The 57,671-nt window shown below is 35.8% G+C and carries 58 protein-coding genes, 3 tRNA genes and 3 pseudogenes (2 of these 64 cut by a window edge); 28 read left to right on the top strand and 36 right to left on the bottom strand.

What is annotated here, in order from left to right:
- Window positions 1-13 carry the final stretch of a TatD family hydrolase gene (locus FFONT_RS03605; protein ID WP_014557870.1) on the top strand. It extends 860 nt beyond the left edge of the window, so 13 of the gene's 873 nt are visible here — the last part of the coding sequence; its start codon lies off the left edge, out of view; it ends in the stop codon at window positions 11-13.
- On the opposite strand, the gene FFONT_RS03610 is transcribed toward FFONT_RS03605, so the two are convergent.
- Window positions 10-1,425 (bottom strand): acetate--CoA ligase family protein, encoded by a 1,416-nt coding sequence (locus FFONT_RS03610; protein ID WP_014557871.1) that lies wholly within the window; start codon window positions 1,423-1,425, stop codon window positions 10-12. The genes FFONT_RS03605 and FFONT_RS03610 overlap by 4 nt on opposite strands.
- Before the next feature lie 193 nt (window positions 1,426-1,618).
- Here FFONT_RS03610 and FFONT_RS03615 point away from each other — a divergent pair, with 193 nt between their 5' ends.
- Complete coding sequence (locus FFONT_RS03615) at window positions 1,619-2,749, top strand: M24 family metallopeptidase (protein WP_014557872.1); 1,131 nt, start codon at window positions 1,619-1,621, stop codon at window positions 2,747-2,749.
- A 127-nt stretch (window positions 2,750-2,876) separates the two neighbouring features.
- Here the strand turns inward: FFONT_RS03615 and FFONT_RS03620 are convergent, their stop codons facing one another.
- Both FFONT_RS03620 and FFONT_RS03625 read right to left on the bottom strand, forming a co-directional pair.
- A complete protein-coding gene (locus tag FFONT_RS03620) occupies window positions 2,877-3,239 on the bottom strand; it encodes a hypothetical protein (RefSeq protein WP_148683611.1) in 363 nt (120 codons plus the stop codon).
- A 220-nt stretch (window positions 3,240-3,459) separates the two neighbouring features.
- Window positions 3,460-3,738 carry a 30S ribosomal protein S25e gene (locus tag FFONT_RS03625; protein WP_148683612.1) on the bottom strand — a complete coding sequence of 93 codons (279 nt, stop codon included), beginning with the start codon at window positions 3,736-3,738 and terminating at the stop codon, window positions 3,460-3,462.
- A 107-nt stretch (window positions 3,739-3,845) separates the two neighbouring features.
- Here FFONT_RS03625 and FFONT_RS03630 point away from each other — a divergent pair, with 107 nt between their 5' ends.
- Together FFONT_RS03630 and FFONT_RS03635 are read left to right on the top strand one after the other, a co-directional pair.
- Entirely contained in the window at window positions 3,846-4,454 is a 609-nt protein-coding gene (locus tag FFONT_RS03630; RefSeq protein WP_158308307.1) for a metallophosphoesterase family protein, read from the top strand.
- A gap of 23 nt (window positions 4,455-4,477) precedes the next feature.
- Window positions 4,478-5,095 carry an SIR2 family NAD-dependent protein deacylase gene (locus FFONT_RS03635; protein WP_148683613.1) on the top strand — a complete coding sequence of 206 codons (618 nt, stop codon included), beginning with the start codon at window positions 4,478-4,480 and terminating at the stop codon, window positions 5,093-5,095.
- 48 nt (window positions 5,096-5,143) lie between these two features.
- On the opposite strand, the gene FFONT_RS03640 is transcribed toward FFONT_RS03635, so the two are convergent.
- Both FFONT_RS03640 and FFONT_RS03645 read right to left on the bottom strand, forming a co-directional pair.
- Entirely contained in the window at window positions 5,144-5,449 is a 306-nt protein-coding gene (locus tag FFONT_RS03640; RefSeq protein ID WP_148683614.1) for a hypothetical protein, read from the bottom strand.
- A 27-nt stretch (window positions 5,450-5,476) separates the two neighbouring features.
- Window positions 5,477-6,583 carry a DUF1512 domain-containing protein gene (locus tag FFONT_RS03645; protein ID WP_014557878.1) on the bottom strand — a complete coding sequence of 369 codons (1,107 nt, stop codon included), beginning with the start codon at window positions 6,581-6,583 and terminating at the stop codon, window positions 5,477-5,479.
- A gap of 173 nt (window positions 6,584-6,756) precedes the next feature.
- Here FFONT_RS03645 and FFONT_RS03650 point away from each other — a divergent pair.
- Window positions 6,757-6,839, top strand: a tRNA-Leu gene (locus FFONT_RS03650).
- Between the two features lie 176 nt (window positions 6,840-7,015).
- On the opposite strand, the gene FFONT_RS03655 is transcribed toward FFONT_RS03650, so the two are convergent.
- From FFONT_RS03655 to FFONT_RS03675, 5 genes are all read right to left on the bottom strand, one after another.
- A complete protein-coding gene (locus FFONT_RS03655) occupies window positions 7,016-7,480 on the bottom strand; it encodes a hypothetical protein (RefSeq protein ID WP_014557879.1) in 465 nt (154 codons plus the stop codon).
- A gap of 73 nt (window positions 7,481-7,553) precedes the next feature.
- Window positions 7,554-8,630 (bottom strand): ABC transporter ATP-binding protein, encoded by a 1,077-nt coding sequence (locus FFONT_RS03660; protein ID WP_014557880.1) that lies wholly within the window; start codon window positions 8,628-8,630, stop codon window positions 7,554-7,556.
- A gap of 4 nt (window positions 8,631-8,634) precedes the next feature.
- Window positions 8,635-10,449 carry an ABC transporter permease gene (locus FFONT_RS03665; protein ID WP_014557881.1) on the bottom strand — a complete coding sequence of 605 codons (1,815 nt, stop codon included), beginning with the start codon at window positions 10,447-10,449 and terminating at the stop codon, window positions 8,635-8,637.
- Window positions 10,450-10,451: 2 nt separating this feature from the next.
- On the bottom strand, window positions 10,452-11,927 hold the full coding sequence (locus FFONT_RS03670; RefSeq protein WP_014557882.1) for an ABC transporter substrate-binding protein: 1,476 nt from the start codon (window positions 11,925-11,927) through the stop codon (window positions 10,452-10,454).
- A gap of 59 nt (window positions 11,928-11,986) precedes the next feature.
- Entirely contained in the window at window positions 11,987-12,577 is a 591-nt protein-coding gene (locus FFONT_RS03675; protein WP_014557883.1) for a UbiX family flavin prenyltransferase, read from the bottom strand.
- Window positions 12,578-12,788: 211 nt separating this feature from the next.
- Between FFONT_RS03675 and FFONT_RS03680 the strand changes: the two genes are divergently transcribed.
- The 5 genes from FFONT_RS03680 (at window position 12,789) to FFONT_RS07055 (ending at window position 17,173) form a co-directional block, all read left to right on the top strand.
- Entirely contained in the window at window positions 12,789-13,211 is a 423-nt protein-coding gene (locus FFONT_RS03680) for a hypothetical protein (protein ID WP_148683616.1), read from the top strand.
- A 777-nt stretch (window positions 13,212-13,988) separates the two neighbouring features.
- Entirely contained in the window at window positions 13,989-14,411 is a 423-nt protein-coding gene (locus tag FFONT_RS03685; protein WP_014557885.1) for a hypothetical protein, read from the top strand.
- Window positions 14,398-16,077, top strand: a complete 1,680-nt coding sequence (locus FFONT_RS03690) for a DEAD/DEAH box helicase (protein ID WP_014557886.1) — start codon at window positions 14,398-14,400, stop codon at window positions 16,075-16,077. The genes FFONT_RS03685 and FFONT_RS03690 overlap by 14 nt, the downstream gene beginning before the upstream one ends.
- Before the next feature lie 103 nt (window positions 16,078-16,180).
- Window positions 16,181-17,020 carry a P-loop NTPase gene (locus tag FFONT_RS03695; protein ID WP_014557887.1) on the top strand — a complete coding sequence of 280 codons (840 nt, stop codon included), beginning with the start codon at window positions 16,181-16,183 and terminating at the stop codon, window positions 17,018-17,020.
- Window positions 17,021-17,023: 3 nt separating this feature from the next.
- Window positions 17,024-17,173, top strand: coding sequence for a hypothetical protein (locus tag FFONT_RS07055; RefSeq protein WP_169311378.1), 150 nt, complete (start codon window positions 17,024-17,026; stop codon window positions 17,171-17,173).
- Between the two features lie 68 nt (window positions 17,174-17,241).
- On the opposite strand, the gene FFONT_RS03700 is transcribed toward FFONT_RS07055, so the two are convergent.
- The 8 genes and pseudogenes from FFONT_RS03700 to tenA form a co-directional block, all read right to left on the bottom strand.
- A complete protein-coding gene (locus FFONT_RS03700; protein WP_014557888.1) occupies window positions 17,242-18,603 on the bottom strand; it encodes a DNA topoisomerase IV subunit A in 1,362 nt (453 codons plus the stop codon).
- 4 nt (window positions 18,604-18,607) lie between these two features.
- Window positions 18,608-20,263, bottom strand: a complete 1,656-nt coding sequence (locus FFONT_RS03705) for a DNA topoisomerase VI subunit B (protein ID WP_148683617.1) — start codon at window positions 20,261-20,263, stop codon at window positions 18,608-18,610.
- 212 nt (window positions 20,264-20,475) lie between these two features.
- Window positions 20,476-21,420 carry a deoxyhypusine synthase gene (locus FFONT_RS03710; RefSeq protein WP_014557890.1) on the bottom strand — a complete coding sequence of 315 codons (945 nt, stop codon included), beginning with the start codon at window positions 21,418-21,420 and terminating at the stop codon, window positions 20,476-20,478.
- Window positions 21,421-21,430: 10 nt separating this feature from the next.
- Window positions 21,431-24,280, bottom strand: coding sequence for an RtcB family protein (locus tag FFONT_RS03715; protein WP_014557891.1), 2,850 nt, complete (start codon window positions 24,278-24,280; stop codon window positions 21,431-21,433).
- Window positions 24,281-24,526: 246 nt separating this feature from the next.
- Window positions 24,527-25,138, bottom strand: a pseudogene (gene radA / locus FFONT_RS07300) (DNA repair and recombination protein RadA); the annotation flags it as partial.
- Window positions 25,139-25,144: 6 nt separating this feature from the next.
- A pseudogene (locus tag FFONT_RS07305) lies at window positions 25,145-25,639 on the bottom strand (Hint domain-containing protein); the annotation flags it as partial.
- 12 nt (window positions 25,640-25,651) lie between these two features.
- Window positions 25,652-26,035, bottom strand: a pseudogene (locus FFONT_RS07310) (helix-hairpin-helix domain-containing protein); the annotation flags it as partial.
- A 125-nt stretch (window positions 26,036-26,160) separates the two neighbouring features.
- Entirely contained in the window at window positions 26,161-26,832 is a 672-nt protein-coding gene (gene tenA, locus FFONT_RS03725; RefSeq protein WP_014557893.1) for a thiaminase II, read from the bottom strand.
- A 465-nt stretch (window positions 26,833-27,297) separates the two neighbouring features.
- Between tenA and FFONT_RS03730 the strand changes: the two genes are divergently transcribed.
- On the top strand, window positions 27,298-28,173 hold the full coding sequence (locus tag FFONT_RS03730) for a DMT family transporter (RefSeq protein WP_014557895.1): 876 nt from the start codon (window positions 27,298-27,300) through the stop codon (window positions 28,171-28,173).
- Here the strand turns inward: FFONT_RS03730 and FFONT_RS03735 are convergent.
- Window positions 28,131-28,646 carry a nicotinamide-nucleotide adenylyltransferase gene (locus FFONT_RS03735; RefSeq protein ID WP_148683839.1) on the bottom strand — a complete coding sequence of 172 codons (516 nt, stop codon included), beginning with the start codon at window positions 28,644-28,646 and terminating at the stop codon, window positions 28,131-28,133. The genes FFONT_RS03730 and FFONT_RS03735 overlap by 43 nt on opposite strands.
- A 17-nt stretch (window positions 28,647-28,663) precedes the next feature.
- Window positions 28,664-29,476 (bottom strand): SAM hydrolase/SAM-dependent halogenase family protein, encoded by an 813-nt coding sequence (locus FFONT_RS03740; protein WP_014557897.1) that lies wholly within the window; start codon window positions 29,474-29,476, stop codon window positions 28,664-28,666.
- Between the two features lie 537 nt (window positions 29,477-30,013).
- On the opposite strand from FFONT_RS03740, the gene FFONT_RS03745 reads away from it, so the two are divergent.
- The 3 genes from FFONT_RS03745 (at window position 30,014) to FFONT_RS03755 (ending at window position 32,828) form a co-directional block, all read left to right on the top strand.
- Window positions 30,014-30,421 carry a hypothetical protein gene (locus FFONT_RS03745; protein ID WP_148683618.1) on the top strand — a complete coding sequence of 136 codons (408 nt, stop codon included), beginning with the start codon at window positions 30,014-30,016 and terminating at the stop codon, window positions 30,419-30,421.
- 13 nt (window positions 30,422-30,434) lie between these two features.
- Window positions 30,435-31,634, top strand: coding sequence for a threonyl-tRNA synthetase editing domain-containing protein (locus tag FFONT_RS03750; RefSeq protein WP_148683619.1), 1,200 nt, complete (start codon window positions 30,435-30,437; stop codon window positions 31,632-31,634).
- A gap of 294 nt (window positions 31,635-31,928) precedes the next feature.
- On the top strand, window positions 31,929-32,828 hold the full coding sequence (locus FFONT_RS03755) for a prenyltransferase (RefSeq protein ID WP_148683620.1): 900 nt from the start codon (window positions 31,929-31,931) through the stop codon (window positions 32,826-32,828).
- Window positions 32,829-32,872: 44 nt separating this feature from the next.
- Here FFONT_RS03755 and FFONT_RS03760 read toward each other — a convergent pair whose 3' ends face one another.
- The 6 genes from FFONT_RS03760 to FFONT_RS03785 form a co-directional block, all read right to left on the bottom strand.
- On the bottom strand, window positions 32,873-34,009 hold the full coding sequence (locus FFONT_RS03760; protein ID WP_014557901.1) for a SufD family Fe-S cluster assembly protein: 1,137 nt from the start codon (window positions 34,007-34,009) through the stop codon (window positions 32,873-32,875).
- On the bottom strand, window positions 34,010-35,440 hold the full coding sequence (gene sufB / locus FFONT_RS03765; RefSeq protein ID WP_014557902.1) for a Fe-S cluster assembly protein SufB: 1,431 nt from the start codon (window positions 35,438-35,440) through the stop codon (window positions 34,010-34,012).
- Window positions 35,433-36,221, bottom strand: a complete 789-nt coding sequence (sufC, locus tag FFONT_RS03770) for a Fe-S cluster assembly ATPase SufC (RefSeq protein WP_014557903.1) — start codon at window positions 36,219-36,221, stop codon at window positions 35,433-35,435. Before sufC ends, sufB begins: the two co-directional genes overlap by 8 nt.
- 147 nt (window positions 36,222-36,368) lie before the next feature.
- Window positions 36,369-36,785 (bottom strand): hypothetical protein, encoded by a 417-nt coding sequence (locus tag FFONT_RS07095; protein ID WP_014557904.1) that lies wholly within the window; start codon window positions 36,783-36,785, stop codon window positions 36,369-36,371.
- Window positions 36,778-37,497 carry a deoxyribose-phosphate aldolase gene (gene deoC, locus FFONT_RS03780; RefSeq protein WP_014557905.1) on the bottom strand — a complete coding sequence of 240 codons (720 nt, stop codon included), beginning with the start codon at window positions 37,495-37,497 and terminating at the stop codon, window positions 36,778-36,780. The genes FFONT_RS07095 and deoC overlap by 8 nt, the downstream gene beginning before the upstream one ends.
- Window positions 37,498-37,507: 10 nt before the next feature.
- Window positions 37,508-37,708: a hypothetical protein gene (locus FFONT_RS03785; protein ID WP_014557906.1), complete on the bottom strand. Its 201-nt coding sequence runs from the start codon at window positions 37,706-37,708 to the stop codon at window positions 37,508-37,510.
- A 92-nt stretch (window positions 37,709-37,800) separates the two neighbouring features.
- Between FFONT_RS03785 and FFONT_RS03790 the strand changes: the two genes are divergently transcribed.
- The 9 genes from FFONT_RS03790 to FFONT_RS07235 all read left to right on the top strand — a co-directional run bounded on the left by FFONT_RS03790 (window position 37,801) and on the right by FFONT_RS07235 (window position 43,690).
- Window positions 37,801-38,172 carry a hypothetical protein gene (locus tag FFONT_RS03790; RefSeq protein ID WP_148683622.1) on the top strand — a complete coding sequence of 124 codons (372 nt, stop codon included), beginning with the start codon at window positions 37,801-37,803 and terminating at the stop codon, window positions 38,170-38,172.
- 144 nt (window positions 38,173-38,316) lie between these two features.
- Window positions 38,317-40,044 (top strand): glycine--tRNA ligase, encoded by a 1,728-nt coding sequence (glyS, locus tag FFONT_RS03795; protein ID WP_014557908.1) that lies wholly within the window; start codon window positions 38,317-38,319, stop codon window positions 40,042-40,044.
- A gap of 80 nt (window positions 40,045-40,124) precedes the next feature.
- The gene (locus FFONT_RS03800; protein ID WP_014557909.1) at window positions 40,125-40,487 is read left to right on the top strand and encodes a hypothetical protein; all 363 of its coding nucleotides are present in this window, start codon (window positions 40,125-40,127) and stop codon (window positions 40,485-40,487) included.
- Window positions 40,488-40,512: 25 nt separating this feature from the next.
- Window positions 40,513-40,893, top strand: a complete 381-nt coding sequence (locus tag FFONT_RS03805; protein WP_148683623.1) for a hypothetical protein — start codon at window positions 40,513-40,515, stop codon at window positions 40,891-40,893.
- A 100-nt stretch (window positions 40,894-40,993) separates the two neighbouring features.
- Window positions 40,994-41,677, top strand: coding sequence for a DUF47 domain-containing protein (locus tag FFONT_RS03810; RefSeq protein ID WP_014557911.1), 684 nt, complete (start codon window positions 40,994-40,996; stop codon window positions 41,675-41,677).
- Complete coding sequence (gene endA, locus FFONT_RS03815) at window positions 41,643-42,221, top strand: tRNA-intron lyase (RefSeq protein WP_148683624.1); 579 nt, start codon at window positions 41,643-41,645, stop codon at window positions 42,219-42,221. The genes FFONT_RS03810 and endA overlap by 35 nt, the downstream gene beginning before the upstream one ends.
- Window positions 42,222-42,243: 22 nt before the next feature.
- Window positions 42,244-42,732 carry a hypothetical protein gene (locus tag FFONT_RS03820; protein ID WP_014557913.1) on the top strand — a complete coding sequence of 163 codons (489 nt, stop codon included), beginning with the start codon at window positions 42,244-42,246 and terminating at the stop codon, window positions 42,730-42,732.
- Between the two features lie 4 nt (window positions 42,733-42,736).
- Entirely contained in the window at window positions 42,737-43,453 is a 717-nt protein-coding gene (locus FFONT_RS03825; protein WP_148683625.1) for a HesA/MoeB/ThiF family protein, read from the top strand.
- Window positions 43,454-43,561: 108 nt separating this feature from the next.
- Window positions 43,562-43,690, top strand: coding sequence for a hypothetical protein (locus tag FFONT_RS07235; protein WP_280101534.1), 129 nt, complete (start codon window positions 43,562-43,564; stop codon window positions 43,688-43,690).
- Window positions 43,691-43,820: 130 nt separating this feature from the next.
- On the opposite strand, the gene FFONT_RS07240 is transcribed toward FFONT_RS07235, so the two are convergent.
- Window positions 43,821-43,946, bottom strand: a complete 126-nt coding sequence (locus FFONT_RS07240) for a hypothetical protein (protein ID WP_280101535.1) — start codon at window positions 43,944-43,946, stop codon at window positions 43,821-43,823.
- A 107-nt stretch (window positions 43,947-44,053) separates the two neighbouring features.
- The gene (locus FFONT_RS03830) at window positions 44,054-44,428 is read right to left on the bottom strand and encodes a thioesterase family protein (RefSeq protein ID WP_014557916.1); all 375 of its coding nucleotides are present in this window, start codon (window positions 44,426-44,428) and stop codon (window positions 44,054-44,056) included.
- A gap of 71 nt (window positions 44,429-44,499) precedes the next feature.
- Here FFONT_RS03830 and FFONT_RS03835 point away from each other — a divergent pair, with 71 nt between their 5' ends.
- Window positions 44,500-46,305: a DUF4910 domain-containing protein gene (locus tag FFONT_RS03835; protein WP_014557917.1), complete on the top strand. Its 1,806-nt coding sequence runs from the start codon at window positions 44,500-44,502 to the stop codon at window positions 46,303-46,305.
- Here FFONT_RS03835 and FFONT_RS03840 read toward each other — a convergent pair.
- Window positions 46,242-47,084, bottom strand: a complete 843-nt coding sequence (locus FFONT_RS03840; protein WP_148683626.1) for a M55 family metallopeptidase — start codon at window positions 47,082-47,084, stop codon at window positions 46,242-46,244. The genes FFONT_RS03835 and FFONT_RS03840 overlap by 64 nt on opposite strands.
- 213 nt (window positions 47,085-47,297) lie before the next feature.
- On the opposite strand from FFONT_RS03840, the gene ilvA reads away from it, so the two are divergent.
- Together ilvA and ahcY are read left to right on the top strand one after the other, a co-directional pair.
- Entirely contained in the window at window positions 47,298-48,530 is a 1,233-nt protein-coding gene (ilvA, locus tag FFONT_RS03845; RefSeq protein WP_148683627.1) for a threonine ammonia-lyase, read from the top strand.
- A gap of 42 nt (window positions 48,531-48,572) precedes the next feature.
- The gene (ahcY, locus tag FFONT_RS03850; protein WP_014557919.1) at window positions 48,573-49,823 is read left to right on the top strand and encodes an adenosylhomocysteinase; all 1,251 of its coding nucleotides are present in this window, start codon (window positions 48,573-48,575) and stop codon (window positions 49,821-49,823) included.
- On the opposite strand, the gene FFONT_RS03855 is transcribed toward ahcY, so the two are convergent.
- Window positions 49,820-50,794 (bottom strand): ornithine cyclodeaminase family protein, encoded by a 975-nt coding sequence (locus tag FFONT_RS03855; RefSeq protein WP_014557920.1) that lies wholly within the window; start codon window positions 50,792-50,794, stop codon window positions 49,820-49,822. The genes ahcY and FFONT_RS03855 overlap by 4 nt on opposite strands.
- A 258-nt stretch (window positions 50,795-51,052) precedes the next feature.
- Here FFONT_RS03855 and FFONT_RS03860 point away from each other — a divergent pair, with 258 nt between their 5' ends.
- Window positions 51,053-51,679, top strand: a complete 627-nt coding sequence (locus FFONT_RS03860; RefSeq protein WP_014557921.1) for a translin family protein — start codon at window positions 51,053-51,055, stop codon at window positions 51,677-51,679.
- Between the two features lie 8 nt (window positions 51,680-51,687).
- Here FFONT_RS03860 and FFONT_RS03865 read toward each other — a convergent pair.
- Window positions 51,688-51,762 (bottom strand) — tRNA-Ile (locus FFONT_RS03865).
- 174 nt (window positions 51,763-51,936) lie between these two features.
- On the opposite strand from FFONT_RS03865, the gene FFONT_RS03870 reads away from it, so the two are divergent.
- The gene (locus FFONT_RS03870; protein WP_014557922.1) at window positions 51,937-52,383 is read left to right on the top strand and encodes a CGGC domain-containing protein; all 447 of its coding nucleotides are present in this window, start codon (window positions 51,937-51,939) and stop codon (window positions 52,381-52,383) included.
- A 412-nt stretch (window positions 52,384-52,795) separates the two neighbouring features.
- Here the strand turns inward: FFONT_RS03870 and FFONT_RS03875 are convergent.
- The 5 genes from FFONT_RS03875 to FFONT_RS03895 all read right to left on the bottom strand — a co-directional run.
- Window positions 52,796-52,869 (bottom strand) — tRNA-Val (locus FFONT_RS03875).
- Window positions 52,870-53,073: 204 nt separating this feature from the next.
- Window positions 53,074-54,111, bottom strand: coding sequence for a substrate-binding domain-containing protein (locus FFONT_RS03880; protein WP_014557924.1), 1,038 nt, complete (start codon window positions 54,109-54,111; stop codon window positions 53,074-53,076).
- Window positions 54,112-54,287: 176 nt separating this feature from the next.
- The gene (locus FFONT_RS03885) at window positions 54,288-55,418 is read right to left on the bottom strand and encodes a pyridoxal-phosphate dependent enzyme (RefSeq protein WP_148683628.1); all 1,131 of its coding nucleotides are present in this window, start codon (window positions 55,416-55,418) and stop codon (window positions 54,288-54,290) included.
- A 73-nt stretch (window positions 55,419-55,491) separates the two neighbouring features.
- The gene (locus FFONT_RS03890) at window positions 55,492-56,607 is read right to left on the bottom strand and encodes an aminopeptidase (RefSeq protein WP_014557926.1); all 1,116 of its coding nucleotides are present in this window, start codon (window positions 56,605-56,607) and stop codon (window positions 55,492-55,494) included.
- 219 nt (window positions 56,608-56,826) lie between these two features.
- Window positions 56,827-57,671 carry the 3' portion of a cation diffusion facilitator family transporter gene (locus FFONT_RS03895; protein WP_148683629.1) on the bottom strand. The gene runs 76 nt beyond the window's last position, so the window shows 845 of its 921 coding nt (coding positions 77-921); its start codon lies beyond the right edge, outside the window; the stop codon is at window positions 56,827-56,829.

Here is a 57,671-nt window from a genome sequence, read left to right on the forward strand (position 1 = left end):
TGTAAAATATTAGATTTTCAGATTAGCCTTCCCTATAATTTTTGAATACTTATACAATGCTGCCATCGAGCTTATTGCCTTTTCTGGTATTGGATATACTGGAACGCCGTTTTCCTCAAGGATCTCTGTTCCCATCTTTGTCTTTTCTCCCCCTAGCATCACAACGTTTACAGGCTTCCTGCTCTTATTGTATTCCTTCAATGTCTTCGCTATGCCGTTTGCCAATTCAACTGGATCGAGAAATGCAACTTCGCCGTACATGACTGTAATTCCTGAAACTAATTCGCTTTCTAGAGCGACCTTTATAGCCTCTATGTAGTTCTGGACATTTGACTGTCCAGTTAAATCTACCGGATTGTTAGGAGATCCGAACCATGGCATGGTCTTTCTAAATTCTTTCTTCAGCTCTTCAGGAACTTCCAAGAGCGGTAGACCATTAAACTCTGAAGCATCGGTAGCCATTACTCCCATCCCTCCTCCATTGGTAATAATGACAAAACCCTTTCCGTTAATTTCAAAGCTCTCCGAAAATGCCATCATCTTTGCCCAATTGAAAAGCTGCTCTACATCGCTTGCTCTAAGCACACCCGCTTGCTTTAATGCTGAATCATAAACAGCATCGCTTCCTGCTAAACTTCCTGTATGGCTCGCAACTGCTCTCGTTCCCCTCTCCGATCTTCCTGCCTTCAGCGCAATAACAGGCTTTTTCTTTGTAATCTCGCTGAATACTTCTATAAACTCATGTCCCTTCCCAGTTCCCAATCCTTCAAGGTAAAGACCTATAACCTTTGTGTTCTCGTCTTTCTCAAAGAACTTCGCCAGATCAATTGCATCTATATCTGTCATGTTCCCCATACTCACTATAGAAGATAGGCCGATCTTTTCCATTGAAGTCCAATGCATTAAAGCTATTCCTAAAGCTCCACTCTGCGTCAAAAACGCAATTTTTCCCTTATGAATATGCTCGGCGCCGAATGTTGCATTAAGGTTCATAGGAGTATAAACTACACCGAAAACGTTAGGACCTAAAATTCTTATTCCGTACTTTTTCGCAATATTAACGACTTTTTCTTCTAAGTCAGCCCTTCCTACTTCCTTAAATCCAGATGCTATAATTGTTGCTACCTTTACTCCTTTTTTCCCAGCTTCTTCTATAATCTCTGGCACTTTCTCTGCAGGTATGGCGACAACTATATGTTCTACCTCATCAGGTATATCCAAGAGAGATGGGTAAGATGGAACTCCCAATATTTCCTTAGCTGAAGGGTTGACAGCATATATTTTTCCATTGAATTTATTTTTCACTAAATTTGACAGAATAACTCCTCCTATTTTCTCCAAATTCCTACTAGCTCCGACTACTGCTATAGATTTTGGCTTAAACAGTTTTTCGATTATCAAATTATCGTTATTATTATTTGACATTGATATCTCCTCATTGGTATTTTACATTTTAAAATAAAAATTAAAAGGGATTAAATAACTAACTAGTATCAATAGTATTTTTAAATTATTAAATTTTCAGTTCAAGTAGTTTATCAAAGACAAGTCATCATTAAAAAAAGGTTATATTGAAAAAATATTAAAAATTGTTTGTTATCTTTTACTGCATCATGAGGTGAGAAAAATAAGCAGTTCTATTTATGAGAGAGACATATTTCTTAAAAAACTGAAAAAGATCGAAGAAATAGCCCAGGAGAAAGGGATTAGTAAGATAGTTTTAATGAACGACACAAATATCCGTTACTTAACAGGCTTAGAATTAAGCGGAGCTGCAATTTTAGACTTCGTCAATAAGGAGCATACGATTATCATTCCATTTATGGAAAATTGGAAGATCAAGAAACTTTTTGGAGGATATTTCAGGGTTATAGGGGTAACTAGATATGATTTCGGACTAGAAGAAGGGGTAGAAAAATTCATAGGAAGCATAAATGAAGCGGTAGCCAAGTTTTTAATAGAAAGCGACAAAATAGGTATCGATTTAGATTTAAATAAGAGCAGTGATAGCAATATAAAATCTAAAGTTAAATCTGTCGTTCAAATAAACGACGAAATGATCAGAGTTAGGAGGACTAAGCTTCCTGAAGAGATAGACCTAATTAAAAAAGCAGTCGAGATCACAGAGAAAGCTCTTTCACAAACGATTGAAAATCTAAGGAATGGAATGAGGGAAAAAGAAATTTATAGTGAGCATATATGCCAACTTTATAAATCTGGTGCTGAATATTTAGCTTTCGACCCAATTGTAGCTATAACAGAAAACGCTTCAAACCCCCATGCCATTAGCGGAAATAGAGAATTGAAGGCGGATGATATCCTTCTTATAGACACCGGCGCTAAATTTGGAGGCTATGCTTCAGATATGACGAGAACTATTATACCTGAAAAGGGGGAATTCAAAAAATATATAGAATTGCTTGAAGAAGCATACTTCTCTTCCCTCGATGCCTTAAAAACTGGTGCAGGTGCTAAAGAAATAGACGGTATTGCAAGAAATATTCTAAAAAAATATGGATTGGAAAAGTATTTTATTCATTCATTAGGACATGGAGTTGGTATTGATGTGCATGAGGCTCCCAACATAGGACCGACTAGTAACGAGGTATTTATGGAAAATGAAGTAGTGGCAATAGAGCCAGGAATTTATTTCCCCGAAAAAATTGGCTTTAGGTTAGAGAATACAGTTATTGTTGGAAAGAATGGGGCTATTCCATTGAACTCATTAGAATTCGTTATACAGCGTTAAAAATATATTTAGTTTTTCTCTCCATTGATACTTTTCTTTTTCATCGCATCATAAATGTAATTTCTAGCTCTCGTTGAAGAGATCCTTTGAACTCATTAGAATTCGTTATACAGCGTTAAAAATATATTTAGTTTTTCTCTCCATTGATACTTTTCTTTTTCATCGCATCATAAATGTAATTTCTAGCTCTCGTTGAAGAGATCCTTCTCTTGTTTTCCAGCTCCTCAATTATTTCTGGCGTCAGCGTCTCAGGATCTGCATAGGTTGTCCTATTCAATTGCACAAGTCTTTCTTCGCTTACTAACTGCCTAAGTGCCCTTCTAAGTCTGTCCTCACCTATTATAGCACTAAAATGCTCTCTCAGTTGTTGCCATGTAAGTGGTCTCTGTTTCTTCTTGAAGAGATCCATTATGAGCTCTGGAATCTCGTCGTCGTGAGGGCCAACCTCAACTACGACTTCCTCATCTTCATATATTTCTTTTAGCTTCATTTTTCTCACCCTCCTTTTAATTAAATTTATATATACTCTCTTATATATGTTTTTTTCATATTTTTTATATACTGTGTATATTTTTGCGCAAAACTTTACTTCATATTTGACAGCAATTAATTATAATGAAATCTTTTTATTTATAAAGGTTATCATTTTTTTAAAAAGTTTTTAACAAGTTTTTAAATTATAAATAAATACAAATCTCTAAAACTTCTATTTAAACCTTATCTGCAGGAACATATATGGGAGCTCTACGATTCTGGACTATTGTCTTAAGAGTGCCTTTTTCGGCGAGCATTTTCAGTATCTTCTTAGATGTGCTTATTGAAACGCTGAGTTTCTGAGATAGCATAAATGGAGTTATATATTCGACTTGCTTCAATTCCCTCTCCGCTCTCTTTAATAGCTCATCTGGAACGGAAACATTCATTTCAGCTTGCTCTGTCATAGTTCTTGCTTTAGGCTTTTCCTCTCCTCCCTCTCTCTTTTTTGGCATAGCATTGATCACCTTTTTATCTTATAATAAAACAATGTGGGTTTATTAGTTTTTAAGAAATAAAAAATTCAAATAAGAATTTAGCTTTATTAATGAGTGTGAAATGGATGAAATTGCTTCAGATAGGCGACATACACTGTTCTTTAAAGAATTTAAAAAGACTTTTAGAATTGAGAGATGAATTAGAATATGAAATTGCAATTGTACATGGAGATTTAGAATGCGACGGAGAGATAGTTGATCTGTTAGAGAAGCTATCTGATAAAATACTTTTCGTTCCCGGAAACATGGATGATGTCGGGTTAATAAAGATATTTACAGAGAAAAGCTATAACATTGACTCTAAGCTCGTAAAGCTGGGAGAATATTACTTTTTAGGCATTGGTGGGCAGAACTTTTACTCTTCGTATACCTATGCTCTGAAAAAACTCGAAGAAATGAAAGAGAAGAGGAACCTTGTGATCGTTTCCCACCACCCTCCAATTACACAAAATACGGATGTATCATTTGGAGGGATACATATAGGTTTGCCAGAGCTAACAGAAATAGACGAAAAATACTCCCCACTGGCTCACCTTCACGGACATGTTCATGAGTCGCCTGGAATAGATTACATAGGAGATACTTTGGTGGTAAATGCAGGTTCTCTAATGCATGGAAATTTTGCTATTGTAGATATAAAAAACAGAAAGGCTGAAATCAAAAAAATCGTTTAGAAACACGAAGAGTGGTGGGCTATTTGAATCCAACTAATATAAAAGATCATCTAAAGGGAAAAGTTTTGAGCGTAGTATCATCGATATATATGCCAAATAGTTGTATAGATTTTGTGTTGAATCCTTCGGAACAAAATTCTGCAATTTGCTTCAATGACCTTTTTGAGTATTATGATAAGGAGAAAGTAGGTCTCTTATCCGAGCTCGTTCAAAATTATAAGGTAAATAGAATAGTAGAGCTTACTCCAGCAGGATGGATATGGCCTGAAAACATTGCTATTTACATTCATGGAAGGTTCTATGAGTTGAAATGTGAAAGCGATAAAGAGATGATAGAGATTACTAAGGATAATTTAAATAAAATTGAAAAATGCAGAGGTAAAAGGATAATACCTGTTTTTTCAAGAGGTGATGAGGAAAAAATCATTTATAGCTCTATAAGGTCAATAATGTCCTCTGAGCTATTATTAGTATTAGGAAAAGTGGATATAATTTCTCCTGGGTCTTATTTACCTTGGATCGCGAAAAATTTTGGAGGCATTTACATAGTTGAGATAAACCAGGAAAATAGCGAAGTTGATAAGTTCGCAGATTTAAAACTTAACTTGAGCCCAATCGACTTCTTAAAAAGTATCTTGTAATCCGAACCAACCGAAACTGATTTTTAGTAAAAACTATTGAAGATATTTCTACTTTTTGCTTTTATTTATTTCCTTTTTAACTTCAAAAATACTAGTTATGACGCTCTGACCACTGTTTTCACATTCTCCTAAAATTTTCCCTACATAATCTCCTTTCTGGAAAGCCCTTTCGGTTGTTTGCCCTGTGCTAGTGCATGTTATTACGGTTTTTACTTCGACCTCTTCCTGAGTTTTTTTAGGTGACATCTGAATCATCGCATAGTAAAATAAAGCGAGAGTCGCCGCGAGGAGCACAAGTGTAAGTATACCTTGTACTTCTGGAGAAAAAATTGATGTCCCGCTAGAAAATTGCATCGCGAATACCATCTGTATTCAACCTCATTATCTTATTCCACAGCTGTTTCCTATACCTGCAATTATTATTATGCTGTCTTCCGGTATATTTTTAACTAGCTCCTTAATTCTCTCTGTAACTTTATCTATAGCATCGACTATTTCCTTCTTCATAGTTAAAATTGCTTCTTCCATGCTCATTTTAACTATTATTGCATGGAGCGGAATGCCATAATTAGCAGCTGCCCTTTCTATCCTGATCTTTTCAGGACCTACGTCTCCTATAGCCGCTCCTGCTCCCTCCGTTACCTCTCCAGTAGGCTCTCCCTCAAGCTTTAGAGCTGCATCTACAGTTATTATCATACCGACTTTTTTGCCCTCCTCATTAACCAGCTTATTCAATAAGGACTCAACAGCGAAGCCAGGATGCCCAACGTTGCTTTCGGGACCACTTGCCTTTATTAGATAAGCTTTCCTATTCTCAATGATTGTCTCAAAGTAAACGGTATCTTTCACGATTTCAACAGGCTGTGCATTCGGTCCTGCTAGTTTAAATACCGTTAATGGACCTGCGCCATCTCCTACAGGCTTTCCTTCTAAAAATACATCTAACGCCTTACTATATGCTTCAGCCTGCTTAATGAGCATTGGCAAGATCATTTCCAGTTGCATAATAAGTATCCAATTGTTTGTCTTCTGTCCAGTTATTAAATAATGTCTTACATATTTAAACACAAGCGTTAAGGCAGATGCGATTTCCAGAGCTGTAACTGCAATGCTCTTTTCAACTTTGCTTGCCTTTGGGACTACTTGTTCGAGCAATCCTTCTATTCTATCCTCTCTTGTCTTAAATAAAATATCCATTCTCTTAATTATGTCCGTAGGTTCTACGTTTACTGGATCGATTACAAAGTAGTTGATACCCCTCTCAACGACAGGCTCAGGCTTCTCCAACCCTAAACCTTTAAGGAAGTTTATAGTTTTATTCTGTGAATCAAGCGCCATTTTTTCCAATATATTAAGTTTAAGCTTAATATTTCTCGAGGAAATATATATCTGGAACCTTTGGTTAAATCCCAAAAATAGAAGTAAGAATACTATTAAAAACGCAAGCTGGGATATTGCATTGATCCAGTCAGTAATTGTTGAGGACAAATCTATTACACTCTCTACTCTTTTTACTAAAAACTTTCTTCAATACGTTAATAAAACTAATCATTATGTTTTTCAAGTATAGCTATAACCAAATGAACTAAATTACAGTGCTTTCTGGAGGGCCTTAATAGGAAAAAATAAAATACTTTCTGCTAATATGAAATATTTAGAAGGCGGGGGTGCCCGAGCGGACCAAGGGGGCGGACTCAAGATCCGTTGGCGCAGGCCAGCGTGGGTTCAAATCCCACCCCCCGCATCTTTCTTTTGCTATGGAGTTAACTACATGAGTTGCTTCTTAGAATTTTAAATTTAAATTAAATTTGTAATATAATTAAGAATAAAACTGACGATTTTCCTGATCAAGTCTATTATATGAATAATGATTTATCGGATAATGGTTAAAATCTAAAATTTAAATCCGTATTACCGCTCTTAGTTCCCTGTTTGAGGGTTTTCGGTCTCTGTATATAGTTCTAGATTTTTTAATGCCTCCATAACAGAATCCATTATTTGGTCTAGTTCTCTTGGATCCCTACCTTTCTGCTTGTAGCTCCTTTTGATTATATTTTCCACTATTTTATAGCTTTTGTACTTTTCATTGAGCGTTTTCCATTGAATCCCCTTCAGTAGTTCAGCGACATCTTCTTTATATGGCACAATACCCTTTAGCATCAAAAATGAAACTATCGGATAACCCATATATCCTTTATAGAAAGTTCCATTATCATTTGAATTTGCTATCTTCTTTTCCAAGTCGAGGTATACCTTATATTCTCTAGTGCCATCAGAAGATTTTACAATTGCATTCTTATCGTCTATTATAGTTATCCTTTTATCTCCAATAGTAGATAGGGCTTCAAGAACTTTAATTCTTGGAGGAAGTAAAAGCCTCTTCAAACCACAGACATCTCCTTATAATATTAATTTATCTTCTCAAGTAAATAAAAAACTTTTAATTGAAAAAGCACCTTCAATCCGCCTTGAAAGCAAGAGTTCTCTCGACTGGGATCTGAAGACCTACAGTATCTCCGACTTCTAATTTATAATCAGAAGGAATCAATGTATATAAGAATACATTTTCACCGATTTCTACTTTTAACTCCTGCATCGTTCCTGTAAACATCTTAAATACCACTTTTCCCTTAACAATGTTGAATTCGGAAATTTTTTCCTTCCTCTCATATGGAATGATATGTTCAGGCCTTATTAGTATCCTTATCCTTTCTCCTTTAGCAAATGTCACGCCCTCCTCAGCTTTAGAGATCTTAATTTTTGTTCCTTTATCTAAAGATGCAATATCATCGCCTTCATATATTGCTTCAATGATATTAGGCTTTCCAAAGAAAGAGGCGACAAATATATTCTTTGGACTAAAGTATACTTCTTCTGGAGTCCCTACCTGCAGTACCTTTCCGGCATTCATTACAGCTAGCCTATCGGAAATGCTCATTGCCTCTTCTTGATCGTGAGTGACATATATCGTCGTTATTTTTAGCTCTCTCTGTATTCTCTTTATTTCCTCTCTCATTTCAACCCTCAACTTAGCATCCAAATTACTTAATGGCTCATCAAGAAGCAAAAGCCTAGGCTTAATTACTAAAGCTCTAGCGAGTGCAACTCTTTGTTGCTGACCTCCAGAAAGCTGATTCGGGTACCTCTTTTCCATTCCCTTAAGCTTCACCAGCTCCAAAACTTCTGTAACCCTCTTATTTATCTCTTCTTTAGAAACTTTTCTGACCTTCAGCCCATAAGCCACATTTTCGAATACGGTCATATGGGGCCAAAGAGCGTAGTTTTGAAATACCATTGCAGTACCTCTTTCATAAGGCTTTTTATATGTTACATCTTCATCTCCAAAAAATATCTTTCCTTCGTCAGGAATTTCAAAGCCAGCAATCAGCCTCAAGGTCGTAGTCTTTCCGCAACCGCTAGGTCCAAGGAGAGTGAAGAATTCCCCCTCGTTAATAGTTAAGTTTAAGTTATCTACTGCTATGACCTTCGACTTTTCGTAAGTTTTCTTCAGCTCTTTCAGTTCTACTTTGACCACTCACTTACACCCCAATGAAAGCATAGCTCTGCTTGAAAACTAGTGTAATAATTATGATAACAATTATTTGAAGAAGCATTAAAAGAACTCCTAATGCGGCGGCTAAATTAGTTCCATCTATCCTTCCGCTTACAATCAGATCAAGCATCACCATAGTTATAGGACCCTTATGATTGGGGCTCGAAACATCTCCCCCTAGGCCACCTATAGTAATGCTCACGCTTGTTTCACCCATACAATAAACGAAAGTTATCATAGCACCACTTGTAATATTTAAAATTATAAGTGGGATTACTATTGAAGCTAAAGTTCTAGCTCTGCTGGCCCCAAGGTTAATGCTTGCTTCTTCCAATGACAAATGCGTTTGTTGTAGTCCTGCATAAATGCTCCTAGAAGTAAATGGTAATCTTCTTACTGAATAAGCAAGGATAAGCGGTATTGCAGGATTATATATGGGATCCAAGAGGGTGTTTGGGAACACGTCATGGAAAAAGAAGAAATAACCAAACGCTACAACTAAGCCAGGTATTGCTAAAGCGATTGTTGAAAGGTAGTCTAACAGAGATATACCTGGGAGCTTAACTCGCGCAACCACATAGCTTATACTGAGCCCTAACAAAATTATAATTGCGACCGCGGCAGTGGAGTATACTAAGCTATTTATTATACCTCGATAAACTCCCGGTATAGAAAAAAGCTGGAAGAAGTAGTTTAGTGTGAAGCCTTGAGGAAGAGGTGACTGGGACCATTGCTTGCTAAAAGCGAGCATCGCAACACCTATTTGAGGTGAAATTGTAACCAAAACAAGGGGAAAAACAAACAAATATACTAAAATCTTTCCTTTCAATCTCAATTTTCTTTCCCTCGGTGCTGCCCTTCCTCCTTTACTAACCATTGCATACTGTCTTAAACTTACCTGCCTTCTGATGCTTATAAAAAGGACTAAAGATATAAGCAACATGGTCAATGCCAATGCTCCAGCTACCGGATTTCCAATGCCGACGCTCATGCCTTGAAAGTACGAATATATTTGATATGAAAGGACGTCTCTGAAGCCAAATATTAAGGGGGCACCGACATCTTCTATACTGAATATAAAAACCAGAACCGCACCTGCAGCCAATCCAGGAAAGCTCAACGGAAATGTCACGCTCCTAAATAGCTTAAAACCCTTTGCTCCCAGATTTTCGGCCTGCTCTTCTAGCGAAGGATCTATGTTCATCATTGAAGAGTATACGTTGAGGTAAACTATTGGGTAAAAAGTTATCGCTTGTGCTATAATTATACCTGCGATATCGCTAAAAGAGAGCCTTACATCTTGATTTAAAATATGAGAAAGAATCCAGCTCAAAGTATTTACTCCAAAGCTGGGACCTATAAACTTCTTCATTACATACGTATTAATGAAGGGAGTCATCAGAAGAGGGACAATTGCTAGTATTCTGAGCAAAGTTTTAAGAGGAAAAGAATATCTTGCAAGTACAAATGCCACAAGTAACCCTATAAATATGGAAATCACAGTCACAAAGATCGCAATAATTATAGAATTCAGTATAATTCCATATGAAACACCACTTATCTTTATGAAAGTTGTTGAACCGAATTTATTTACAGATATTGCAGTGCCTATAGGATGCAAATTTATATATTGAGGCTGGAGAAAGAGGCTAAAGTTGAAATTTCTCACAGAAGCAAAAATTGAAACTATTGGGAGAATCATGAACAAAATAAGATAAGAATATGAAAAAAATATTTGTGAAATCAGGAGCCTGTCTAGCTCAAACTTCAGGCTCCTGAAGCCTTTAAAGTCAATATTCAACTTTATCCTCCTAGTTGTCTCACTTCTTGCAAGACATTTGTATACTTCTGCGTCGCTAAATTCGTCCAGGTGTTCATCAAAGAGTTAATGTCAACTTTGCCTGACTGGACCGCACTGTTAAGCTGTATTGCTTCATTCATTGTAAATGTGGTTTGATTGCCGGTAATGGGATCTGTGAATACTATTGGCGATGTAAGCTGATTCTCTAGGTTCATAAATGTTGTTATATTAATTCTTCCATTGATATATGCGTTGACAAGTGCAAGCCATGCCTGCTGCAATGCTTGATTGGGGTTGACTAAAACGGCCTTAAAGTAGCTCAATGTCACATTTTCATAGCTTAAAACAAGAGAGTCATTGAAATTAATTGATTGTGTATGGAGTATTGACTGGTAAACCTTATATAGATCCTGTCTTGCTTGCCCAGCTGATGTGTTAAAGACTGCTGGATTTGCAGGCAATCTATTAACATTTGGATTCAACCATATCTGCTGTCCATCGGTGAGCACCCAGGCAATAAAGGCCTGTGCCTCTGTTGGATGCTTTGAAGTGGCGAATAGAGCTATCGGATCTCCGTTGATAATAGTCTCATTAGCAGGAGCGATGTAGACACAGGAAGGATTCTGATACTGAGCAATATATCCGTAAAAGTCGATCGTTATTCCGACAACCCTTTCTCCTCTAATTACTGAATCTCTTACATCGGAGCTCGCAGATCCGGAGGATGAGATATATGCATTTGCAGCCATTAAGGTAAGGAGCTTCCATCCTTGATCCCAGCCGTATTTTGTCAAAATTATCTCATAAATTCTCGCGTTGCTTGTGCTTACGGTTGGATCTGCCATTGCAAGAGGAGCATTTCCTGTTTCGGCATAAACTCTAGCGAAGTTTAATGAAGCTAGATCCTGCCAGCTTTGAGGTATAGGTAGACCATACTGCTTTGCGAGTTGAGTATTAACAGTAAATCCAAAAGATGAAATAGCAGCGGCTACCCAGTATATGTTTCCATTGCTGTCTACCCTCTTCATCGGCACTCCTGCAATAGAATTTGGAATTTGGCTTGCCGCATTAAGGGCAATAGTTGTGTTTAAAGGCGCCAACAGATTGTATGAATACATCGAATCAAAAAGCGTAGGTCCCCCTCCCCACCCAACATCAACGTTCTTAGCAGTAGCCGTAGATGCCCATAAGTTTTCTGGGACTGATAAAAATTGGAGGTCTACGATGTTGTATTGCTTAGCTATAGAAGAGTTCAAGAAGGTGCTTCTCGCTAAATCGGTGATAACACTCGGATGCCTTGTAAGAATAGTAAGAGTCACTCCGCTTGCAGAAGTATTAGTCTGAGTAATTGCGGTTGTAGTTGTTGTAGTGCTCGTACCTTTACTTGACTCATATGCGTAATATGCTGCAACTCCTATAACAATTAGTATTATTATTATGCCCACAACTGCTAGAGTAGAAATTGCTTTCTTGTTCATATTTAACCACTAAATTAAAAATAAGCAAAAATTTCCTTTTAAATCTTTTTAACTCAAAGCTAAAAGCTGTTTTCTTTCCCCCACCTTTCATAGAGGTCGTTCTCGATTCCCAACGCATCTAGGATCTTTCCTACTATAAAATTCACGATATCGTCTATGCCCTTAGGCTTATGATAGAAAGCAGGCATTGCAGGAAGTATAATAGCACCAGCCTTTGCCAGCTCGACCATCGCATTAAGTTCTATCAAGCCCAAAGGAGTTTCTCTCGGCACAACAACCAATTTCTTTTTCATCCTGAGAAAAGCTAATGCTGCTCTAACTACAAGATTATCAGAAATCCCATATGAAATTTGGGATAGAGTTTTCACGCTACATGGAACTATAACCATAGCGTCTCCTATATTGCTAGAACTAGCTAAAGGGCTCATGAAGTCTTTTTCCTTATAGATTTTTATTTTATCACTATGTTTTTTTGAAATACCTACAAGAAATTCCTCTAGAGAAACCCCCTCTTCCAGCTTAGAAACGAGATTTGCATGTTCTGTATAAATAATTTCCATATTGTAACTTTTTTCAACTAATACTTCTATCAGTTTTTTTCCATATATAATTCCGCTTGCTCCGGTAAGCGCAACTACTATTCTCTTCATATTTCTTCCTCACAAATTAACATTAATTAAGCAAGTAATTAAATTCAATTGTTTTCCAAAATTAAAAACTCTATTCATTTATTGTCTCGGCCTAAAAGCGTAATACTGAAAAGAAACTATTTTTGGAAAAAACTGCTTGGAAAATAACAAGTATAAAAGAAACATTTATAATGTTAAAAAATAAAAATAATACATAAATAGGTATAAAACTATGACATGCCAGACACATGTAAAATTTTTGCTTTTGCCCCTGATACTAGCCTCATTAATTTTAGCTTCAATTATATATGCATCTCAAGCAACCGGCAATCTATCAACAATTGTCCAAAATACAACCTTCAATTCAGAAAATTTGTTTGTATTATGCTATAGCGTGAACAGCGATTCTATAGCTATTCAAATAAAAAATGAAGATAATAAAGAATCTGTAGAAACGTTCGATGTAATTTTCATAAACACTCGCAATGAAACCATCGCTACATTAAACGGAATAAATTTAACTCTCTCACCTGGAGAAACAAAGGTTATACAAATCTCAAATGTGCCATTTAGCTTAAATCAAAATGTCGTTTTTCCAAAAGTTGTTGAAATTAGCAGTAATGAATACGAAATTCAAGTACCAGTAAACAGTTGAATCGAATTTGTTGAATATCTTCTAGTTTTTAATGGTACAACTTTGATTTTGTCCATTAAAGCGAAAATCCTTGATATTTGTAACAGGTATCATAATGCTTATCTTTTTAAATTTAATATCTTGTTGGTAATCAATTTAGACATATACTATAAACGATTAAATACATAATAATTACCTATGATAAAAGTTAATTTTTATACCCAGCAAATGAATGATTTAAGATTTAATAGATGCTGGAACAATATCCTAAATTTAGATGTGTCTCTTTAGAATATGACATAAGTATGATGAGAAATGCACGTACAGAGCTAAGCAATGAAGAGCCTCGACAAACTGTTTTGAGTTTCATAAAAGTTTATATTTTGATGTTAATGTTTTTTTTGCTATTTATAAATCTCTCCGCATTTGAATTCTAGAGTTGAGCTGCTCTGTGAAGGGAAAAGAGCCCTTCCAGAGAACAGCGATAAGAAGATTGTAGAATTTCTTTAGATGCTTCGCGATAAAATCTATAGAACCCTCAGATGCTTTAGAATATTGTTGCATGCATAAACATGTTCTCCAAATACCTTGCTCTTGAAAGCCTTTAAGCCATATGCAGAACCAAGAAGGGATGCATCAACTAATATGAACTTATATGAGATCTGAATCCTTCACTTATCTGAATGAATCTCTTCAAGTATTAACTTTAAAAGGTTGAAATGCTCTAAATGAATTATGAATAATATTAATTTCTCAAAAATTCCGATGAAGAAGATCCTAAATGCGGATGATCTATAGATGAAGACAAACCCACGCAATGAGGAATTATATAGGCTCATTAGAAAAAAACTAGAGGGTTCTCCTTGGCTTGACGACTTACTCGCTCAGCTTACTGACTGCGAGGGTTCAGCATTTGATTCTATTATTATTTATGACTCAAGCGGAAAGTTGCACAAAGGGGTAAAAATGAGAGTAAAGCCTGTTCTAGAGTCAGATGGCTATTCTGTTGATTATGCAGAAAACATAACTTTACTAGAAAGTGAAAGTGACTGGGAAGAGTTGCCAAAATCGACAGAAAATTGCATAGACACAAGGATATTAAAGCAGGGGGAGCTAGTTGTAATAGAATGTATTGAACCAAAGCTTTCTTTAGAAGAAGTCTTCAGAATTATAAAAGAAATGGAAAGTCCTTCGGTGCTTTGCTATTATGAGTGGGAATGATATTGCAGGCGGTAATCAATTAAAATTTAGAGTTAAAGGCTGGATAGATAGAGAAATTTTTGCAAACTTAATGAGATTCAGTGATTATAAGGGAAGGGAGAATGGAGAAAGTCTTTTTGAAATAAATTACAAAAAGATCAGAGAGAATGGGATAACGTTAGAAGAAGTGCTTAATACACTAAAAAGCTTAGGGGACAAAGTTCCTCCCTTATCCATTCAAGCGCTAGAAAACATCATTAAAGGTGGAAACAAGATAACTCTCTATCTTGAAAATGACGAGATCGTCTTAAAGCCCAACAGCTATATAAAAGACTTATTTGTAAATCTTAAAGAATATTTGGTTTATGAAAGGGAGAAAAAAATATTTAAGGTATATCCAGGGAAATACTTCGATCTTTTAAAAAAAGCCAAAGACATAGGTCTAGAAATAGAGAACAAAACTGGACTTCCAGACAGCTTAAAAATGAGCAAAAAAATTAACTTCAAAGGAGAGCTAAGGAACTATCAAAAAGAAGCGTTAGAAAGTTGGAAAAATAATTCCTCTAGAGGAATTATCGCTTTACCTACAGGCTCTGGAAAGACTGTAATTGGAGCAGCTGCTATTGCAGAGCTAGGCGAGATGACCTTGATAATAACTTACACGAAGGAGCAATTGCTACAGTGGATGGAGATGCTTAAGAACTTTACCGACATACCTCAATCAATGATCGCGGCCTTCTACAGCGAAGAGAAGAGAATAGCTCCTATAACTATATCAACGTACCAAACTGCATTCAGACATATAAAAACTCTCGCTTATCGATTCAGCTTATTAGTAGTAGATGAGGTCCATCACCTCCCTGCTGATAAGTTCAAAACGATAGCTTTAGGAATGTACTCGCCACATAGGCTTGGGCTAAGTGCTACAGTCATTAGAGAAGATGGAAAACACGTTGAGCTCTTTCCTTTAATGGGAGGAGTGATATACTATAAAACTCCTCAAGAACTTGTAGAAAAGGGATTCCTTTCTCCTTATGCAAGTTATATTGTTAAAGTCGGCCTGAGCAAAGAAGAAGAGGAAAAGTATGAAAAATTAAAAAACATCTATAAAGCCCTAACCCTAGGCATTCCTTTTGCGGAAGTTCTGAAAAGGGCTAAAAGTGGAGATTCTAGAATGGCAAAAGCGCTTAAAATACACAACGAAATGGTGCAGATCTATCAAAAAGCTAAGGCAAAAGAAGAGGCTGTTAAGAAAATCGTTGAGCAGGAGCTGAAAAACGGCTCCAAAATACTAGTTTTTACTCAATATGTAGAACAGGCCGAAAAACTGGGAAATATGCTTGGTGCGCCTGTGCTTACAGGCTCCACTGAAACAAAGCTGAGAAAGAAAATACTTGAAGATTTTAAAAAGGCGCAGAGCGGGGTGCTTGTACTTACTACGGTAGGAGATGAAGGTCTCGATATCCCTGATGTCAACGTTGGAATAATAGTCGCAGGAACAGGGAGCAGAAGGCAGTTTGTTCAGAGGCTGGGAAGATTGCTGAGACCTAAGCCAGAGAAGACTGCAAAGCTTTATGAAATCGTCACCAAGGGCACAGCTGAAGAGTCTTTAGCAAGAAAAAGGAAGAAGCTGGAAATAGATTCGGATGAAAAGGAAAAGAAAAGCAAACAAACGAAGCTTTTTTGATGCGCATTTTCCTTATTCATGATACTTTTAGTTAATCAATACAAAGTATTTATTTATTTAAACGTTTTATTATAAACTAGAGAAATTTGTGAGGTTAATACTTATGAGCATTAACGCGGAATTTCTTAAAAAAGAAGCGGAAATGAAGGCGCTTTCAATTAGGAAAACTTCTATGATAAGATATAAGTTTATAGTGCTGAGCGGGAAAGGTGGTGTTGGGAAAAGCATTGTAACAGCAAATCTAGGTTTAGCTTTTTCAAAGCTTGGTTTTAAAGGTAAAATTGGCATTTTAGATGCAGATATTCATGGACCAAGCATACCAAGATATTTGGGCTACGAGAATGCTGAAGTATTAACCGATGGTGAAAAGCTATATCCTGTAGAGACTAAGTATGGGATCAAATTAATGAGTGCAAGCTTTTTCTTAAAAGATAAGGAACTGCCGATAATTTGGAGGGGGCCGCTTAAGATTAAACTAATTAGAGATATGATCACTTCAACTGAATGGGGTAATTTGGACCTTTTATTGATCGATACTCCTCCTGGAACTGGAGATGAAATACAGGGAATTGTGGAGTATATATCAAAGATAACTGGTGCAGTTGTAGTTACCATACCTTCAGACGTATCTCTACATGTTGTTAAGAGGGCAGTGAGCTTTTTGAAAACCGTCAATGTACCGCTTAAAGGAATAATAGAAAACATGAGTTTTGTAAGATGTAATGATGGATCTGTAAAGAGACCATTTGGAGAAGGAGGAGCAAAAGTTGAAAAAGAACTTGGAGAAAAAATAATTGCAAGAATCCCTATGAATCCCCTTCTAAGTAACCCAATTGATGACACTAACAATCCATATGAATATGATAATCTTAATAATAATGAGGTTGCAATATCTTTTATGGAGGCGGCAAAGAAGCTAATCGAGTCACAATCTGGGGTGTAAATATTGACAAAATGGCATTTGAGATGCACACAGTGTGGGACTGAATGGTATTTGGAAGTCAGCTTCAATTTAGCAGAAATGAAGAAAATCTATCATTATTGCAAAACTTGCAAAAAGAATACATTTCATGAGGTTTTAGAAAGGCTAGATTGATTTTTATCTATTGAAAATAAACTTGAAAAGAATGAAATAAATTTTTAATTGTATGCAGAAAACTGAGCTCAGTCTAGCCAATCATTTGTTTCTATTTTCCTTGGAAGGTACTCTTGAGCCAAGAACTTCAATCCCTTACTGGCCATGGCTTCAATTTCCAGCTTGCTATGCGTCAGGAAGAAGATCCCTATTTCCTTAATCCATTTAGGATCTTGGAACCATGGGTATCCTGGCGACTTCTTTATAGTCTTCTTCCCGCCTCTGCTGGACTTCAGCTGCTCATTAGTAAACTCCTTATATACTTTATCGCCTACTAGTTCAACTGCTCTTTCTAGATCTTGCTCCTTTGCCCTTATGATAAAATTCTTCCTTTCTTCTTCAGTCATAAATGGCTTTTTAGTTAGCTTTTCCTTGTAACCAAATGTCTTTAACGCCTTAAGAAACCTCTCTTTTTTCTCCTCTCTTAATTTTTTGGTATCTCCGCTTTTAATTTCCTCGGGCGATAAATAAACTTCATTTAAAGGAACGTCGTCGCCAAAGACGTCGCTCATGGTAACTCCTAAAAATCTTGCTTTGGGCGTAGCAAGCCTCTCACTTTCATAGCTGAGTGTAATAGAGCCTATTTTGAATACGCTATAGATATAAAATCCATACGGATCACTATCAGCTAAAATATACACAGGGAGTTTGAGCTCTTCGTTCAATCTCCTAACAAATCTTCTTGTTGCCCTGTCAGGCTGTCCCGCACTCGTAACTAATATCGCTTTATTAGCTTTCCAATATCCAAATCTGTGCAACTGCTGAAAAACTGCATCCTTCTCAACAACTAAAACATATTCAGCGTTCACATCCAAGAATTCTATTAGATCTGGCGTAGATTCTATAGCATAAGCTCCATGACCCATCTTGCTCAGATCTATAACATCGTTCCCGCTCCTAAGTCTCATATCTCCGACAACTTTCCCCTTTTCTTTACTTAATATGAGCATCTCTTCCCTAAGTTTCCCAGTCAGCACCTCAACATCTCTGAGAACTGCATCGCTCTCCTGTTGCTCTTCCCATGTATTTTTAAACTTATCTTTTGGAGAAACATGGGGGAGTGTGTGCTTCCCTCTGTAGTAAATATCTCTTATTGTAGGGTACTCGTTGTTTACTAATGCCTCATAAATGATCCTTGCCATCAAGACTGTCTGCATAAACCTTCTTGCTTCATTTTCATCAAAGAACTTTCTAGTCAGCTTCTGCTCGCCAAGCAGTAGAAGCTTTCTCTGCCTGTCATAAATTGTGTTTGCCAATGTCCTCTTCTTGATTATAAGTTTTGGTTCTTCTCCTTTTCTCACTTGTTCAATTAGCTTTTCAAATGCCTTCTTTACCGCCTTTATTGACAACTCTCTAGCTTTTTGGTCTATTTTGTCTTGCAATCCTTCCATAATCCTACTCCTCCTTTACCTCTTCTATTATTTTAACTTTCTTTTCAGCGATTGCTTTAAGCGTGCTTTCAAGCTCTTGCGCAATCTTTTTTCTTTCTTCAGGAGAAACCCCATCGTAGAATACTGCAAGGTTTTGTGCTACTTCAGGTATATATTTGAGGAATATCCTGAATTTCTCCTCAGCTTCCTCTCTTTTTCTCTTTTTAACTATATACTTTCTCAATCTCCTTGCTAATTCTTGAACAGCAGCTTCTACTTCTTTTCTAATTTCTTCTACCTGTGCAATACTTTCCTTTCCAACACCTTTATATGGAACTTTTGTTGACGCTATATGAACGAGAACGACTACTATATCGGAAGGATCAAGCTTATAAGTGTTCTTCCAGTTAAAATCATCGGGATTGACAACGCTCCAAATTAAATCAGCCTTTTCATCATAAAGCAGAGGGATCTTATTCGCATATCTCAAAAGTGCAATAAACGGTCCGCTTTGCCCTTTTATAGAATCTCTTGCAATTTCATCTAAGTTTTCGCTTAGTTTTCCTCCGTATGCTATTCCTGCTTCAACTATAAACGGATGTCCTCCGTATGATTTCGGCTTCCTGGTTATCGCATCTACAAACTCAGGATTGAGCACCTGTTTAAGTCCTATTTTTATTAATTCTTCTCCTATAGGAGATAAAGGATCAGGAGAAGGAGAAATGAAATCTACACTTTTTATAGATTTATATAAAGCTTCTATTTCCTTATCATTCAAGTTCTTTGGATTTCTATCAAAATCAATTCCTGCAATTTTCAATATTTCTTCCGCCTTTTTTTCTCCAATCCTCTGAAAGTTCTTCATTAAGAAGTCCTTTATTGTCTTGTTCTTAGATTCGGAAATGCTCATCTTAAGCATTTCCAAGTCTATGCCTAAAGGGTGAGGTTTGGTTTCCTTTGGAGGTACAGGCAACTTATCTGTGACTCTCTTATAACAGACGATCTCGCTTTCTTCTTCTCCATTTCCTTCCTGCTCCCCGTTAAACTTCGGCATTATAAGAGTTATATCAGCATATGGTGCAATGATGGCAGTTCTTTTTACATATACAGAAATGTAGTCTCTCGTCCTCTTATTCCAGTCTCCCTCTATTGTAACCTTTGCAATTGTGCCATGCCAACTTGTTTTTTTCTCCCAAGCTCCTTCCTCAAATACTATTGGCTCATTTTTTCTTATATCAACGCTTAGCTTATAGTAGAAAATCTTATTTGAACGAGAAGTGCTACTGTATATTTCAAAGGGCTTCCCAGTTGTTATTTGGCCATATAGAATTGCCATCTTTGCACCCAATCCATACATACCTCTTGTCTGTCTAAACTTATACTTAGAAGAATAGAGTATTCTTCCAAAAGCATCAGGAATTATATTACTTGGTATACCTATTCCGTTATCCTCAACTGAAACCGTGAAATAGTTTGGATTTGAAGAGTCTTCTCTGCTAATACTTATAACTACGTTCGGCAGGATGCCATGAACTTCTGTTGCATCAAGACTGTTTTCAACAAATTCTCTAACAGTCTGATAAAGCGCTCTCGAAGGACTGCTAAATCCAGCGATTTCCTTATTTCTATAGAAAAACTCAGATGGACTGAGCTGCCTAAAAGACTCAACATTTTCTGTCATCGTATCCACCGCACTTATGTCCCTAACCACTTAAAAACCTTTTTTCAAAAATAATTATTATACTTATGAGGTATTTAACTAACTGAGCATCTTTTCATTTAGCATTAACGTTTATTTCTTCATAAAGTTTGAGCTACTGGTTAGAAAAAATATTATTAATATTAAATTATTTCCTCTGCTAACATTTACCTCAAGTTCAATTTAATCCTATATCAATATAGCGCTGAAGCAAGGATTGGGAGAGTTATTGTCGCATCGCCGTAGACTACTATATGTTTTGATTTAGATTTCAATTTACCCCATGAGATTGCCTCTCTCGTCTGCGCTCCACTTAGACTTCCATCATATTCTACGGCAGTTGTTAAATATATAGCGTAGTCCAGCCCATTTTTGAACTGGTTCCACCATATAACATGATGCTTGCTTATACCTCCACCAATAATTAATGCCAAGCTTTTTTTGTCCTGCGACTCGAACGTCATATCTTCTAGAAGCTTTTCATCTAATGATAAGTCCAGTTTTACGTTGTATATTCTTCCATAGATTAGTGCATTAGTTCCAAAACTGCCATCATACATTCCAGGCACTATTATTGGAACTTTTCTTTCATATGCAGCCCTTAATATAGAGTTTTTATCTTCTATTTTTTCCCCAATGCTCCATAAAGCTTCATATACGGCAAGAGTTTTTCCTTTCTTCTCTTCCATAAATTCTTTAACCGCTTTTTCAACTACTTCACCATAGCTTTCAAATGGAACAAATACGTTTCCGAGCCTATGAATGTTGTATTCGTAAAGCATTGAATCATCGTATTCAAAACCTCCCTTAAAGTATCCTGGACCTAAGGCCTTGGCAATATCATGATCTAATGTTCCAGCAGTTGTAACAACTACGTTGAAGTGCCCGTCTCTTATTAGCTTTGCAAACAGACCTCTCAATCCAGTCGATACTAAATTTCCTGTAAATGAAAGGAACCTCAACTCGCTTTCTTTCCTACCTTCACTCAATATCTCTGCCGCTTTCGACAAATGACCTGCCATGAATCCGTGTATCTGCGAATAATAACTTATGAGCGTTTTAAATGATTTGATTTGCTCATCTGTTGGAGGTTCATCCATTATTTTTTCCTTCAATAGCTCTTCTCTGCCATCTTTCATAAAAACCACCTCATCCTTTAGTTACACCAATTGGCCTTAATTTAAGTACCAGTTTTCCAATACCGACTTTATCAGCTACAAGAGCTACTCTGTCTACATCTTTATAAGCACTTGGAGCCTCTTCTATAAGGACGCCTTTTGACGATGCCTTGACATATATGCCCTTTTTACTCAACTCGCTGATCAGCTGATCTGCCGTATAATTTTTGAGAGCTCTCGATCTGCTCATCCACCTTCCTGCTCCATGTGGAGCTGTAAACCACGTCCTTTTTCCTTCATTTGTACCAACAAGAACATAACTTGCAGTCCCCATAGATCCCGGAATAAGAACTACTTGTCCTATGTTTTTATGATCCTTAGGAATGTCCGGATGTCCTGGGGGAAAAGCCCTCGTTGCTCCTTTTCTATGCACTACCAACCTCTTCCTTTTTCCATTTACTTCGTGCTCTTCAATTTTCGCAATGTTGTGAGCAACATCATAGATTATTTCTAAACCTAATTTATCATCATCTGTTTTAAATACTTCCTTAAAGCTTTCCCTAACCCAATGAGTTATCAGTTGCCTGTTAGTCCAGGCATAATTTGCTGCCGCAGCCATAGCTTTAACATAATCTTGCGCTTCTGGAGAATTAAAAGGTATGCTAGCAAGCTCTCTATCAGGAGGGACCGTACCGTACTTCCTCATTACTTTCTCCATTATTTGAAGATAATCACTCGCAACCTGATGACCGAGTCCTCTGCTCCCCGTGTGAATCATAACAGTAACCTGTCCTTCATGTGTTATTCCTAAGAACTCAGCTATTTTTCTGTCAAAAATTTTTTCCACAACCTGAACCTCAAGAAAATGATTTCCACTTCCTAAGCTACCAAGCTCCGGTGCCCCTCTGCTTTTTGCTCTCGATGAAACTTTAGATGAGTCCGCTATAGACCAGCTACCTCTTTCTTCTATATGTTCAGGATCCTCGCTTCTTCCAAATCCATGTTCAACAGCCCATTCAACTCCTCTATTGAGTACTTCATCGAGTATTGTTGGAGTAACCTTTATTTTTCCCTCACTTCCTAACCCGCTTGGGACATTTCTTGCAATAGTATCAACTAGTTCCTTTATTTTCGACCTCACATCTTTTTCATCAAGCTCAGTTCTAAGCAGTCTAACGCCGCAGTTTGATACTATTATCCCATTCGCAACGAAATTGTGCGCATCATCATTGACAGTAATATCATAAACATAGCCATCATAGGTCTTTATTTTAATGTCTTCTATCATATCATATACTATATCTCCTTGCAAATTATCTTTAATCCAGTCCTCAAATCTTGGAAAGTTATAAGAGACTCTCGGGACAGTAATTCCATCATATATTGCTCTTTCAACATATTTTTTGTTTATCCATTTAGACTCTTGAGAAAGCATAATAAAAAGAGCTCCTGCTGATTGGCCCTTAACATGCATTGATGCAGCTTTTTCTGCAACTGATGCTTTTTCTTTGAGTACATTAATCTTCAATCTTAGCCAAGATGCCGCTGCAATAGCCAATCTTTGTCTTCTAGGATTGTAAATATAGCCTACTCTTGTCCAAAGCCTAATCAAAAATTTAGGCTTTGTTGATACCAGTAATTTGATCCTCACTTTATCCCCAAGATCCTCCCTACTCATTCCAAGTGTTTTTATTCCAAACTCTTCAAGCATTGATGCAATATCTTTAAGAAATTCCTCCGCATTCTTCTCTAATTCTTTAAGCTTGTTTACTGAAACAAAAGGATGCTCAAATTTATATCCATTAATGGTTTGTGGCTTATTCATTTCTGCGCCAAAATAAGCTGCAAGGTACAATCTCTTCATCCATAGAGGTAGTTCTTTTATCCAACTAGGAACGGTAAAAGGAACATGGGTCTTCTTTCCAATAGGCGCTCCCAATTTCTCAAGCAATTTCCTGAAGCTCTTTGCAGAAACATATACAGAGTTTTCCTTCCCTTTGATTGTCCTGCCATTGTATTCTGAAGCTCTTCTTCTTGTTTTTATATTTGAAGGTTTATATCCGAGAAGTTCGATATCTTTTCTAATCTCTTCCAGACCTTCTTCACTTCCGTAGAACCATGTCTTCTTTCCATCAAATGTTCCATCTCCAGTGAAGTATCCAAGCAGTTTTATAATCAAAGGCAACTTCGGATTGTCTGTATATAGAGGTAAAAGCCCTCTTTTTTCTAACTCTTTTGCAATGTTTTCTTCTAAGTCTTTTCTATCTAATAGTAACTTCTTTGCTGGAGCCTCATACCTAACTCCACTAAACGGATATGTAGCTATTCTCATCCCTTTCTGAAGATCTTTTGCGAGAATCATTCCCCTATCTGTCAATATTGGATGATCATGACTAGCCTTTATGATTCTTCCCGTTTTTGTTTTAATTATATAGATTTTCTCTTCTTTCCTATAGAACCAAAAAACAACTTCCGCATCTCTAGAACGACCATTATTGACCAAAACCTTATCTCCAATTTTTAATTCTTTGATATATCTCCATGCACCATAACTATCAAGAACTTTCATGTCAGGAGTTAGGCAGTTTATGTCATAACCGACGCCGCCGGGACTAATAACACCATTTTCCTCTATATCCATTCCTGCAACTCCGCCTATAGGAAAACCATAACCCTGGTGTCCGTCAGGCATCACATAGCTTGCATCAACTATGCCATTAAGGCAGGCTACATTGGCTGCCTGTTCTAAAGTTAAATCTTCCTGCATTTTCGAAAGAAGAAACTCATCGGCGAAAATAACAGCAGGAACTTTCATACAAGTTTTTTCTCCTTTATCTATTACCCATTTATATTCATTGATTTTCCTTACTTTGACTGGCAAACGAATCACCTTATTTTAAAATAAATATAACAATCCATGAAAATTATACTTCTTGTAAAACTTAAAATTATAATACATATCATTTTATAGATTTAATTTATCAAAGGTTATTAACTTTTAACAAAGCGTGAAATTTTCAGCCTAGAAATTTTTTACATGTCACAACTTGTTTTTGCAAAAGATATTGATATCGCTGAATTTTTTCTATTCCATACTCATGAGCTAGTTTTTGATTGAGAAAAGTTATTATTCTTCAGCATCTCTGATTCCATATTCTGTAATTGAGAACACTACTTCTCCCTCTGGAAGATGAGGAGCATCAACGACTTTAGCGATCCTCTTATTACCTCTGCTCTTTCTAAGCTGAACTCTTACGCCAGGAGCATGATAGAGTACGTGCCCCCCTACTGCTTGAGTAGGGTCTCCGTAAAAGACATCAGGTCTTGCCATTACCTGATTAGTGATAACAACAGCTATATTATAAATCTCAGCAATTCTCATAAGTTGGTGAAGATGTCTATTTAGCTTCTGCTGCCTCGACGCTAAGTTTTCTCTTCCAGGATATTCTGCCCTGAAGTGACCTGTTATAGAATCCACTACTACCAATTTTATACCTTTTTCCTGGATCATTTTTGTAACTTCTTCAACTACTGCCATTTGATGGTCACTATTTACCGCTCTTATATAAAATATGTTTTCCATAACTTCATCTGGATTTAGCCCTAACGCTCTTGCCATCGCTTCTATTCTCTCCCACCTAAACGTTCCCTCGCTATCTATATATACCGCCCTGCCTGAAAGCCCTCCCTTATCAGGTGGAAGCTGGACGTTCACTGATAATTGGTGGCTAATTTGCGTGTTATGAAGAATAAGCCCAGATGCTGAAAGGAAGTTGTGAGTGCCAGGAACAACTAAGTCATATACAAATCCTTTTCTATTCACTAATTTCTTTTCAACAATTTTTTCTATATTAAATCTCTCATTAGATTTTTGAGATAATACTCCTGAAGTTTCAAATACTGGCACTTCATCTCCTTCCTTTAGCGTATAGCTTTTCTTCCAAACAAGTTTTCCTTTGCTACTTACCAAGAAGGGGTGACTTAAAGTAACCTCTATTTTTTCGCCGTTGGAAAGTTTTATCTCTACAAGCTTTTCGACTTTTTGTTTATATATGTACTCTGCTTCGCTTAACTCCATTCTGTTGCCCGAAAAAGTAATGACTTTATTTTTGTTTAAAAGTGGAACCATGAATCCACCGTCATACATTAGCTCTTTTCCTTCGGACGCCTTCATTTCATAAAAGCTTTCTATATCTATTTTTTTCACACTTCCAAAGTCTTCTATTATTACCTCAGTTTCAGGAGAAAAGCACTTTCCAGTTCCAAATTCGCCGAAAAATTCGGTCATGGTTCTTGTTTCTACTCCTCCTCCAAGAAGGTCATCAAGAGATTTACTTCCGGTCGTTATCTTCCCTACACTTTGCCTTTCCTTTTTAAGCTCTAACGCTGTCTTAAATCTTATTTCTAGTGCATCCCTTGCAGCTTTTATAGCCCTCTGTGCTGTGTTAATTGGTATTCCTACCGCAGCGCTTATTTCCTGTGGTGTTGCAACTGCTATTGCTTCAAGAGTTCCATATCCTGCTTCGATCAGCTTGGTAGCAGTTGCAGGGCCTATACCAGGCAGATCGGTTAAAGTTTTTATAGCATTTATTTCTGATTCGTCCTTTTCTTCATCTTTTTTCTTTTCTTCCTCCAAATCTTCACTTTCAGAAGTTTTTTGAGATTTGGGTACCAAAATACTCTCCCTTTTATTAACTTATAATTGATCGAATACTCTTTTTCCTAGTATAAATAAATAGTAGTCCGAAAATATTTTTTTCGCTAAAATTCAAACGGAAAATCATTCCTCTTATAGACAGCATCGAAAAACATATATTCGTATATAGTGCTGAGCCTAAATGTCCTCTTAACTTTCTTCAAAGCTTTTTCATCAAGTTCTGAAAAAGTTTCCTCAGCTATTTTGAGTATTCTGTTAACTATATTTTCATATTTTATGTTAATTGAATAAGTTTCTATCCACTTTTTATAAAGCGGATTTGGAGAAGATTCCTCTGCGAGTTTTTTCCCGACCTCTAAATAAATCCAATAACAAGGCAGAACTGATGATATACCTATAGGATAATCTTCTAAAACGATAGTCGATATTAGATGATTCGAATATGCCAACGTAACTTGATTCGGTCTCACTTCCTCTAGTTTCTTTCTATCGATATTCCAAAATGAGAAAAAGCTCTCCTGCATAGCCTTTTCCACTTCATATACTCCAATAGCATCTTCAATAAATGTCTTCTGCCACTCTTCCTTTGGCATTTTCGATGAAAGTAGAGATAGAGCTTTCGAGTAATTAGTTAGATAAATGTAATCTTGAATTATGTATTCCCTGAAAACTTCTTCATTTAACGATCCTTCGGAAAGCTCTTTCAAAAATGGATGATTAAGTATTGCTTTAAAAATGTCTTCTATACTATCAAAAAGCATATTGAGAACGGTCATTTTTCGACCTCATAGATAATATTTATCAAGAATTTTATCTTAACTTAAAATATTAAATTAACTGTATTCCAACTAATTTACACTGAAGGCCCTAGCCTTTCACTGCGAGGAAGAGTCAAATTTTTCAACAAACAAAAACCCTTATTTCTTTGAGATAGGAATAAAAAGTTCACAGCTTCACATAATATATTTTTGCTTTGATGATAAGGATGATAAATATTGAAATAGCAAATGCTTTGTTAATGATCGAACCTATGGAAAAGATGAAAGACTGACGGCTTAGAGAAAAGATCTGGAGAGGTTCTTTGACCATTCTTATGTATTTCAATTGAAAGAATGCATTCATGGATATGTACTGGAATCCTATGATCCTGCAGGAAGGAATTAATTATCCTAAAGAAGAAATTAGGATAATATTAATTGAGATTTTTGGTTCAACATGCTAACTCCAATGAGGTCTTGTAAATGAAGGAAGAAGGAAAAGCTTTGGTTTTCTTTTTAATATATGTGATCGGGAGCGTCCCACTGAATTTTTTCGTAAAAGATCTTCTGGAATATTTTAGCATTGGTTTTTCCCTTTTTATCAGATTCATCATCATGCTCTTATTTACAATACTGTTTTCGAAGAAGATCATTTTAAACAAAAATATAGCAGTTCTTTCTTTTTTCGTCTTTTTGAGTACAACGTTGTGGCTATATAGCCTCATATATCTTTCTCCAGCAGATTCACTAGTTTTAAGCTATTCTATGCCATTAATTGCATCATTAATTGGAAGAAGGATTTTGAACGAAAAAAGCGGAGAAATATATGGAGTACTTGTGGCTTTTTTGGGCTATATAGCTTACAGTTATAACTTAATGAAAGGTTTCACATTATACGGAACTGTTCTTTCTTTTATAAATGCATTTGCATGGGCTTATTATAGCGTTCTTTATAGAAAACTGAGAACCTTTGATGTATTTGTTCTTAATTCATCAGTTTTCCTTATTTGTTCGTTGTTCTCCCTCGCTGTACTCCCTTTATATCAGCCTATCATTAAAGCAGGGGCTGATGACAATGTGTTCGCTGATGTTATTTGGTTCGCAACAATTGGAGGAGCGATTCAATTTCTTTCTTGGAACAGAGTCCTTTCTATATGGTCGGCAAGCAAAGCTACAGTTTTAAGCTATATTGTTCCAATTTTGACTTTTATCATCCAATGCTTCTCAAATAAGGAGAGTCCATCGCTTCTTCAAGTAATTGGAATAGCTTTAATAACAATAGGCGTCATTTTAACATTCAGAAACGAATTAAAAAATCATTCTAATTCGTCACTAAGCGATGAATCGATAAGCCTTTGAATGCCGCTGATTTGCTTTATGATTCTCGCTACTGAAGGAGGAACATAGCTTTCCCATTTCTCTCCACTGAGCATTTTTTTCCTAATTTTCTTGCCACTATATTCTGACCTAAGAAAGAATGGAGGAACTAGAACATCATATCTTTCTTCTTTAGCAAGTCTTATGACAAGGGGATTTCTAGAGCATACAGCATCAAAAGGAGGTAAGAGGGATTCTAGGTAAGAAATCCATATGCTGTTATACTCTATATCGGGCACAGGCACTATATAGAATTTGCTCAGATCGAAGCCTTCTTCCTTTAATGCCTCTCTTATCATAACCATCCTCTCTCCTGCAGTAAACGGATTATCGACCATATGGCTTTTTTGCGCGCTACCAATTGCAATTATTATTTCATCGCCAAAATTTAGCATCCATTTTATAACTTCTATATGTCCATAGTGAAGTGGTTGAAACCTTCCTGGAAATAATATTCTATTGTAGCGCTCCTTTATTTCTTCAAACAAACCTTTTCACCAATTTTAAATCCATAATCTGCGAATAAATTACCCTTGTTCTTTGCAAGCTCCAGGAATCCAAAGCTGTTTTCATAAATTGCAAGTTCATTTTCTTCTAATAAGCTAAAAGTAGGAACATTCTTAAAAATATATTTCTTGTTATCGCTTTTCTTCAGCACTTCTACGTCTTTTCCCATAATGCTGAGGATCTTTCCCTTAGAAGAGAGAACTACATTTCCAAAAACGTCCTTGTGAATAATCTCAAAACAGATATAAGCACCGTCCTTTTGCATCTTAATAAGGCTAAGCTTAGAAAGGGATTCCAAATTGAGCGGATCACCGAAAAATCCAGGATCCCCGTTTTTAGCAAGCCTAGCCGCTATTGGCGCAAACACATCTCTGCCGTGAAATGTAGAAGATATGTTACGCAGGTCGCTCTTTTCAATAGAGATTGAATAGGCTTCTGCTTGAGAGAAATTCTCCTCTATAATAGGCCAAAATATCCCATTATCCGGACCAACAAAAAACCAGTCTCCTGCTTTTACTATTAAAGCCTTCCTATCACTTCCTACCCCTGGATCGATTACTGCTAAGAAGACCGTTCCACTGGGGAAATATTTATAGGAAGTGTAAAGAAGATATGAACCACTAATAATAGAAAACGGGAGGACATTATTAGAAATATCTAATGTTTTTACCCTTCTATTTTCCTTCATTATTACCGCTTTCATTACTGCGACATAATTGTCGATATCCCCAAAGTCTGTTAATATTGCAATTAAGCCTTCTTCATAACTTCTCTCCATGCTTCCTACCTATTGTATGGTTTTCAATATAATGGATTTTTTTTATTATTAGCTTAAAGATATTTTTACCGTTTATATTTAAAATTGTCTTTTAAAAAGTATATCGGAGAAATATTATTGATATATAAAAAACATCCAAATCTATATAATTGATTAAGCAAGCAGATATTTTTATGATTTAAACTGTAATATAATCACTATATGTTCATTCTCCTATCCATATTACCTTATTCAAATTTTGGATTCATTTTAGAGAAATGGGCATAAATTTTTCTCATCTATTTGGGCTTGCATCTTTCACTTGCAGATAAGTGGGGAAGATCGAAATCCCACATTAGTTTTTTATGAGATTTACTTTTTTGGGCTATGGACTAAACTTCGTGTTTAGCTAAAATAGTTAATGTTAGGGATCCCTCACTGCATATAACGTCTTAAAGATATTTAAATATCAAATCCACTATAAAATAGTGAAATCTTCAATTGTAAAAAGGATATATTATTTTAGTTAATTCATATAAATCATAATGGTGAACTTAAGTGCCGATGGTTCAAATTAGCACGGAAAGAATTAGCGCAGAAAAAGTATCTGAAATCCCACCGCCTATGATGAGATATAATACACAGCTCAACGTAACAAAAATAAGCGAGGATCCTCATACTGGCATTGGAGCTTATGAATTTAGGATCTCCCTCCTCTCGGATCCTATGGTAGTAAATATAGTTATTACCGGAAAAGTTAGAATACAAGCACAAAACCAAGATGAAATAAAAGAAATATTTACAAAAAAGAGCAATGAAGAAAGAGCTAACTTTGTTGCCGGATTAGTACTTCCTCATCTTATGGGAACTTTAATTTTGATCTCAAGGGAGTTGCAAGTCCCTCCACCTCTTCCAATGGCACCTCCACCTCCTCAAAAAACTAAAGAAGATTTTCATTCAATTTGAAGTGGGAGAAAATATGAGGATTTTGCAGATTCATGCGAAAAAGTTTTCTTTTAGAACAGTTTCGGAAGCGCTACAGAAGAAAGATGAGACACCCATACACGAACTTAGCAAAGAAAATGTCCTTGTTGCTTTTATAAGTGTAGAAAGAGGAGACGACGAAAAGGTAATAGAAAATGCGACAGAATCTATAGCCGAACATGCAAAAAAAGTCAATGCTAATAGCATTATCATTTATCCATATGCTCACTTATCTAGCAATTTAGAAAAGCCTGACCAGTCTATAAAAATTTTAGATGAGCTTAGCGAAAGGTTAAAAGATAAAAAACTGGAAGTGGCTAGAGCTCCTTTCGGCTGGTATAAGGAATTTGAGCTTTCGTCCTTTGGACATCCTCTTGCAGAACTGTCAAGAGAGTTCTCTTCTGCGGTATCGCTTCAAATTAAGCTATCAAAAAACTCATATGATAAGCTTGTCAACGACTATCTCAAGAGGTTTGGCTTTGAGGTTTATTCCAATGGATTTAACATAAAAGAACCTTGGGACAGCTTAGTTAAAGAGTTCTGTATGCTCAAAGCTGAAAACGAATTTTATGAAACCCTGAATGGAGTCACTTTAAAAGAAGGAAGCAGAAGTTTTTTCAAAGCGAAAATATTGCCAGGAAACAACGAGATCTTTGACTGCACAATGGATATAGACTTTTCTATTATTAGGAATAACATTAAGAATTTGAAACTTGAAAATGAGGAGGGCATTGCTTTTTACAGAAGTGAAAATGTGGACTCAATACCAGTAGCAACAATCATTAATAATAGATATTTCCCTTTCTTCAACGGAAGCCTCTTTTCCCTTATACTAGATAGATTAATAGAACTCGAGGAAAAGAAAGCACTAAGTCCATATTTACCTATGCTATTTTCACCATATCAAAGCGTAATTCTTAAGGTTGGAAACGTAAATGAAGAAAAGATAATAGAAGTAAAAAGACTGCTAGAATCGATAGGCCTTAAAAGGGTGTATCTAGATCTCAGCAATGAAAAGATTGGTAGCAAATTACGAAAATGGGGGATGAAGTGGGTTCCACTGGTTTTTATCTATGGAGAAAGAGAGGAGGAAACTAATACTATAATTTTAAGGGAAAGAAAAACCAATGTACAATATACTATCTCTTTAAGTGAGTTAGAAGGTGCAGTAAAGAAATTTTTAGAAACCCAATAAAATATGAATATAAAAAATGATGTGAAAATAGCAGCGGAGGATTTTCCGATGAAGATGTGAACCTCCACTGATTTTTAAATTATAGTAATTCATAAATGCATATATGCTTTTTACGTGTTCATGTCAAACAAAAATATAGAATATAAAGCTATAGTCTTCCATCCGTTCCCCAAAAGGAGATATTTTGATTATATATTGAATACTTTGTTTTGTTCTAACTTTTTGTTGAAAAATTTCTTTTTGTCCAAAAAATTATAAAATTCCTAGATATTTTTACTAGAAGGAGGATGAACCTTGACTAAAGCTAGAGAGTTATTTACTTATGCAAGGCCTTGGTCCTTTCCTATGACGATTATTGCTATATCTTTCGGAGTATTCTATGCGCTTTTAAAAGGTTTTTCGCCCGATATTTTATTAAAATCGTTGATCGTTATCCTGGGAGGTATACTCTTTCATGCTTCTGCTAATCTTTGGAATGATTATTATGATTATAAAAGAGGAGTAGACATAAAAGAAGCACCAACCAACATTTATAGAAAGCATCCAATCCTTTCTAATAGTATTAGTTCACAAGGAATTTTTATATATGCTTCATTATCCGCTATTGTAGGTGTTTTGCTCGGAATTCTTATATATATATTTTGGGGCAATATTTGGGGTATAATTTTTGGAATAATTGGTCCTTTTCTAAGCTTCATGTACACAGGTTCAAAGTTTGCGTTAAAATATCTCTCATTAGGTGAGCTTGAAGCATTCATTGCATATGGCTTTCTTTTTTCTATCGGAAGCTATGCGATAATTACAGGTGACTTAACCTTTAGACCAGCAATTTTTTCGATACCGTATGGGTTTCTCGTTGCCGCTGTATTAACTGCAAATAATACTAGAGATATAGACTTCGATCTATCAAGGGGAGCGAAAACTTTATCGGTAAGGATTGGGAAAAAGCTCTCATTAATTCTTCTTGAATGTGAATTAACTCTTCCTTACATTTTAACATTGATCCTTGTTTTTATGAAAATTTTTCCGGTATGGGTCATAATTTCACTTGCAAGCTTATACAGAGCGCTAAAAACTATAAAGAATTTTAAAGAGAAAGTACCTAGCAATGCGGATCCCTTGTTAGCAAAAATAACATTAGAATTTGGTTTATTGTTTTTAATAGGACTTGCAATTAGCTTACTAATCTTGTAACGTTTAAGGAGTAAAAGCTAGCAATAAAGAAAAACTCAAGTAAGTTACAAACGAATGTTTTTTAAGAAGTTATTTGACCATTCTATAGCTTCGTTTGAATTTTCAAACAGATCCTCCACCATATCAATGAGCATTGATTGCGTTAGAAGAAAAACTGCCTCCTCTCTTTTTAGCCCTCTGCTTGACAAATAGAACAGGATGTCCTCTGGAATGTCGGATATGTCAGTACTGTGCTCTGCAGTCTTTATTAAATTAGTGGTTATTTCCAGTATTGGAACAGAGTGGTTTATTGAATTTTTCGATGTTTTTATTAGATAGCTTCTTAGCTTATTTTCGCTTTCGATAGAATTAGTTTCTGCCTTTAATGTGCCTCTGTGAACTATCTCTCCGCCCGCATTAATTCCTCTTACAAGTATTTCCGCTATGCCTTGAGAAGAGTCATTTAGAATATTAGTTGTAAGATCTGCTCTGTTGTTGTTTGTGACTAATGATAGAGCCTTTATATTAGCTTTAGACATGCTTCCTAAGATAACTATGTCGGCTCTGTTGTGGATGATGCCTCCACTTGTAGCAGTCCTTACGCTTATATCATCTTTACCTCTTCCAAGAATTCTTGTCTCATAAAAGAACGGACTATTGTTTGGGGCTTTAACCAAATTTAGTATTTTTATCTTGTTTTCTCCCTCTCCATCAATTTCCAAAGTAAAGCTTGAAAGAGATGACTCAGAAATCGGAGCATATATAACCTCAAGATTTAACGATGCACTTCTTTCTAATTTTATTGAAAGATGATGAGATGATGATCCTTTTTTAGGCGGAATAATTGCTAATTTTACATTGCGCTTTTCGCCCTCTTTTATGAGCAGTGAAATATACTTATCTATTCTTAAGAAGTGCTTGGCATACACTTTGCCTTCACTTAAGTCGTACAGCTTCAATGCATTTCTTGAAAATTTCTCAACTCCTATATCGTTTATTCCGCTATACTCAAAGCCGTCCGGCTTTAGCAATATTGTAGGGGATTTTTTCAACGTACCTATGTCAATCCATCCTACTGTTCCCTCTGGCATGTACCCTAACAATTCATCAAAAGTAGCCCAATCAGTATAGTATTTGATAGTAGGACTGTCCTTGAACTTCTGATAGGGCATCTTTTCTAATTCTAATTCAGAAGACGCCATCTATCCTTTCCCTCCAATGCTGGAAAATTCAAGCTGTATTACAGAGTTAAGAACTGAAGCCATTTCGAAAGGCAAATTAACTAGTACGTTTTCTAGATATCCTAATACTATAATGCTTTTAGCCTCATTTTCCCTTAGGCCTCTGCTTTCTAAGTAAAACAACTGATCCTCATTTATCTTTCCAGTTTTAGCCTCATGATTTACAAATGCAGTATCTTCTAGAACCTGATTGTGAGGATATGTATAAGCTTTACTTTTTTCATCAAGAATTAAACTTTCACAGCTGCTTGTAGCCCTTGAATTTATTGCCCCTTTATTTATCCTAATCAGCCCTCTGTAGATGTTTATACCACCATCGGCACTTATACTTTTATTGACTATTTTGGCCGCTGTATTCTTTCCATTCATAATTACCTTTGCGCCAGCATCTTTAATCTTATTTCCCTTTGAAAGAGTTATGGTATAAATAGTAGTTTTAGAATTGTCACCTTTTAGTATGGTACTAGGATAAACATAAGTAACTTTGCTTCCAACGCTTCCCTCTAACCAGTCGACTTCTGCACCTTCCTCAGCAATCGCTCTTTTGTTATTGAAATTGATAACATTTTCACTCCAATTTTGAAGGGTTGTGAATTTTATATGGCTGTTTTTATGCGCATAGATTTCGACAGCGCCATCATGAAAACTGTACGTTTTGTACATTGGTGCTGAACAGCCCTCAATAAACTCGATATAGCTGTTTTCATCTAAAACTATGAGGGTATGCTCATACTGTCCTTCAAGAGCCTGAGATATTACGAAAAAAGCCTCAATAGGTTGCCTTATCTTCACATTTTTTGGCACGTACACAAACACTCCGCTGCTCCAAAGTGCATAGTGAAGAGCAATAAACTTATGCTCAGTAAACGGAAAAACTTTGGAAAAATAACTTTTAACTATATCTGGATATTTTTTAACAGCTTCTTCCATAGGGATCATTATAACTCCTTTTTCTTCTAATGCCTTCTTAGTTTTAAGATAAATTGTATCGCTTTCTAAATGCAAGCTCAACCCAGAAAGAGCCCTAGCCTCTACCTCAGGGATATTAAGGACTTCATACATTTTCCTAATATTTTCCGGTAACTCCTCCCAGCTTTTAGCTAGGTTAACATCAGGCTTTAAATAATGCGTGAGCTCGTCTATTGTAAGTTCCTCTACTCCAAGGAGCCAATTTGGTGTTGGAAGCTTTTTATACCATTCAAAAGCTTTTTTCCTCAGCCTCAGCATCCACTCAGGCTCATTTTTTAATTGACTAATTTCTTCGATAATGCTCTCTTCCAACTCTCCTTTAATTTGGAACGAATACTTTACTGAATTATTTTCCAATCCTCTCTGTTCTGTCAGCATAGAAATTTTTCTTCTAATTTCTTCTCTGCTTAAATCCTCACTCATTTAAATCACCTGCAGTAATGCCAAGCTTTTCCGCAAATTTTTTATATCCCAACTCGTCAACTTGTTTTGCAAGTTCGCTTCCACCTTCAGCTATTTTCTCTCCATTGAAAAGCAACATAACCTTTTCAGGCTCTACATATTTGAAAAGTCTCGTATAATGGGTTATGAGGATCACGGCTCTATCCTCTTCTTTCATTCTTTTTATGATATTAGATACTATCTTAAGTCCGTCTACATCCAATCCACTATCAGGCTCGTCCATTATGATGTTTATAGGTTTAAGCACTAGTGCTTGAAGAAGCTCAGCCCTCTTTCTCTCTCCTCCGCTGAATCCTACATTCAACTCCCTGTATAGAAAATCTGTGGAAAGCCCTACTTCACTTGTAGCCTCATTCATCTCTTTTATTACTTCAGGTCTATGCACTTTAAGAAGCTCGACTTCTTTTCCAATTTTTTTGTTGTATGAGCTAAGTATTATATTGCTAAGCCTTACTCCCGGTATTTCTGGAGGAGATTGAAACAGTAACATAAGCCCCCTCAAGCTTCTCTCATGCGCACTCAAATTTGTAACATCTTCCCCATTTATGTAAATTTTACCGCTGATTACTTCATACCTCGGATGACCCATTATCACGTTTGCTAAAGAGGTCTTTCCGCTTCCATTTGGACCCATTATAGCAAGGACTTCGCCATTGTTGCACTTTAAGCTCACATTTTTAATAATGATTTTGTCTCTAACTGACGCTGTTAGGGAGATTGTTTCTACCGTCAATTGCTCCACCTCAACTTATCTCGCAAACCATTAATAATTCTTGTACTAAAGGAAAATAAAAAAGAAGTATATACAGTTATAATAATTATAATAATGATTTATTCTAAATTAATTATTATTCTTCTTTGAGAGATTATTTCCTTTAGTAACATTTTTTCATTTTTCACAAAATTCTTGAAAAAATTTCTTCATTTTTAAATTTTCGCTTATAGCCTTATCTTCAATAATTCTGCGTACACCATCTAATCCTAATTTTTCATAGCAATCCCTGCATACAACCCTGCTCTTATCTATCCTAACCATACAGTCCGGACAAACAAGCTTTCCGCAAATTTGGCATCTTTCAACAGCATTCCTCCTTTTGCAAATTTCACATAGTGTTTCCGAGCAAACTATGCACATTCCTTTTTCCTTATTATAGCAATCATTACAGACCTCTCTTCCGCAAATTCTGCATTTATTTTTTCTCTCCTTTTTTCCGCATATTTCACATTTTTTCTCAATGTTATTAGCTAAGATATCGTCTATAATAAACGAAAGCTTTTTTACGTAATTTTCTTTATTTTCATTCATTATATACACTTTCAAACATGCGTAAAGCCTGAGGATATTCATTTACAATTTTAACGCTTTGACTTGCTCCTAAAATATTTGCACCAAAAGCGAGCAGAAGCAGAGCTTGAATGCCGCTTCTGATTCCTCCTGAAGCTTTGATTTTCTGCTCTCTGCTTACAGCAGATCTGATTACAAGTATGTCATCTATATTTACACCTCTAGGTCCAAAACCTGTTGATGTCTTTATGTAGTCACCATTACTTTTTTCTATCATTTTAGAAAGCTCAGCTATCCCAGCATTGTCCAAATATCCGGTTTCAATTATAAACTTAACTTTTCCCCCAAGCTCATGAGTAAGATCAGAAAGCTTTTTTATTTCATTCTCAACGTAACTTTTGTCACCTGATATATAGGACATTACATTGATCACAACGTCAACCTCTTTAGCTCCATTGGAGAAGGCAAGTTCAATTTGTTTCTGTTTAATTTCCAAAGGATCTTGACCGAATGGAAAGCTTATTACTGCAGATATTGGAACTTTAGAAAGAGATGAGAACTCCTTAACATAGCATAGAGGGATGACCAAGCTTCTAAAAGAGTATTTTTCTGCTTCTTCCAACCCTCTAATAATTCCGTTCTTTTTTTCATCTATTTTCAAAACTGTATGGTCTATTCTTCTAGCCAACTCTTCTTGATTTTTTGGGATAGATTTTAGATCTATTTTTATCATTCCTTTCTCCTCACTCCTTTTTCTTTTTTGCTAAAGCCTTTTTTATTTGATCGTGGTTGCAGATATGTCTTATAAGGTCACTTTCCGTAAAGAAGATTGGGGCGTTTTCACCAGCTCCGCAAATTGGACAGTAGAATCTACCATCCTCTCTTTTCAAAGTTTTAAAAATAGAGCCTTTATAATCAATAATGACTTCATTTATTTTCTCCAACTAGGTTCACCATAAAATTGAAAATGAAGGATCAAAAATATTTATGAAAAGTTGCTATTATATTTTAGCAGGCGCTTGCAGGGAATGCCAAATTGAGTTATAGAGTTTTGCTTCAAACAATTGAATCCATGTTAAGGTCTGAAGGTTGCAAAACTAAGGCTGAAAGCAATAATGTTTTGTTATTTAAGTGCATTCATGAAGATGTGGAATATTCGTTCGCTTTGGAGATAGATAGTATCTCTGGATACGTGCGCATATCTCTTTTGACCGACTACGCTTATGAAGGAGACTACAAAAATATATCAGCAAAGAACTTTGAGCTCTATGGTATTAAGGTTGCCATAGATCCTGAAGGATACCTTGCTTTTATAGCTGAAATTCCACTTATATGCTTAACTAAGGGAGGCATTGATATTATCTTAAATTTAATCAATCTATTAGAAAAAATAATTAAACTAATATAGTAGGATAATTTTGCTAGAATTTAATTAAAAGCATATCTTTAAAAATTTGGAAAAATAGCTAAATTCTATACTGATTTTAATATTTGGTTAAAACATCGCTTTCAGTTGAAAACCTGCATTAAAAGAGATGATGGGGTGTGATAGTTGAGCTTGCCTGACAAAATATTTGAGATTGGCAAAAGAAGAGGGTTTTTCTGGCAGTCTTATGAGATTTATGGCGGAGTTGCCGGCTTCTATGACTTGGGTCCTTATGGAATACTCCTGAAAAATAATATTATTTGCGAATGGAAAAGGCATTTTATCTTGCCGCATCAAGAAATGATCGTCGAAATAGAAGCTCCCATCATAGGTCCTGAAGCTGTTTATAAGGCAAGCGGGCATATTGAAAGCTTCACAGATCCTATAGTCTCATGCACATCCTGTCATAGAATTTACAGGGCAGATCACCTCATTGAAGAAAAACTTGGAGTAAAGGCTGAAGGAAAAAGTCCGAAAGAGCTCACGGAAATTATAAGAAACAATGATTTGCGATGCCCATATTGCGGAGGAGTCCTCGGAGAGGTTTCCCTCTTCAATTTACTCTTTAAAACACAAATAGGGCCATATACAGGAGATGTGGGGTACTTTAGACCTGAGCTAGCACAAGGAATGTTCTTATCCTTTAAAAGAGTCTTCACTACTATGAGAGAAAGACTTCCTCTCGGAATAGCCCAAATAGGAAGAGTTGGAAGAAACGAAATAAGTCCTAGGCAAGGCATGCTAAGGCTTAGAGAGTTCACTATAATGGAGATAGAGTTCTTCTTCGATCCGGAAGATCCTGGTGCAGAAGATGCGCTCAAAAAAGTTTACGATAAGAAGCTTAGGATACTTACAGAAGATGCAAAAAGAATGGGAGAAAGAGAGCCAAAGATTTTTACAATAAAAGAAGCTTTAGAAACTGGGCTGATAAAAACGCCATGGCTAGCATATTGGATGTACGTTTCACAAGAATTCCTCTATTCTTTGGGAATACCGTATGAAAATCAATATTTCGAAGAAAAATTACCAGAAGAAAGGGCTCACTATTCAAAGCAGACATTTGATCAGCTAGTTAAAACTGAAAGGTGGGGATGGATTGAGGTATCGGGTCACGCATACAGAGGAGACTATGACCTTTCTAGGCACTCTATATATAGCAAAGAGGACCTTTCGATATTTAAACAATACCAAACACCACATATAGAAAAAAGTCTAAAGATAATGATTAACAAAGCCGCAGTCGGAAAGGCATTCAAAAGCGAGAGCGAAGATGTGATCTCTGCGTTGAATTCTTTAGATCCGAAAGAGTTGAAAGAAACTCTTGAGAAAAATGGATTCATCACAATCAAAGGAAAGAAGATAACAAAAGAAATGGTTAATATGGTTGAAGAGGAGGAAAAGATAACTGGAAAGAGATTCATACCGCATGTCGTGGAGCCTTCATTTGGCGTCGAGAGGCTCTTATACGTAGTGATGGAATACTCTCTCAAGCAAAAGGAGGACAGGTACATACTTTCTCTGAAGCCTAGTCTCTCACCCGTAAAGGTTGCAGTCTTTCCGCTAGTTAATGACGAAAAGATAGAAGCTCTGGCGAAAAGCATATATGAAAGCTTAAAAATGAGTGGCTTCATGGCATTATATGATGATTCTGGAAGCATAGGAAGAAGATATGCGAGAGCAGATGAAATAGGAGTTCCATTTGCAGTTACGGTAGACTATCAGAGCTTAGAAGATAGTACAATAACTATAAGGTTCAGAGATACATGGGAGCAGAAGAGGTTGAAAATTGACGAATTGACTGAAGCTTTAAAAAACCTATTAGAAGCTAAAAATATTTATTCTGAAATAAAATAAATTAATAATTGCCTTTGTAGGTATTTCTTTTAAGCTTTCAAATTTCACATCAATATAAAGCAATATTGAAAGGTGAGCATATGTCCGAAGAGGAAAACAAGGAAGCAAGTGAGCAGAAAGTAGAAAAGAAGGACATAAAGTCATTAGTAGCTATTATTCCTCCAGCTGGCGCATTAAAGCCTACTCAAAAGAAAATTTCCGAAAAAAGGATAAGAGTAAGATATAGCTCAACAAAACCTGAACATATAACTATCAATCCGAAACTGGCATCTGAGCTTGGAATAAAGGATAAAGCGTATATTGTTATTGCAGGAAAGAAGAGATTCCTATTTAATGTGATCCTTGACGAAAACGTTCCTGAAAATGAGGTCTATGCAAATAATGAGTTCATGAAAGAAAATGGTGTCTCTGATAACAGCATAGCAACTATCAGGTCGCTATAAGCATATTAAATTGAGGGATAACGTTTTGGTTATAATAAAGAAGAGCTTTCAAGAAATTATGGAAGAAAGAGGAAAGATACTGTCTACTATAGAAGAAAAACTGAAAGAAGAACAAAGCGTTGAGAATGAGGAAGAGATCTTAAAGCTTCTTGAAATGAATAAAAATTCAAGGGCGGATCTGAAAAATTTTTTGAAAACATATCATGAAAATATTAACAGTGAGGAGGAAATGGAATACTATAGAACTATAATAGACTTTGTGAGATTAGTTTATATGCAAATAGAAGAAGATTTGTTCGAAAGAATTCTAGAAAGAGCTGAAAGGAGTATTGGGCCTCTAAAAGCGAATAAAGATTGGATACTGAAAGAAGCTGCAGACATTGATTTCATTTATGATAACAAATAAGCATGAATAAATGGAAATACAATGAATAGATATTTAATCTTGTATTTTAAAATTAAAGATAATAAATAAAGAATAACAAAAGCGTTCGGTGTATAACTAAATGCCTCAGGAAATTATAAGGGATGATGAAATTCTTAATATGAACTTAGCGGAAATGAACTTAGCAGAACAGATTACAAACATTCTTTTAACAATAAACCAAGAAGGAAAGATGGCGCAAGAGCTTATTTCAGGCTTTATTCAAGGCAAGATGGAACTCGTTAAAAAAGGATATGAGCCAATAAAAAAAATTAAGGACGATGCTCAAAGAATGAAGGAATCAACTATGGAATATGTCGTAAGGGTGTCACCTACTCTAATGACGAAAGAGCTGTATATGTTCTCGCTTTCTCATTTGGACAGAATCTCTCAAATAATTGACTCAATAATTTACAGGTTATCTATCCTTGCCCATTCCGGCTTTACATTAGATCAAAGTATTGCAGAATTATTTTCTCAGTTTTCTTCAACATCATTTAATATGGTTGAACTTCTATATACGGAGTCCAAATACCTTTCCTCTAATTCGAAAAAGGTTGGAGAAATACACGACGAAATAAATAGGAAAGAAGATCTGGTAGATCAGCTATATAGAAGGCTTGAACTAGAAATAATACGAAAATATTCTAATGATTTATTCCATCTGTTATTATTAAAAGAAGTAGTAGATTTGATAGAAGAGCTTTCAGACAAGATTAGGGATGCAAGTCATGACTTCAGATACATATCCCTCTATAAAGCATGACGAGAAATTCATTGGACATTTAGTGGGGCTTAAAGTACTTATCAAAGACACTAAAATTGCCTCCAAGATCTACATGGATGGATTCTATGGAAAACCTTTTGGAATAAAAAAACCTGAGAGAAGAGAATATAATGAAGTTTTAGAATTGTCATTGGTAGAAGCCCTTTATTTGGTAGAAAAGGGAAAGTTATCTGTTTTAAATTCAGAAGGTAAAGAAATGAGCTTCGATGAACTTTTAAATGAAGCATATAATAGGATTAAGTCTTTTAAAAGCTTGTATATAATATACAGAGATCTAAGAGAAAAAGGTTATGTTGTAAGAAGCGGATTGAAGTTTGGAAGCGACTACAGTCTGTATAGACATGGACCTGGAATTGAACACGCTCCATATTTAATACATGTTTATGAAGGTGATGAAATTATAGACCCTATCGAACTAGTAAGGATGGGTAGGTTAAGCCATAGCGTAAAGAAAAAGTTCATGCTAGGCATAGTCAGGAATGGTATACCAAATTATATTCTCTTTAAATGGTATAAACCCTAGCGAAATAGGTAGGTGAAAGAGATTGAGTATAAAGAAAGATCAAAAGCATTACGACTATGGAAAAGATAAGTATTGGGGCGACAAAAAGGGAAAAACAGGGGGATATGAAAAAAAGGAAAGGTTTGAAAGTGGAATAAAACAAGAAAGGGAAGGTTATGAGCACCATCAGAACCCTAATCCTTTGGGTGAAAAATGCAACAACCTATGCCCATTATTTTGGTGCACTAAAAGAGCATACCAGATAAGGAGAGACCCAAAGACTGGAAGAAAATATGTATTCTGCACCTGGACAAATGATGAATGCATAGGAGCAGCTTGTCAGTATGCTAGTTGCAAGGCGAACTATCTTCTTCCGAATGGTGAATGCGGCTACGCTAAAAACAAGGTCGCAATGGCTCAACCTGAAAAAGAAGATATCGTTGAAGATATTGAAAAGGAAGACCTAGATATTAAGACCAAGGGACTAATCTCTAAAAAACTTGGAAAGAAAAAGCTAGATGATATAATTTAGTAAGGTGCATTTGTTGGAAAGATATACTAGACAATTAAAGATCTTGAGCGATGAAGGGCAGAGAAAGCTGAAAAATTCTACGGTTCTAATTGTTGGAGTTGGTGGACTTGGATCAGCTAGCTCTGTTTATTTAGCTTACTCCGGCATAGGCAAATTGTTAGTTGTAGATAAAGATAAAATAGAAAAATCGAACCTCAATAGACAAATTCTTTATAAAGAAGAAGATGTAGGAAAATATAAAGCAATTATTGCAGCAGAAAGGTTAAGAGAAATCAACAAAGAAATACATGTGGAACCATTTGTTATTGATGTAAATGACGAAAATTTTGAGGAGATTATTAAGAGGGCTGATGTTGTAGTTGATGGGCTAGATAATTGGAAGGCTAGGCTAAGGGTTAATAAGTTGGCAGTTAGATATCTAAAGCCTTTTGTTCATGCAGCGGTTGAAGAGTGGTATGGTCAACTTTTCACGGTTATTCCTAAAAAGGGTCCATGCTTAAATTGTATATTCGGAGAAACAGAAGAAACGAAAAAAGAAATACAAGTCGTTCCTCCTCTGCCTGGTATATTAGGTACCATGCAAGCAATTGAAGTTATAAAGATTATTACGGGTATAGGAAAAGTAGCTTCCGATAGGATCATTTATATAGATTCAAAAAACTTAAGCATACATGAAATCCAAGTCACAAAGGATCCAAACTGTAAAATTTGTTCACATTGAGGGTTTTCAAATCCTATATAAGTTCATATTAGTTGATGCATCCCTTCTTGGTTCTGCATATGGCTTAAAGGCTTTCGAGAGCAAGGTATTTGGAGAACATGTTTATGCATGCAACAATATTCTAAAGCATCTCAGGGCTCTATAGATTTTATCGCGAAGCATCCAAAGAAATTCTACAATCTTCTTATCGCTGCTCTCTGGAAGAGCTCTCTAACCCTCATTGAGGTATGTCCTTAAAAGAACATTTTAAAAGAATGCGGAGAGATTTATAAATAGCAAAAAAACATTAACATTAAAATATAAACTTTTATGAAACTCAAAACAGTTTATCTAGGCTCCACTTATCTATTTGTGAATACATCTTCTTTCATTCTAAGGACAGTTGAGTAGTCAGAGATCTCTGCCCGAAGCCTTTTGAGAGATCTATTGCTTTAGGCTCAGAATTAACACTAATTCCAATTGTCATGATTAGGAAGCATTTACAGCCCTTCAAAGCTGATCACTAGGCTTTAATAAAAATTAAAAGCTTAAAAATGTTCAAATTTCATCCTAACATTAAAAGGCAAGATTTTCAGCTGTAATATTTTTAATAAAAAATTCTCAAGCTCTTTTAGTAAAACCTTCTCTATCTACAACTCTTCTCTCATGTATTCCATATCCAATTACTCTATCTCCGCAAATGGCCTCTACCCAGAAAATAAGCCTTTTCCCGTCACTTTCAAGCAATTTAGCAACAACTTTTAGCGTTTCTCCAACCTTTGCAGGTGCTATGTGATAAACGTCGACTCTAACACCTACAGTAGTTTCATTATCTTTTAGATGCGGTTGAACACACTGTAATGCAGTCTCTTCCATAAAGTTGATCATACTTGGAGTCGCTAGAACTGATACTTCTCCAGAGCCTACATGAGACGCAGAGTGTTCTTCTTTTATTTCAAAAAACCTTGTCAATTCTATTCCTTTTTCTATGGGCATTTTAGTGCACCAGGAAATATTTATCAGTTAACTATAATTATTTTTTCATCCTTAAATTGTTTTACTGGTGATTGAAAACGATCGAAGAAATTTTAGACAAAATCCCCATCAATAAGCTTTTATCTTATACTGTAGAGCTTTCTCAATACAATAGAGTCCAAGGCGGAAGAGGAATTATAGATGCATCAAAGAGGGTTAAGGAAATACTTGAAGATTTTGGTCTAAATCCAAATTTGCATCTTTTTCAACATGATGATAGTCTCATGCCATTTGATGCAAATCTTGTGGGTTGGGAGCTAGAAGAAGGAGGATTATGGATCAAAAAACCGATTAGAGCTTTATTATCGCATACAAATAAAGCAATAACTTCTGTAATAGTGCACTCTCCACCAGGTGAAATTGCCGGAGAACTGGTATATCTTCCCTCGGGAAAATGCGATAAAAACTGTGAAAATAAGATAGTTCTAACAGATGATTGGAGCGCTACGAATTATTTTTCTTTTGTAGACAATGGAGCAATAGGAGTAATAGCGTTTAGAAGAGAAGGATCGGAAACAGCATATCCTTATTTCTCAATTTTCCCCTCATTTGAAGAAATTTCTAAAGCAAAGGCACCCGCCTTTACCGTTACAAGAGAAGATGCTATGCATTTGATATATATGATAAATAAGGGGGAAAAAGTTGAAGTTGAAGGTTATGTGAAGTCTAGATATAACAACGTCGCAAGCATTCCAGTTATTGAACACTCTTGGGGAAATGGGGAAAACGAATATCATATAATTTCTCATTTGTGCCATCCGGGCTATACAGTAAATGATAACATTAGTGGAAGCATTGGAAATATTGCAGCGTCTATAGCTATGAAATATTTAGACAGGTCAGATTTAAAGGATAATATAAGGATAAATTTTGTTTGGGTTCCTGAATACAGCGGAAGTGTAAGTTATTTAAGAAAGGCTCTTAGTGAAGGAAGAAAAATCATCGGCACTGTTAATCTTGATATGATAGGAGAAGTGCAGGATATAACAGGGTCATCTCTCAATTTTGTCAGGTCTCCAATATCTCTTATCTCTCCTTTAGAAGCTAGTACATTTAAATACATGTTAGATGCATTACCAAAAAGCTACGGGTTTAGCTCTATAACGACATTTCCAACAAAAAAAGTGTGGCTCATAAATTATGAAGTGGGAAGCGATCATGATGTATATGTTTCCTATGGCATACCGTCTGTTATGCTCAACATGTGGCCAGATAAATACTATCATTCAAGTGAGGACACTATAGACAAGTTCGATATAAAGCAAGTTGCATCTCTTGGTATAGCTTCACTTCTTTCCATTCTAAACGTTTTTAATGCGCCTTTGAAGGAATATATGAATATGGTTTATGGTTACGATCTAATGGCAATTGGCGACAAGGAACTAAAGAAATACAGAGAAACGCTTTACTGCGAAGCCGCTCAAAGACTGAGTGTTTCTCCTTTTTACTGCGAAGGTGTCAAGCATCAGGCAAATGATAAAAGCTTTTCAATTGAATTAAAAGTCAATGGTTTTCCTTCAATTAGATTGTTACGGAAGGTTCTAAGCAAAGAAGAACTTGATGAAATAATGAAGATGTTTGAAACTAAACGGTACATGAGGACAGCAAACTCTCTAGTTTCGGTAATATTATCTCAAAGAAAAAAGACAAGTTTTAGTGAGTTAAAATACATCTTGTCTGGTGAGCTGGGAATAAAAATTGAGGACATAGATCTAAATACCTTGCTAAAAGCGCATGAAAAAGTAGGAACCATTTATATTAAAAATAAAATTATTTATTTTTCAATAATACTTCTCAAGCCATATGAAGCAAATACTAGCAATTCTAATATTTTGTAAGCATCATTAATGCTCTCAGCTGAATATTCAATTGCAGTTCCACTTATTCGTTTTACGATAGGTAAATATTCTGCTAAATCTGCATAACCAGTATTTAGAAAATCTATTTTAACTTTCACAGGTTTATCCACAGCTATCATTCTAACTTCATTAGCATTCATCCTCCTCACAGCTTCCTTAACTCCTTGAGCTAGATCCTCATTGAGCTTTTCAATAGATGGGCTTATAGATGAGTACCTGCCATAGGACTTCTTTAAAGGAACGAACACGGCCCACGGAGCGAACTTCTCCACATCCTCCCTCAAAGCCTCATCTCCTGCTACAAATATTACAGGAATCTTCATCTCATTCAGTGCAATCATATTAAATAAGAATTCACTCATTTTTACTCCATTTACTTCTAGACCTCTTATGGCTGATCCGCTGAATGAATGATCGTATGTTGCATCTTTCGTCCCTACACCTGCGTGATATCCTAAGAAGAATGCCGCGCTGCAACCTTCAGCTCCAGTTATCATTGACCTAGGTCTCGGATAGCCTCTAACTAAATATGCATATTTAGGAAGCCTCTCATAGTATATGTTTATCATATCAGCATGAGAATCTGCTACAATCACCTCATCGAATCCCTCATCATGGATCGCTTTCACAGCGGCGTATGTTAACTCGCTCGCTATCCTCCTCCCCTCCTCCCAGAGGGGGTTTCCGGTTGAAAGCTGTCCCCTGTTCACTATAAAGGGCAAACCCTCAAGATCTACAGAGAGAAAAGCTTTTTTCATAAGATGTTACCTCTTTTGTTTTTATATCGAAATTTTTAATAATTTATAATTATATATTTAAGTATCAAATATTAATTAAAACAAAAGGTCCAATTTAAAAGCCAAATCTATAAGTTTTGGATATTGAAGGTGAATGATCTAAATGAGCTTTTTAGTAAAAATAAATTTGAATTGAAATGAAAGAAAAAAATTTTGTTATGGAGGGATAAGGTTTTGGGAAAATTAGTCGATAATGTATGGGAAAACATCTTAGAAGCAGAAAAAGTTCTCTCTGGTGTTATTCACAAAACTCCGGTTGACTATAGTGCAACATTCTCAAAAATGACAGGAAATAAGCTCTATTTTAAGCTTGAAAATATGCAAAAGACGGGTTCTTTTAAGGTAAGAGGCGCTTATTACAAAATTTTTAAGCATAAAGATGAAATAAAGGGAAAAGGCGTTATAGCAGCGTCTAGCGGCAATCATGCCCAAGGGGTAGCATTTGCTTCTAATAGCCTTGGCATAAAGTCAACAATAGTTATGCCAGAAATAACGCCTGCTTTCAAAGTGAATGCTACAAGAAATTACGGTGCAGAAGTGGTTCTATACGGCAAAGTATATGATGAGGCGTACAAGAAATCAATAGAAATATCTCAGCAAACAGGGTCAGTGTTTATTCATCCATTTAATGATATTGAAATTATGGGAGGACAAGGAACTATAGGTTTAGAAATCGCCAGTCAACTTAGCGATATAGACATGGTTTTGGTTCCTGTTGGGGGAGGAGGCTTAATATCAGGCATAGGAACGGCAATTAAAAAATTGAAACCTAGCACAAAGGTTATAGCAGTTGAACCGAAGAACGCTCCTAAGTATTATGTTTCTAGAAAGAATGGAAAAATAGAAACTATTGAGCCATTGCCAAGCTTGGCTGATGGAGTAGTAACCAAAGGTGTTGGTGATTTGACTTTTGAGGTCATGAGCGAGGTGGTTGATGATGTTGTCGTTGTTGACGAGAACTCAATAGCTACTGCTATATATTTAATGCTTGAAAGATCAAAAATAATGGTAGAAGGTGCGGGAGCTCTTCCACTTGCAGCAATGCTTGAAGGTTACTATAACAATATGAATAAAAAGATTGCGCTCGTTGTGAGCGGTGGTAATATTGACTTGACAATGCTATACAGAATAATAATGAAAGGGCTGTCTAGTATCGGAAGAATAGTTGTTCTTAAAGTATTAACAAAAGATCAGCCAGGAGAGCTAGCAAAGATATTAAATGTATTGTACAAGTACAAGTGCAATATCGTAGAAGTTAAGCATGATAGGTTTAGCTTAAGATCCCCCGTAGGCTTTGCTTCAGTAGAAGTAATCTTTGAGGTTCCGGATATCGCAGTTGTAGAAAGGCTGAAGAAAGATTTAATTGAAATGGGAATAGAAGTCGAAAATTCTGAGCATAGCAAATAAATTAATTATTTATATTCTACAAATTCTGAAGAGGTGGAGTAAATGCCTGAGTATTGGGTATCAGATATAAATAAAGCAGAAGAAGGCGTAGCACAGCTGGAATGGGCCGAGAGAAATATGCCAGTTTTAATGTCATTAAGAAAAAAATACAGCGATGAAAAACCCTTGAGAGGTGCAAAAATTGCTGCATGTCTTCATGTGACAAAAGAGACTGGCGTTCTTGTGAGAACGCTTAAAGCCTGGGGTGCAGAAGTTTACTTAGCTGCAAGCAATCCGCTATCTACACAAGATGATATAGCGGCGGCTTTAGCAACAGAAGGTGTATGCGTTTTTGCTAAGAAGGGAGAGAGCGAGAAAGAATATTTCTGGGCAATAGAAAAGGTTGCGAGCATTCATCCAGATATAGTGATTGATGACGGTGCCGATCTGCATTCTTTATTACATGAGAAACATCCGGAGATGCTGAATAAGATAAAGGGAGGAGCCGAAGAAACTACCACTGGTGTCGTAAGATTAAGAGCGTTAGAGAAAGAAAAGAAGCTAGGTTACCCTGTTTTTGCGGTAAATGATGCTATGACAAAGCAGATGTTTGATAACAGATATGGAACAGGTCAAAGCACAATTGATGGATTGCTTAGAGCTACGAACATTCTTATATCTGGAAAAACGATAGTCGTTGCAGGGTACGGATGGGTTGGAAGGGGAATAGCTGCTAGGGCAAGGGGCATGGGGGCTGAAGTAATTATTACCGAAGTAGATCCTGTGAAAGCTTTAGAAGCTGTAATGGATGGGTATAGAGTTATGAAAATGGAGGAAGCTGCAAAAATCGGCGACGTGTTCATAACGGCAACAGGAGACAAAGATGTAATCACTTGGAAACATATGGAAAAAATGAAAGATGGTGCTATCTTGGCAAATAGCGGGCACTTCAATGTGGAAGTTAGCGTAAAAGATCTAGAAGAAAATAGCATATCATCCAGAGAGCTTAGAAGATATATGAAAGAATATAAGATGAAAAACGGGAAAGTTCTGTATCTGTTGGCTGAAGGAAGGCTTTTAAATTTAGTAGCAGCTGAGGGGCATCCTAGCGAAGTAATGGATATGAGCTTTGCAAATCAAGCATTAATTGCAAAGAAGGTATGGACTGAGCCTAGGCTTGAACCGAAAGTTTACAAGGTTCCGCTAGATATAGATCAAAACATTGCTATGCTAAAGCTTAAATCTATGGGCATAGAAATAGATGAACTCACTCCCGAGCAGAAAGAATATTTAGATTCATGGAAATTAGATTAAAAAATTATTTCTTTTCCTAAACCTTTACTTTTTGCAATATTGTATGCAAGCAGTGCTACTGCAACATCTTCTACTGCTAAACCAACAGATTTGAATAGAGTTATCTCATTTCCTTCTCTTCCCTTTTTCTTTCCGGCAGCTATTTCACCTATTTCAGTAATGTCTTCAAAATCTAAAATGCCTTTTTTGACTGGTTCGGCAATATCTCCAGCTTCATTTAAGGTGGCGTTTCTTGAATCAACGACAATTTTTCCAATCTTTTTTATAGCTTCATCATCTAAAGCCCTTTCCTCTAATGAATGAGCACCAATGCTTATTATATGTTTATCATCGTCTAACCATTCACCCAGGATAATAGGAGTTTTTGTTGTTGTGGCTTCAATGACAACTTTAGAGGATTTTACAAGCTCTTCTATGCTATTTGCTGAACTAACTACATATCCTAAGCTTTCGGCCCAGGTTTTGAATTCATTTTCTCTGTTTTTATTTATATCAAAAATCATTAATTCTCTAGTTTTGTAAAAAAGAGATGAAAACTTAAGCTGATATTTCGCCTGATATCCGGTTCCTATTATCCCTATTGGTCCAGTGTTTTTTGGGGCTAAGTATTTTATTGATATAGCGCTTGCCGCACCCGTTCTTAAAGCTGTTAAGATATTTCCGTCAAAAATTCCAATTAGTTCTCCATTGCTTTCATTAAATAAAAGTGTAACTGCTTGTATAGTTGGCAATCCTCTTGAGAAGTTTTCAGGTATTTGGCTTACAACCTTTACCCCAATGCCTTCCGAAGGTATGTAAGACTGCATCACAGCCCACCAGTTACCCTTTATCCTCATCACAGTTCTTTCAGGTGTGAGAGTCTCTCTTTTTGAAAACTTAATGAGGGCATCTTCTATTGCTTTTGAAACAAGATTCAAGTCCATAAGATTTTCAATTTCATTACCACTAACTAAAAGAACACTAGGAGACATTTTTATACCCAAATAGAAGAAATCAGAATGTGGTTAATTAAAAAATCTTTCAAAAATTTGTGATAAATTTGAAAGAGAATAGCTTCTTATAAGAAGAAATATTGTAATAAATCATATTTTATAATTAAAAAGTAGAAAGTTTTTTATAGAGATAAGCACATCTATAATATTTTCTTTTTTTGCATATGTATATATCAAGTGCTCAGCTCGCAAGCTTTATAAGCTACTACCTATTCAAAAGGGAATAGGTAATGAATATTGAAAGAAAAGCTTAAAGAAATAATTAGTGAAATAAGAGGCTATTTGGATGAAAGAGACATGGAAAGGGAGAAGCTAATAGTCATTTCAAGAGATGTCATAAGATTATCAGGCAATGCTATAGTATTAATCGAAAAAGGAGACTTTAAAGGTGCTGAAGAAAACATAAACAAAATGAAGGAGCTAGTAGAAGTTTTTCTTTCGGAACTCAAGAATTTTCCCGAGCTGTATTACTCTGGTATAGCCTACAACATGTTAACGGAATATGCCGAAGCCATCCTGCTTTTTCATATTATGAACGAAAATAACATTATTAGTTATAAAGAAATGAATATATCCCCTGTCCCTTACCTCCTCGGGCTTGGAGATGTAATTGGTGAGATTAGAAGGGTCATTATTGATATGATTAGAAAAGAGGACTTCGAAAACGCATGGAAGCTGTTTGAAATTATGGAAGAAGTATTTTTCCAGCTGAGTAATATGGATTATCCTGATGCACTAGTGCCTGGATTAAGGCATAAGGTTGATACTGCGAGAAGGCTTATTGACGATACAAAGTATTTTCTTATAGACATGGAAAGTAGACATTTTTTGAAGAAAAGCTTGAGCATTCATATCGAAGAGTAAAAGGTAAATGGGCCCGGAGGGATTTGAACCCTCGACCACCCGGTTATGAGCCGGGCGCTCTGACCGGGCTGAGCTACGGGCCCTCTATTTTATATTAAATTTTTCTTAGGATTAATAAAAGTTTTTAGTTTTTAGCATTTTATAAGACAGTGTTTGAAATTTTGGAAAAAACTATATAAAAATTTTTGTATGATCTAAATTATTAATAAAATTTAATAATAAGATTTTTTAAAGCAATAAATTGCTAGTGATAATAGATGGAAGAAAAAGTCAAGATTGGAATTATAATATGTGATAGATATAAAAACTGTGCAGGAGGAAAGTGCTTTAGGGCTCTTAGAGAAAGAGTAGGAGGATTTAGTATTTACAAGGACAAAGAAGTCGAAGTTGTGGGGTACACAACCTGTGGAGGCTGTCCAGGTGGGAACATTGAATATGCTCCGGAGGAAATGAAAAAGAATGGAGCAACAGTAATTCATTTTGCTACTGGGATGGTTGTAGGTTATCCTCCATGTCCATATATTCAATATTTTAAAAAGTATATCGAAGAAAAGTATAACATGAAAGTAGTAATAGGAACACATCCTATTCCAGAAAAATATTATACCGTTCATCAGAAGCTAGGTTCATGGAATTCTCCTGAATGGCAAGAAATGATAAAGCTCGTAGTAACCGATGAAAAGACAAGACGTGCATATGATTGAAATATTTAAATTTTAAATCTTTTAAAAATATTTTGAAGCTATTTGAGCTTAGTGAAGGTATAGAGGAACGCACAGCCTACAATGAGATCAATAGAGCATTTAAAGAAATGAAGTTGATAGGCAATTAGAAGAAGATGATGACAGGAGAATTTTGATCGGATGAAGGGGTTGTTATTACCCAATGCTTGAGAGCAAAGCTAAAAACAAACAGTATAGTAGCATTATATCATATATTTATATACTTAAGATCCCGCATAAATCCATGCGAGGGTTATAACTCAATAGGTAATAGCTCGTTTTATCTCGCACAAAAAGTTAAGGGCAAATACTATCTGCATATTAAGGAATTTATCTTGGCAATGAGAGGAAGAAGCCCCTCTATATAGCTTCCCACGATAATATAGAGGAGAAGTGGGCCCGCTGGGAGTCGAACCCAGGACCTCCGCCTTGTAAGGGCGGCGTCCTAACCAGCTAGACGACGGGCCCGCTTAAGAGCAAAAAATTATTTTTATTAATAGGAATTAAAACTTTTTTCATTTTTAAATATATACTTTTTATAATAATGCTGGTATTTTTCAAGTAATTACATATAATTACATAGCAAAATATTTTCTCTTCAGATAGAAGGATTACTAACAAAAAAAATACTTTTGTATAATGTTTAAATGTTTTTAATTAAACAAAACGATATTATTCAAAAATATACCCTATAATATTGTCTTTGTAGCTTTTAACAGTATTCTCATATATATCTTTAAGTTTCGAAACTTCTTCTTTATTTGCAATATTTTTCAGAGAAAAGCATTCATATGTCTCCCATTTAACGTGTGTGTATTTTAAGTTATGCTTTTCTGCTAAATATCTCAAAGTTAAACCTATATCACCTTTTCCACTAGAAATCATTTTTATAATTTCATCATCGGTTTGATATTCGCTTTCATAACCTACAACTTTCTCAACTTCCTTGTTTAGATGCTTCGCCTCTTCCTTTAGTAATAAATCAAGAAGATCTCTCGTTCCTGAACCTCTATTTCTGTTAATTAATTTTAATTCTCCATTTAGTAACTTATGTATTATGTCTTTGAGTTCCATATGAGGAAGGTCACGTCTATATGCAAAAACCAGCTCTCTCTTAAATGAAATTATTTTTTCTACTCTATCTTTTAACCAGAATCTTTCAATGAAAGACTTGTTGTAATCATCGGTAATGGGATCATAGAGATGCATGCATGCGATATCAGCTTTTTCTAATGCAAGCATTGCAAGGGAGAGACCAGATCCTATTATCAGATCATCTATTTTACAACCTTTTTTAATGGCATTATTAACTACAATGTCCATTATATAGTCGCTACTTCTTGCCATAGTTAGCTGAGAATTTATAGATATTGAAATATATTGGGATAAAGGTCCTATATTTTTGTTGATATATGCAAGAGCACTCTCGTACATAGAAACAAGCTTCTTTCCGAAATCTGTTAGCTTTGTTTTCCCTCCTCTTTTCCCTCCTTTTTGGGTTATTACTACTTTTTTACCAGTTACTCTCTCTATTCTAACTATAAGCTCCCAGACTCTAGAGTATGGGATACCGAGTTTTTTTGATACAGAGATCATAGATTCTTCTCTTTCGATAGCTTTGAGTATATCTGCTCCGTTACTATCAAGAATGCTTTCTCCTCTGAATATGAGAATCGGTTCGAATTTTATTTTTATTTCATTTTCTTCCATAGTTTTAGCCTTATAGCTTTAAATTCTCTGCTTTATATATACCATTTTATAAAGTAAGCTATAAATGTTTGACGAAAAATATAACCGCTTTTTATTAGAAAGCTATTGATTTCTTTATTTGTACATTATCAATATTATTTAGCACTGATTTATTTGATGAAAAATTTTTATTATGATTATGAAGGAAACAACGAATATTTCCTGACTTTTTTATTTTTTCTCATTTCAAAAAACGAAATAACAATTCCTTCAGCTTCTAAACTTTCTAAAGCTTTATAGATCCCACGAAGAGTGTATTTTTCCTTAAGCTCCCTCCAGATCTCATAAGCGGTCATCCCTTTTTTACCTTCCAAAGCTTTTGCTATATCTTTTTTAATATCATTCCAAAAGCTTTGGGAACCTCTCAGGTTTACTCCTTTAGACTCTCCTGTTACTATTACTATACCTTCTCCAAGCTTCATAGCTAAAGCTACGCCTAGTGCAGATACTAACTTTACTTTTACTCCTTTTCTGGTGAGTTCAATAAAATTGTCTATAAGCTCATTTAGTTTGATCTTTTCAATTTGAATTCCTTCAATATTTTTTAGATAGGAAGGATAGTTATCTTCAAGGACTGCTGCAATGATCTTAAAATTCGTTTCAAAGTTTGCTTTCTCTAAATCCTTTATCCCTTTCCATATAGATAAAGCGAGGACTCCCGATTCACTTGGCACGAGAATTTTTCCCTCGGTTATCCCCCTTTCTACTATTTCAAAAATGATTGTTTTCAGCCCTTCAATGGTTAGCGGATTGTCATAGCTTATAGCCTCTCTGTATCTTTCTGTGCACAGTTCTGCATTTAAATACACTAGCGATGTAAGCTCTTCAGGATCTGCTTTAAGAGGGTCTTCGATAACTACTTTTGTTCTGTGAGAAGGTGTTAGATAAGTTGCAGCAGATATAGCAAAATCTTTAGAGTATCTTATAATAGCAGAATCGTTTGGCTTATAAGTTTTGAAAAAGCTGGCCAATACAGATGACCCTCGATCCATATAAGTTCCAGTAGGATTGAATCCTTCTAGCTTTAAGTAGATATCTTTTTCTGACCACCTTCTAAGCGGTGTAAAACCTTCCCCTCTAGTGACAGTTTCACTAAATTTAGGCATGAGATTGCTATATCTCCATATGCTTGGAACATCGTGAAGAACCTTCCATTCGGCACCCCCAATTTCAATCATTAAAGGAGAATCGCATCTACTATCTGATAACACAATTCCATCGTATTCTTCGTTATTAGATGGACATATAGTTTTCAATCCTTTCAACAAGGCAATCATCTAAAATTAATTAAAAAATATAGGTTAAAAATATTCAATACTTTTACAAATCTTAATTGTTGCTTTAAATTACTGACTCAATAAATCTTCCATTTTCATAAATCTTTTCTTTGTCCGCTTTTATTATGCCTTTTCTCATATCCTTTACTATGTCCCAATGGATAGATGAAGTGTTCTTACCTCCAGTCTGGAGATAAGCTGCACCGAGAGCCATGTGTATCGTTCCTCCAATCTTCTCATCGAATAATATTTCCTTTGTAAACCTCGTTATATCGTAGTTGAGTCCAAACGCAAACTCTCCTACTCTCTTCGATCCCTCGTCGGTTGAAATCATCTTTTTCAGAAAATCCTCTCCTTTACTGGCATTCGCCTCAATTATAGTTCCAGACTTGAATTTCAATTTTACGTTTTCAACTTCAACTCCTTTCCAGATCGCAGGATAAGTGAATGTTATATACCCTTCTATTGAATCTTCTATAGGAGCGCTAAATACTTCGCCACCCGGCATGTTGTTTTTTCCATCATCGCTAATCCATGTCCTTCCTGCAAACTTCATAAAAAGCTCAGTATCATCTGAAAGAACAAGAAGCTCATCAACTTTGTTTAATAGTTTTGTAATTTTTTCCTGCATTAATGCTTGCTTCTTCCACTCTTCTATAGGATCAGAAGAGTATAACTTAAGGGCAGAGTATACAAAGTTTTTCCATTCAATTGGAGAAAAGCCAGCTTCTTGAGCCATTGCATTTGTAGGATATACTGTAATCGTCCACTTCAATGTTCCCATTGCGTCTCTTTTGAGCATTATGTCGGAGATTACCTTCCCAGCGAGCGTTGCAATTTTTATCCTCTCCGGGTCAACTCCTATGAGATGCTTAGAATGAGATGGGGCGAGAATTCTGATAAGTCCGTTGATATTTTCCATAACATATTTATCAATTGGTGAGACATATTCTAAAAGCTCTTTGCTTGCATATCTGTAGAAATACTCTGAAAGCTCTTCGTTTGTAATTACTATCCTCGGGTATCCCCCTCTGTCAACAATTTTTTTAAAAAGCTCATTTATTAACGGCATCGCATTTATTGTGCCGGAAACCTGTATTTCGCTTAGCCTCTTAACGCCTATGCAATAATCAACAAGTAATAGAGCGAATTTTTCCTCTATAGATGACAATTGCGACATTTGTTTAACCTCTTTTTTATTTTAGCCATAGGCGTTATTTATAAATATCTTTTCTTCTATTTAAATCAAAATCATCAATAGCTTTTTTATTATATTTTAAAATATTTTTATCTGGATGATGTGGCTCGAAAGGCATGAGCTTCGGCGATGATAGACCCGCGCAGGTCTGACAGTGTAGTTTCGAAAAATGAAAAATCATGTAATTTAGATCGAAGAAACTCACAAAGGTTCTTCATGAATATGTACTTCTAAAATCTGTGGGATTCTCTTTTTCAGCTCATCTTCAACTTTATCGCTTATTTCATGAGCACGTGATAGCTTCATGTCCTTTTTTAAGCTAATGTTCAACTCTACGTAATAGTAGCTACCGATGCTCCTCACTCTAATATCACTTATTTTCTCAATATCTTTAAATTCTTTTAAAATGCTCTTTATTTCTTCTGAAATATCTTCAAAGTTTTTGTCCATAAGAATATTTGCAATTCCATAAACAGTTTCCCCTCCTTCGTAAATAATCAATGATGAGACAAAAATAGTGAGTATCGAATCCATCTTGGGAATATTGAAGAAATAGTACATGCTTAAGCCTACAACTACTACAGCTGTTACGAGGGCGTCTAGCTTGTGATGAAGAGCATCGGTTTTGCAAAGGTTCGAATTATAATCTTTGCCAAGCTTCTGTGCATAGAGGTAGTTGAAAATCTTTATAAATATCGTTATTACCGTAACAATTAGACTTAGGCCAAGATATGAATATACAATTTCTCTTTCAGTCATCAGTCCCTGAATACCGTCATATAAAAAATAGAAACCAATTATAAAAAGCATTATTCCTATAAGAAATGAGCCTAAGTCAGCTGCTCTACCGTGTCCGAAAGGATGTTCTTTGTCAGGAGGCTTTGATGCTATTTTTGAAAAAATCAAAACTCCAAGCGAAGTCAATGCATCGCTAAGTCCATGCCACGCATCTGTGATCAATGCAATACTGTTCAACAAGATTCCTGCTATTAGCCTTATCACCCATAATGCAACATTTATAATAATTGATACTACAGCTTCTGCTT

This window comes from Fervidicoccus fontis Kam940 (genome assembly GCF_000258425.1).
Taxonomy (GTDB): domain Archaea; phylum Thermoproteota; class Thermoprotei_A; order Sulfolobales; family Fervidicoccaceae; genus Fervidicoccus; species Fervidicoccus fontis.

What these genes read in the sequence shown, in the direction of transcription:
- FFONT_RS03625 (WP_148683612.1), bottom strand. Translation starts at nt 3,738, where the DNA reads ATGCCAAAAAAGAGAGAGGGAGGAGAGGAAAAGCCTAAAGCAAGAACT.
- FFONT_RS03740 (WP_014557897.1), bottom strand. Translation starts at nt 29,476, where the DNA reads ATGGAGAGAAGTTATGAAGAAGGCTTAATTGCAATATTAACAGACTTT.
- FFONT_RS03620 (WP_148683611.1), bottom strand. Translation starts at nt 3,239, where the DNA reads ATGAAGCTAAAAGAAATATATGAAGATGAGGAAGTCGTAGTTGAGGTT.
- FFONT_RS03705 (WP_148683617.1), bottom strand. Translation starts at nt 20,263, where the DNA reads ATGACAGAAAATGTTGAGTCTTTTAGGCAGCTCAGTCCATCTGAGTTT.
- FFONT_RS03840 (WP_148683626.1), bottom strand. Translation starts at nt 47,084, where the DNA reads ATGAAAAAAGCTTTTCTCTCTGTAGATCTTGAGGGTTTGCCCTTTATA.
- FFONT_RS07235 (WP_280101534.1), top strand. Translation starts at nt 43,562, where the DNA reads ATGCAACAATATTCTAAAGCATCTCAGGGCTCTATAGATTTTATCGCG.
- FFONT_RS03630 (WP_158308307.1), top strand. Translation starts at nt 3,846, where the DNA reads ATGAAATTGCTTCAGATAGGCGACATACACTGTTCTTTAAAGAATTTA.
- FFONT_RS03675 (WP_014557883.1), bottom strand. Translation starts at nt 12,577, where the DNA reads ATGAAGAGAATAGTAGTTGCGCTTACCGGAGCAAGCGGAATTATATAT.
- FFONT_RS03870 (WP_014557922.1), top strand. Translation starts at nt 51,937, where the DNA reads ATGGAAGAAAAAGTCAAGATTGGAATTATAATATGTGATAGATATAAA.
- FFONT_RS03855 (WP_014557920.1), bottom strand. Translation starts at nt 50,794, where the DNA reads ATGTCTCCTAGTGTTCTTTTAGTTAGTGGTAATGAAATTGAAAATCTT.
- FFONT_RS03830 (WP_014557916.1), bottom strand. Translation starts at nt 44,428, where the DNA reads ATGCCCATAGAAAAAGGAATAGAATTGACAAGGTTTTTTGAAATAAAA.
- FFONT_RS03880 (WP_014557924.1), bottom strand. Translation starts at nt 54,111, where the DNA reads ATGGAAGAAAATGAAATAAAAATAAAATTCGAACCGATTCTCATATTC.
- FFONT_RS03750 (WP_148683619.1), top strand. Translation starts at nt 30,435, where the DNA reads ATGAGGATTTTGCAGATTCATGCGAAAAAGTTTTCTTTTAGAACAGTT.
- FFONT_RS03690 (WP_014557886.1), top strand. Translation starts at nt 14,398, where the DNA reads ATGAGTGGGAATGATATTGCAGGCGGTAATCAATTAAAATTTAGAGTT.
- deoC (WP_014557905.1), bottom strand. Translation starts at nt 37,497, where the DNA reads ATGATAAAAATAGATCTAAAATCTATCCCAAAAAATCAAGAAGAGTTG.
- endA (WP_148683624.1), top strand. Translation starts at nt 41,643, where the DNA reads ATGACTTCAGATACATATCCCTCTATAAAGCATGACGAGAAATTCATT.
- FFONT_RS03640 (WP_148683614.1), bottom strand. Translation starts at nt 5,449, where the DNA reads ATGCAATTTTCTAGCGGGACATCAATTTTTTCTCCAGAAGTACAAGGT.
- FFONT_RS03710 (WP_014557890.1), bottom strand. Translation starts at nt 21,420, where the DNA reads ATGAAAGATGGCAGAGAAGAGCTATTGAAGGAAAAAATAATGGATGAA.
- FFONT_RS03670 (WP_014557882.1), bottom strand. Translation starts at nt 11,927, where the DNA reads ATGAACAAGAAAGCAATTTCTACTCTAGCAGTTGTGGGCATAATAATA.
- FFONT_RS03680 (WP_148683616.1), top strand. Translation starts at nt 12,789, where the DNA reads ATGACATGCCAGACACATGTAAAATTTTTGCTTTTGCCCCTGATACTA.
- FFONT_RS03800 (WP_014557909.1), top strand. Translation starts at nt 40,125, where the DNA reads ATGTCCGAAGAGGAAAACAAGGAAGCAAGTGAGCAGAAAGTAGAAAAG.
- FFONT_RS07095 (WP_014557904.1), bottom strand. Translation starts at nt 36,785, where the DNA reads ATGAATGAAAATAAAGAAAATTACGTAAAAAAGCTTTCGTTTATTATA.
- FFONT_RS03890 (WP_014557926.1), bottom strand. Translation starts at nt 56,607, where the DNA reads ATGTCGCAATTGTCATCTATAGAGGAAAAATTCGCTCTATTACTTGTT.
- FFONT_RS03695 (WP_014557887.1), top strand. Translation starts at nt 16,181, where the DNA reads ATGAGCATTAACGCGGAATTTCTTAAAAAAGAAGCGGAAATGAAGGCG.
- FFONT_RS03810 (WP_014557911.1), top strand. Translation starts at nt 40,994, where the DNA reads ATGCCTCAGGAAATTATAAGGGATGATGAAATTCTTAATATGAACTTA.
- FFONT_RS03730 (WP_014557895.1), top strand. Translation starts at nt 27,298, where the DNA reads ATGAAGGAAGAAGGAAAAGCTTTGGTTTTCTTTTTAATATATGTGATC.
- sufB (WP_014557902.1), bottom strand. Translation starts at nt 35,440, where the DNA reads ATGAGTGAGGATTTAAGCAGAGAAGAAATTAGAAGAAAAATTTCTATG.
- FFONT_RS03685 (WP_014557885.1), top strand. Translation starts at nt 13,989, where the DNA reads ATGAAGACAAACCCACGCAATGAGGAATTATATAGGCTCATTAGAAAA.
- FFONT_RS03760 (WP_014557901.1), bottom strand. Translation starts at nt 34,009, where the DNA reads ATGGCGTCTTCTGAATTAGAATTAGAAAAGATGCCCTATCAGAAGTTC.
- tenA (WP_014557893.1), bottom strand. Translation starts at nt 26,832, where the DNA reads ATGACCGTTCTCAATATGCTTTTTGATAGTATAGAAGACATTTTTAAA.
- FFONT_RS03610 (WP_014557871.1), bottom strand. Translation starts at nt 1,425, where the DNA reads ATGTCAAATAATAATAACGATAATTTGATAATCGAAAAACTGTTTAAG.
- FFONT_RS03700 (WP_014557888.1), bottom strand. Translation starts at nt 18,603, where the DNA reads ATGGAAGGATTGCAAGACAAAATAGACCAAAAAGCTAGAGAGTTGTCA.
- ahcY (WP_014557919.1), top strand. Translation starts at nt 48,573, where the DNA reads ATGCCTGAGTATTGGGTATCAGATATAAATAAAGCAGAAGAAGGCGTA.